The sequence below is a fragment of the Streptomyces sp. NPDC058195 genome (assembly GCF_042883525.1).
Lineage (GTDB): Bacteria > Actinomycetota > Actinomycetes > Streptomycetales > Streptomycetaceae > Streptomyces.
Map to the genome: position 1 here is coordinate 89,011 of NZ_JBHVVM010000013.1, position 57,671 is coordinate 146,681.

Genomic DNA, 57,671 nt, shown 5'->3' on the forward strand with positions numbered 1-57,671 from the left:
GGTGCGGGGGTTGGCCGCCGTCCGGGGTGCGGGTGGGCGGCCTCCCCCGTTCGCATAATTTCAACAAAGTGTTGACGTCGTGTTCCGGAGGGCGTTAGCTATCCGCAGCCCGACCGACGCGAAGCGGCAACGCACCGCGCACAACAGCCACGGAGGCTCCCGTGACTTCGAGCTCCACGCCGGGCCCGGCCCGGTTCAACACCCTGGCGGAAGACGAGGCCACCACCGCGTTGCACGAGGTGTGTGCCAGTGCGGCCTGGGGACGAGCGATCCTCTCCCGACGGCCGTACGCCTCCGCCGAAGCCCTCCTGCTCGCCAGTGACGCCGCCACGGCCGCACTGGACGCGCAGGACCTGGCCGAGGCGATGGCCGCCCATCCGCCGATCGGCCGCCCGAAGCCCCAGGACCCGGCCTCCGCCCGCGAACAGCGGGGCATGGCCGACGCCACCGAGGAGCTCAGGGCCGAGATGCTCGAACTCAACCTGGCCTACCAGGAGCGGTTCGGACACGTCTTCCTGATCTGCGCCACCGGGGCCACCGGTGAGCAGATGCGCGACGCGGTGAAAGTCCGGATCGGGAACTCGCCCGAGCAGGAGCGCGGGATCGTGCGCACCGAGCTGGGCAAGATCAACCGTATCCGGCTGACCCGTCTCGTTACCGAAGGAGAGTGACGGTCCTGAGTACCGACACCACCGCCTCGGTGTCCACCCACATCCTGGACACCAGCATCGGCCGCCCCGCCGCGTCCGTCGCCGTCACGCTCGCGGCCCGCGGCGGCGACGCGCGCTGGGCCGCGCTCGGCGGATCGGCCACCGACGGGGACGGGCGCTGCAAGGACCTGCCGGCCCTGCCGGAGGGCACCACCCACGTACGCCTCGTCTTCGACACCGAGACGTACTTCGCCAGCACGAACCAAGCCGAGGCGCAGCAGGACGCCCCCCGTGTAAGGGACAGCGGTGCGTTCTTCCCGGAGGTGACCCTCACCTTCGCCGTCACTCCGGGCGAGCATTTCCACGTACCGCTGCTGCTCAACCCGTTCGGCTACTCCGTATACCGAGGGAGCTAGCAGACATGCCCACGATTCTCGGCCAGAACCAGTACGGCAAAGCGGAGAACCGCGTCGTCAAGATCACCCGGGACGGCGACACCCACCACATCAAGGACCTGAACGTCTCCGTCGCCCTCTCCGGCGACCTGTCCGACGTCCACTACAACGGCTCGAACGCCCACTGCCTCCCCACGGACACCACGAAGAACACCTGCTTCGCGTTCGCCAAGGAGTACGGCATCGAGTCGGCCGAACAGTACGGCATCCACCTCGCCCGGCACTTCGTGGACAGCCAGCCCTCGATCCACCGCGCGCGCATCCGCATCGAGGAGTACGCCTGGGAGCGCATCGCGGGCTCCGACAGCAGCTCCAGGTTCATCGGCGCCGACGACGTCAGGCACTCCTTCGTCCGCAAGGGCCAGGAGACCCGGCTCGCGCAGATCACCTACGACGGCGAGAAGTTCGAAGTCCTGTCCGGGCTGAAGGACCTGACCGTGATGAACTCCACCCACTCGGAGTTCTGGGGCTACATCAAGGACAAGTACACCACGCTCCAGGAGGACTACGACCGTATCCTCGCCACCTCCCTGTCGACCTGGTGGCGGCACAACTGGACGTCGGACGAGCAGCGCATGCCCCAGTGGGAGAAGTCCTACGAACAGGCGAAGAAGCACATCCTGCACGCCTTCGTGGAGACGTACTCGCTCTCGCTCCAGCAGACGCTGTACCAGATGGGCTCGCGGGTCATCAACAACCGCAGCGAGATCGACGAGATCCGCTTCTCCGCCCCCAACAAGCACCACTTCCGGCAGGACCTCTCCGCCTTCGGCCTGGAGAACGAAGCCAAGGACGGCGCCGTGTACTACGCCGCCGACCGCCCCTACGGCCTGATCGAGGCCACCATCCTGCGTGACGGCTGTGAGCCGCACATCCCGGTCGACATGACCAACCTCTGACGCGGGGCGCGCACCCCCGCCGCCCGCGGTCGGCGGGGGTGCGCCACCGGAGGGAACAGCCATGGCAACGCCTGCACAGAGGCCGACAGAAGGCCCGTGTCCCACCACACCGGACGGACCCGAGGTCCACCCGGTCGACCAGAAGCTCCGCCCCTCGCGGCTCGTCCCCGCCGCGCTCCAGCACATCGCCGCCCTGTACGCGGGAGTGGTCACGCCCCCGCTCATCATCGGCCAGGCCGTCCGCCTCGACACCGCGGGCCAGACCCGGCTCATCGCCGCGAGTCTGCTCATCGCCGGTGTGGCCACCCTCCTGCAGACCCTCGGCGTCAAGGGCCTCGTCGGCAACCGGCTGCCCTTCGTCAACGCCGCCTCCTCGGCCGGAATCGCACCGATGCTCGCGATCGCCGAGACCAACGCCCCGGGCGGCCAACTCCCCGCCATCTACGGGGCGGTCATGGCCGCCGGACTCTTCTGCCTCGCCGTCGGCCCCTTCTTCGGACGGCTGCTGCGCTTCTTCCCGCCGCTGGTCACGGGCGTCGTCATCACCCTCATCGGGGTGACCCTGATGCCGGTCCCGGTCGTCTGGGCCCAGGGCGGCGACAAGAACGCCGCCGACTTCGGAGCCATGCGGAACCTGGCGCTCGCCGCCTTCACCCTGGTCGTCATCCTGCTGGTCCAGCGCTTCGGCCGCGGCTTCGTCAAGCAGCTCGCCCTCCTCCTCGGACTGCTGACCGGCACCCTGGCGGCGATCCCGCTCGGCATGGCCGACTTCGGCGCGCTCGGCAGCGCCCCCGTCGCCGCGCTGCCCACCCCCTTCGCGTTCGGCGCGCCCCAGTTCCAGCCCGCCGCGATCATCTCGCTCTGTCTGGTGATGCTCGTCCTGATGACCGAGTCCAGCGCCGGAATGCTCGCCGTCGGTGAGATCTGCGCGCGCGAGACCGACGGCCGGACCCTCACCCGCGGCCTGCGCACCGACGGACTGGCGACCTTCCTCGGCCCCGTCCTCGGCGGCTTCCCCACCTCGGCCTTCGCCCAGAACGTCGGCGTCGTCTCGCTGACCCGGGTCCGCAGCCGCTACGCCGTCGCCGCGGCCGGAGGCACGCTCCTGGTCCTCGGCCTCTTCCCGGTGCTCGGCGCGGCCGTCTCCACGGTGCCGATGCCGGTCCTCGGCGGCGCGGGCATCGTCCTCTTCGGCTCCCTCGCGGTCAGCGGCATCCGTACGCTCTCCGAGGCCGGACTCGACGACAGCTCCCACACCATCCTGGTCGCCGTCGCTCTCGGCGCGGGCATCGTCCCGCTCGCCGCCCCGGCCTTCTACGCGGGCTTCCCGGCGTGGGCGCAGACCGTGCTCGGCTCCGGCATCAGCGCGGGCACGCTAGCCGCCGTGGTGCTGAACCTGTTCTTCCATCATCTCGGCACCCGTGGCGCCACCTGCGCCGCGGCACTCAAATCCTCCTAGGGTCCTGCCGTGCCCGCACCGCCATCCACACCGGAAGGAAGCCTCATGGCACCTTCGGCAGACCCCGTATCCCGCATCGTCATCGAGAACACGGCCATCGCCACGGTCGACGCCCACGACACCGAGTACGCCGACGGCCACATCGTCGTCGCGGGCAGCACCATCGAGTCCATCGGTGCCGGGCGGGCCCCGGGCAACCTGGAGAACGTCGTACGCCGCGTCGACGGCACCGGGCACCTGGCCACTCCCGGCCTGGTCAACACCCACCACCACTTCTACCAGTGGATCACCCGCGGACTGGCCACCGACCACAACCTGTTCGACTGGCTGGTCGCCCTCTACCCGACCTGGGCACGCATCGACGAGCCGATGGTCCGGGCCGCCGCCCAGGGCTCGCTCGCCATGATGGCCCGCGGCGGCGTCACCACCGCCATGGACCACCACTACGTCTACCCGAGGGGTGCCGGGGACCTGTCCGGCGCCATCATCGGGGCCGCCCGCGACATGGGCGTACGCTTCACCCTCGCCCGCGGTTCCATGGACCGCGGTGTCAAGGACGGCGGGCTGCCGCCGGACTTCGCCGTGGAGTCCCTCGACGGCGCGCTGGCCGGGACCGAGGCGGCCATCGACGCGCACCACGACGCGTCGTTCGGCTCGATGACCCAGGTCGCCGCCGCACCCTGCTCCCCGTTCTCGATCTCCACCGAACTGCTGCGCCAGGGTGCCGAACTGGCCCGGCGCAAGGGCGTGCGCCTGCACACCCACGGCTCGGAGACCGTGGAGGAGGAGAAGTTCTGCCACGAGCTGTTCGGGATGGGCCCGACCGACTACTTCGAATCCACCGGCTGGCTCGGTGACGATGTGTGGATGGCGCACTGCGTCCACATGAACGACTCCGACATCGCCGCCTTCGCCCGCACCGGAACCGGCGTCGCCCACTGCCCCTCCTCCAACGCCCGGCTCGCCGCGGGCATCGCCCGGGTGCCCGACATGCTCGCCGCCGGGGTGCCGGTCGGCCTCGGCGTCGACGGCACCGCCTCCAACGAGTCCGGCGAACTCCACACCGAGCTGCGCAACGCCCTCCTCATCAACCGCCTCGGCGCCCACCGCGAGAGAGCCCTGAACGCCCGTCAGGCCCTGCGTCTGGGCACCCACGGCGGTGCCCGGGTACTGGGCCGCGCCGAGGAGATCGGTTCCCTGGAGCCGGGCAAACTCGCCGACCTGGTCCTCTGGAAGCTCGACACCCTCGCCCACGCCTCCATCGCCGACCCGGTGACCGCGCTCGTCCTCGGCGCCGCGGCCCCCGTCACCCTCTCCCTCGTCAACGGCAGGCCGGTCGTCGAGGACAACCACCTCGTCACCGCCGACGAGGACGCCATCGCCCGCGCGACCCGCGACGAGGCCCGGCGCCTGGCACAGATCGCCGCCGGAGCCTGACCCTCCGCGGCACCCCCGTACCGCCGGTCTGGGGGGACGGCCCTGGACCGGCCGCCGCGGACCCGCACGGGTCCGCGGCAACCGGTGCGGGGGCGCGTACTCACGGGTACGTGTCCCCGCACCGGCGCACCGAGCTGCCCGCACCAGCTGCACGACCTGCCCCGCCAGATCAAGGCCCCTCTCGCACCACCTCCCTGACACCCACGTCACCGCAGACGTGCAACCGACCGGAGGAACCGCCGTGGCAGCCACGCCCAGGTTTCGCAACGAAGCAGACGCAGCGCCCCCCGCATCCCCGTCCGATCCCGCCGCCGTACCGCCGCCCGGCCCCGACGCCCCGGCTGACGGGAAGCACCCGGTCGACGAGACCCTCCCCCCACTGAAGATGTTCACCAGCGGCCTCCAGCACGTGGCCGCGATGTACGCGGGTGTGGTGGCCCCGCCGATGATCGTGGGGCCCGCCGTGGGCCTCACCGCGAAGGAGACCGCGTTCCTCATGGGGGCGAGCCTGTTCACCGCGGGCATCGCCACCCTTCTCCAGACCCTCGGCTTCTGGCGGATCGGTGCCCGGCTGCCCTTCGTCAACGGCGTCTCGTTCGCCGGGGTCACCCCGATGGTCGCGATCGGCAAGGACCGGGGGCACGACGGCATCGCCGTCATCTTCGGAGCCGTCATCGTCGCCAGCCTGCTCGGATTCCTGCTGGCCCCCTACTTCTGCAAACTGGTCCGCTTCTTCCCGCCCGTGGTCACCGGCACCGTGATCACCCTGATCGGCGTCTCGCTGCTGCCGGTCTCCTTCAACTGGGCGCAGGGCGGCAACGCGGGGGCCGCCGACTACGGTTCCACCACCAACATCACCATGGCCGCCGTCACCCTGGTGATCGTCCTCGCCCTGCGGAAACTGCTGCGCGGCTTCCTCCAGCAGATTTCCATCCTTCTCGGCCTCGTCATCGGCACCCTGATCGCGATCCCGGCCGGCATCACGGACTTCGGCGCGATCAAGGACGCCGGTCTGGTCGGCTTCCCCTCGCCGTTCCACTTCGGGGCACCGCAGTTCGAGATCGCCGCGATCGTCTCCATGAGCATCGTCATGCTGGTCTGCATGACCGAGTCCACCGCCGACATGCTCGCGCTCGGCAAGATCGTCGGCCGGCCGGCGGACGAGCGGACCATCGAGGGCGGACTGCGCGCCGACACCCTGGGCAGCGCTCTCAGCCCGCTCTTCAACGGCTTCATGTGCAGTGCCTTCGCCCAGAACATCGGCCTGGTGGCGATGACGAAGGTCCGCAGCCGCTTCGTGGTCGCCGTCAGCGGCGGCATCCTGGTCGTGCTCGGGCTGGTCCCCGTCGCCGCGTCCGTCATCGCGATCGTCCCGCTGCCGGTCCTCGGCGGCGCGGGCATCGTGCTCTTCGGCACGGTCGCCGCCAGCGGTATCCAGACCCTGGCGGCCGCCGCGCTGGAGAAGGGCGAGAACGCGCTGATCGTGGCCGCGGCCGTGGGCGTCGGCCTGATCCCGATCGCCGCGCCGGACTTCTACCACTCCTTCCCGAAGGACCTCCTGGTGGTCCTCGACTCCGGGATCTCCACCGGCTGCGTGGTGGCCATCGTGCTCAACGTGGCCTTCAACCACCTCGGCCGGGAACAGCCGGACGGGCGGACGCCGGAGCGGGAGGAGAGCCCGGCGGCCCCGGCCCCGGTGGCCGCCCACTGACCGGGCCCGCCGCCCGGCGGCCCGGAACGAGCGTGTGGCGCGTACGACGGAACCCCGCGAGGTCCGCCGTACGCGCCACGGTGGCGGCGGTCCGGCCGGTCAGCCGATGTGGTAACTGTCGCCGTACACCTTCCAGTCCAGCGGCGGGGCCAGGTTCAGATTGCCCTTCTTCAGGAAGACCCGCTGGGCGGTGTCCACCCGGCTGGTGTCCTCATGGGCCGCCTCCTGCTTCATCGCCCAGACCCGGGCGTCGAGGAAGGCGTTGAGGTACACGGTCTCGTCGCCGCCCTGGGACGGCGGCTTCGCCTTCGACAGGGCCCGCTTGCGGATGGCGCCGAAGCCGGTGCTGTCGTCGCCGTCACCGTGCATGACGATGGCGTCGTAGTACGCGAACTGGCCGAGCGTGCCGATGCCGTCGGCCTTTCCCTGCTTGACGGCCGGGTTGAAGTACACCCGGTCCCGCTCGTCGTCCTGGGCCTTGCGGAAGACGGTGTCGGACGCGGCCTTGGCCCAGTCCTTGGTGAAGCCCGGGTCCAGCCCGTCGTGCGAGGGGGTGCCGTTGACCTTCCGCAGGGCCGGGAGGTACGCGGCGAGGGCGTTGTCGGGCTTGCGCTCGGTGTACAGCTCGACGAGATCGAGCATGTCGCCGGTGCCGGAGCAGAAACCGATGATGCCCGCGGTGTAGCCGCGGTCGTCGTCGATGTCCTCGATGTACTTGTACTGGGACTTCCAGTCCAGGGAGGAGTTCTCGGCGCTGGAGACCAGTTTCATGGCGATCTCCTTCTTCGCCGGGTCGTCCAGTCCGGTCGCGGCGGCGGCCCGGGGGGCCGTTGCCGCGGTGTGGGGGGCCGCCTGGTGGGTGAGGCCACCGGCGTAGGCGGTGACGGGGATGACCGTGAGGGCCAGCCCGACCGCGATGACCGTGATGCGCACGGGGCGGGTGGTGCGACGTGCGGCGCGCTGATGGGGAGCGTGCACCAGTCCTCCAAAGGGAGTTCTTCGTTCCGACGGTCTGTTAGGAAGCTTTCCTATCAGGATGGTGGGCACGCGTACAGCCCTGCGGCGACGGGAGTGCGGAGTTCGACCGGAACGAGTGAGGCCCCGCACCGCGCGGAGCGCGCGATGCGGGGCCGTGGCGCGGCGCGGAGCCGCGAGCCGGGTGGCGGGGTGCGTCAGCAGTTCAGGTAGGCCACGTGGATCCAGACGCCCGTGGGACCGCCCCACAGGTCACCCATGACCCAGTTGCCCTGCTGGCCCCGGTAGTTGAGGTTCTGGCCACGGTTCACCGTGCCGAGCACCGGGTAGGTCTCTCCCGGGCCGCCGCGGAAGTTCACCCCGTTGTCGTTGAGGGTGCAGACCGCCGCCGCGGCCTGCGCGGACCGTGCGGCCACGGGGGGCTGTACGGCCTGGGCGGCGGGGCTCACGGCCAGCCCGAGGGCGGCGGTCAGCACCGCCGCGGCCAGCGTCAGCGTCTTCTTCGTCATCTGGAGCTCCTCCGTCATACGGCCCGCGTCGGCGCGGGCCGTCCGCAGGCCCAACGCGCTCGCCCGCCGACTGGTCACGGGTCCGTACGCGGCATCCGGAGGCGGTGTCGGCGGCCGAGACGGCCTGCCGACTGTCGCGCGGGGCGCCGGAGCGGCTGGCAGGCGCGATGGCGGCCCCGGCCGACGGACCGGCGCCCGCCTTCGCGGTGTTCTCGCTGCTCGCGACGGCGGGGGCACGGGCCGGGGCGGCCGGACCGGCGCTGGCCCGGCTCGCGGAGGGCGCGGCGCGGAGCGAAGGCGCGGGTGAGGGTGAGGACGCCGGGGAGGGCTGCGCCGGGGGCACGGGCGGAGCCGCGGACAGCGACGGGGCGGACCTCGCCCTGGCGACGCTGGTGGTGGTGGCCCCCGGACGGGCCGCGCCGCTGCTCGCCCGGCACCTGAGCAGGCGTCCGCGGGCGCGCGCGGCCGCCTGCGGATTCCTGAACGGGCCGGTGATCCCGTTCGACCCGGCCCTGCTGGACGCGGTCCGGGCCCGGCTCGCCACCGACGGCCTCGAAGCGGACGAGGTCCTGCAGCTCGTCCTGCTGCTCGGCGCGTGGGGGAGCCGGGCCGCCGCCGCTCTGCCCGAGCTGCGGGGCGCGCTGCCGGTGGCCCCGCGGGCCGCGCCGGAGGCACTGGTCGCGCTCTGCCCGCCGGAGCACCGGGCCGCGACCGCGGAAGTTCTGACCGTCGCGGCGCGCACCGGACCGCAGGAGGGGCGACTCGCCGCGGCGAGAGCCGTGCGGGAACTGACCGGGGAGTCGGCCCCGTTGCTGGCGGCCGTCGCCGCAGGGCTCGTCCCCGGCGGCGGGGGACGCGGCGTCGCTCGCCGCGGAGCTGGGCCGGGACGCGGCCGGACTGCTGCCCGCCCTGCGGTCCGTGCTCAGCGGCACGGAGGGCGGGCGCACCAGCCCGGAGCTGGACGCCGATGTGGAGATCGCCGCCGCCCTGTGGCGGATCACCGGTGAGCCCGGGGAGGCGGTGCCGGTGCTGGCCAGGGTGCTGGCAAAGGCCGGACCGCAGTGGATGCGCCGGACGCTCGGCCGTGCCGCGCGGGCGGCGGCCGGTATCGGCGCCCCGGCCCGGCCACTGGTCCCCGCGCTGGAGGGTCTGCTCGCCGGCCGGGCGCCGGTCCCGGCGGTGCTGCTCGCCCTGCACGCGATCGCGCCCGATTGCCTCGACGCGCCCCGCGCGGCCGGGCTGCTGCTGGACGCGGTCGAGCGGGACGACGACACGGGGACGGCGCTGGAGGCCCTGGCCGCGCTCGGACCGGCCGTCGTCGGCGAGGACGGCCGACGCCGCCTGACCGCGCTGGCCGAGCGGGATCTGCGGGTGTGTACCTCCGGCCTCCAGGGCGGGCTCGTCCCCGGTGACGAACGGCTGCGGGAGCGGATACGGGAGACGGTGCGGCGGCTGTCGACGGACCGGCCCGCGTACGCCTGACCCGGATCGCCGACGCCCGGCCCCCGGTGCGTGCGGGGCTCAGCCCGGCCGCCAGTCCGGGCGGCGTCCGCTCATCGCCACGGCCCGGTCGAGCGGCGCGGCACCTCGCGCACCGCGTGGCCGGGACAGGGGCGGGGCCGTCCAGCCGGTGCGCGCCGACGCCGTCGAGCAGGCAGGCGAGCTGTCGTGCCGCGGGCTCCGGGCCGACTGCGGAGGGGCGGTCGTACGGGTGTCCGTACGCCGTTGACCTCTCGCCGCCCCGAAGTCATCGCTCACCGCACGACGCGTCCGCGGAGCACGATGCGGTCCGGGTGGTTCAGCGTGCCCCGATCCGCCGTCGGATCGGCGGCGTACGCGACGAGGTCGGCGGGCGCCCCGTCCGTGAGGCCGGGCAGCCCGAGCCAGGCCCGTGCTGTCCAGGACGCGGCGCCGAGCGCGGTGTGGGCCGGGAGTCCGGCGCGTATCAGCCATTCCAGCTCGCCCGCGACCGTCCCGCACGGGAAGGAGTCCGTCCCCGCCAGCACCGTCACTCCCGCTTCGTGGGCCGCGCGCACGGTGCCGGGCATGCCGTCCCAGCCAGCGAGCCACAGATCGCGGCGTACGCCCGGCTCCCTGGCCCGCATCGCGGCCGCGCTCGCGCTGAAGGCGGCCAGCGTCGGCACGAACGCCGTGCCCTGCGCGGCCATCCGGTCCAGCAGGCCCGGGTCCAGATGCATGCCGTGCTCCAGGCTGTCGGCGCCCGCCAGTACGGCGTTGCGGGTGCCTTCGGCGGTCTGGCAGTGCACCGCCACCTTGCCGCCCGCGGCGTGCACCGCGTCCACCACCTTCGTCAGCAGCGGCAGCGGAACGGCGGGTGCGTCGGCGGCCCAGTCGCCGACGACCTTGCACCAGCCAGAGGAGGCCGCCGCCTCCTCCAGGGCGGCCCGCACCAGCTCCGCCTCGCTCACGTCGCGGCCGAATCCCGGGAAGAACCGGCCCGGGGTGGCCAGCCACCGCCCCGCCGAGGTCACCCGCGGCAGCTCCGGGTCATCGGCCACCCACGCGGGCATCCGCCGCGCCGTGCCCGGGGTGCGCACCGCGAGCACTCCCGCGTCCCGGTGCTCCGTCAACTGACGGCGCAGCAGCTCCTCGTCGAACGGCGCGCCCGGCTCGATCGCGCCCGGATGGGTGTGCACGTCCACCAGGCCAGGCAGCAGCCAGCCGCCGTCGACGAGCCACTCCGCGTCCCGCCCGGAGCGACCGCCGGGCGGCGGCCCCGCGCGCAGCGTCTCCCCGTCGATCCAGAACGTGCGCTCCTCGCGCTCCGGCAGCACCACACCTCGTACACACAGCATCGGCCGACCCTACGCCGGGACCGGCATCCGGCGGCGAACGGCCGACGCACATCGGCATATTGCGGAAGGTTCCGCTCCACCCTCTTGCCGGAGGTCCCCGCGCCATGCGATACAGGTCTGGACCATTGCTGCCGGATGGAAGGCATGACCGTGCAACGCCCCCACGCAACCGCCGCGTTGGCCTGCTCCGCCGCCCTGCTCCTCGCCGGGCTGACCGCCTGCGACTCCGCTCCCGAGGCCGACACGGCCGAGCCGTCCGTGCCGCGCCGGGTGACGGCGCAGGCGAGCAGCGCCACCTCCGTGCACGTCATGTGGGAGCGCTCCACCGACGACCGGGGCGTCACCGGCTACGAGGTCTACCGCGAGGGGAGGCTGGCCGCCTCGGTCCCGGCGGCCAAGGTGATGACCGATGTCGGCGGGCTGACCGCCTCGACCGCCTACGCCTTCACCGTCCGCGCCCGCGACGCCGCCGGAAACCGCTCCGCGCCGAGCGCCACCGTGCGCGTCACCACACCTGTCCCGACCCCGGCCGACCGCCGGCCGCCGACCCGGCCGACGCGGCTGCGCGGCACCGTGGACGGGAGCCGGTCGGTGACCCTGACCTGGGGCCGTTCGACCGACGACATCGGCGTCACCGCCTACGACGTCTACCAGGAGGACTCCCGCATCCACAGCGTGCCCGGCACCCGGACCCGGGCCCGGCTCACCGGGCTGCGCCCCGGCACCGTCTACACCTTCACCGTCCGGGCGCGCGACGCCGCCGACACCTCCTCGCCGGACAGTGGCGCCGTCGACCTGACCACCCGTTCCGCTCCCGGCGCGCCCGCCAGTACCGCCCCCACCGACCTGCGGATCACCAACCGGGCCGAGGGCGGGGAGTACGCCGTCGAGCTGGACTGGCGCCAGCCGGAGACGGGCGGCGCGATCCCCGCGTACCAGCTCTTCATGGACGGGAGGCTGACCACCACGATCGTCTGGGGCGGCGCCCCGCCCAAGGGCCGGGCGCGCTACCGCCTCACCGTCCCCGATCCGAGCGGCACCCGCTACTCGGTGAAGATCCGCGCCAGGCTGCCCGACGGGAAGTGGGGGGACTTCTCCGCCCAGCGCACGGTGGTGCTCGGGACGTAGCGGACTTTACCTGCAATTGGTCTGTACCTATTGACGAGTTGGTCCAGACCTTTTAGGTTCCCCTGTGCTCCATGGCACCAAGGAAGAACTCCGGCTCCCCCTCAGGACCGCCTCACCGGTCCCTGCCCCAAGGGAGAACACCATGTTCGAGCACCTGACCCTCAGACGGAGAACGGTGACCGCGCTCGTCGCCGTTCTCGGTCTGCTCCTCGCCCTGCTCTCGCTCCAGGCCGCCCCCGCCCACGCCGCGGGCAGGCTGACCGCCACCTTCAGCTCGGCCGACAACGGCTCGTGGTGGAAGGGCACCTACGTCCTGCGCAACGACACCGACACCGCCGTCACCGGCTGGAGCCTGGAGTTCGACCTGCCGGCCGGGGTCACGATCGACACCTCGTACAACGGCGCCGTCACCACCCAGGGCAGCCACATCACCGCCGTCAACGCCCATTACAACGGCACCATCGGCGCGCACAGCACCAGCGAGCCGTACAGCTTCTGGTTCGTGGCCAAGGGGCCGATCGCCGAACCGGCTGGCTGCCGGATCAACGGCGACAAGTGCGACGGCGCCGCGGACGTGCCGCCCGGCGCGCCCGGCGGGCTGAAGCAGACCGACGTCACCGCCCGCACCGCCTCGCTGTCCTGGACCGCCGCGCAGGCGGGCGACTTCCCCGTCGCGTCGTACGACATCCTCGCCGACGGCAAGGAGGTGGGCTCGGCCACCGCGACGACCTCCGCCACCGTCACCGGGCTGACCCCGGCGACCGCGTACTCCTTCACCGTCCGGGCCAAGGACACCCGCGGCAACACCTCCGCCGGGAGCGCGCCGCTGACCGTCACCACCGTCGACCCGGCCACCGACACCTCCCCGCCCACCGCGCCGGGGTCACTGCACGCCACGGCGACCGACTCCTCGTCGGTCACGCTGGCCTGGACCGCGGCCACCGACAACCAGCGCGTCGCCGCCTACGACCTCTACCGGGACGGGACGAAGGCCACCACCGTCCCGGGCGCCACGACCACCGCCACCCTCGGCGGGCTCTCGCCCTCGACGTCGTACACCTTCACCGTCAAGGCCCGCGACGCCGCCGACAACGAGTCCCCGGCGAGCGGCGCGCTCAGGGTGAAGACGGACGACATCGTCGGCGCGGGCAACTACGCCAAGGTCGGCTACTTCGTCCAGTGGGGCATCTACGGCCGCCAGTACTTCGTCAAGAACCTCCACGACTCCGGCGCCGCTGGCAAGCTCGACATCATCAACTACGCCTTCGCCAACATCGACCCCAACAACCTCACCTGCCTGAACGGTGTCACCAAGGGCACCACCGCCGACCCCCAGGACCCCGAGCAGGGCACCGGCGCCGGTGACGCGGACGCCGACTACGCGCGCCCGTTCAGCGCCGCCCAGTCCGTCGACGGCGTCGCGGACGACGGCTGGGGCACCCTGCGCGGAAACTTCAACCAGCTCAAGAAGCTCAAGAAGCTCCACCCCGGCCTGAAGATCGTGGTCTCGCTCGGCGGCTGGACGTACTCGAAGTACTTCTCCGACGTGGCGGCCACCGACGCGGCCCGCAAGAAGTTCGTCTCCTCCTGCATCGACATGTACATCAAGGGCAACCTGCCCTCGTACAACGGCGCGGGCGGCCCCGGCACCGCCGCCGGGATCTTCGACGGCTTCGATATCGACTGGGAGTGGCCGGGCACCGGCACCGGGCACCCCGGCAACCACTACTCGCCCGACGACAAGGACAACCTGACCCTGCTGCTCGCGGAGTTCCGCAAGCAGCTCGACGCCCTCGGCGGCGGCCACCGGCTGCTCACCGCCTTCACCCCCGCCGACCCGCAGAAGATCGACGAGGGCTGGGACCTGGGCAAGGTCTTCGACTCCCTCGACGTGGCGAACGTCCAGGGCTACGACTTCCACGGCTCCGGGAGCGACAACTCCTGGGAGCCCGACCGCACCGGCCACCAGGCCAACCTCTACACCGACGAGCAGGACCCCTACTCCTTCCACTTCAGCGCCGACGTCGCCGTCAAGGCGTACACCGACGCGGGCGTCGAGCCCCGCAAGCTGACCCTCGGCATCCCGTTCTACGGGCGCGGCTGGCAGAACGTCACGGACGGCGGGGCGGCCGGTGAATGGCAGCCGGCGGGCGGCGCCGCCCCCGGCCAGTTCGCGGAGGAGGCCGGCACCCGCGGCTACGCCAACCTCATCGGCGCGTTCCCGGCGATGACGGTCCATCACGACGAACAGTCGGTGTCGGCGTACGGCTACACCGGCAACCAGTGGTGGTCCTTCGACGACACCTGGTCCATCGGCAAGAAGACCGACTACGTGAAGTCCAGGGGTCTGCTGGGCGCGATGGTCTGGGAGATGTCCGGCGACACCCCGCAGGGCACGCTGATGAACGCGCTCGACAACGGCCTGAAGTAACGCGCCGCGAACACCGCTGGTACAGCGCCGCACCGGTACGCGGAGCCCGCCGGGCCCCGCGTACCGGGTCGTGCCGGGGGCCCGTCCGGAGCCGGGTCTCAGCGACCGCCCAGCACGTCCGACGCGGCCAGCAGGCAGCGTTCGGCCAGAGCCGCGGGGCCCTGCGGCCCGGTGGCCGGGGCGTCGTCGGCCGCCCAGGTCTCCACCGCCGCGCGTACCGCGGCCCCGGCCACCCCGGCGATCAGCCGGATCTCCAGGGAGCCCGCCCCGTCCGGCAGTCCGGCGCGTGCCGCGAGAACCACCGCCAAGGTGGCGTCCGCGTCGTGGCAGGCGTCGTTCCACACCGACTGGAGAGCCGGGCTCAGCGCCCCCATCCGCAGCAGCGACCGCACCCACTCCAGGGACTCCGCCGCCGCCGTGTCGCCGGGCGCCGGGGCCAGCGAGCGGGCCGCCGCGTGCCGCAGCGCGTCGGGGACCGGGAGGTCCGCGGGCGCGTCCCGCACCGCCTCCACCCACTGCCGGGCCCCGACCGCGAGGAGCGGGGCGATGGCCTCCTCCTTGGTCGCGAAGTAGCGGTAGAAGGTGCGCGGGGCGACGCCCGCGGCGCGCGCGATGTCCTCCGCGCGCGTGGCCCGCAGCCCCCGCTCCACGAAGAGTGCCGCCGCCGTACGGGCGATATCCAGCCGGGTCGCGGCCTTGCGCCGCTCCGTCAACGAGCCATCGTGCATGCCGATCAGGTTATGCCCTGAGGCCACCTCAGCTGCCAGGCAGATATTGCCTATGTGGCAGAATCCGCCAGGAGTGCAGGGCAGGACGAACAAGAGGTGGCAAGAGCGGTGCGTCGGCGGCAGTTCCTTCTGAAGACGGCCGGCCTGGCCGGTACCACGGCGGCGCTCGGGCTCACCGGCTGCTCGTCGAGCAAGGACGTGAAACTCCATCTGCTCGTGGCCAGTTACGACAAGAGCATCGGCGCCTCGCTCGGCGACCAGTGGAACGACGTCGTCGCCGCCTTCGAGAAGCGGCATACCGGGATCAGGATCGAGCTGGAGCGGGTCGCGTACACCAGGATCGACAAGGTCCTCGCCCAGCGGGTCAAGGAGGGCCGGGCGCCCGACATCGCGCAGTCGAACATCTTCGCGCCGTACGCCGAGGACGGCCGTCTCTACCACATGGGCCAGCTGTTCAACATCTCCACCCAGGCCGACTTCATCCAGTCCTTCACCGAGGCGGGCACGGTCGACAGCGCCACGTACGGCATTCCCTTCCTCGCCAGCACGCCCCGGCTCTTCTACAACAAGGAGCTCTTCCGGCGGGCGCGCGTCAGCGCCGCTCCCACCTCCTGGGAGGAGCTGCGGAAGGCCGCCGAAGCGCTGAAGGCGATCGGGGTGAAGACGCCGTACGGGCTCCAGCTCGGGCCCGAGGCGGCCGAGGACGAGATGCTGTCCTGGCTGCTCGCGGCGGGTGGCGGCTACACCGGGGACTCCGGTGACTACGACTTCGGGAAGCAGGAGAACGCCGAGGCGCTGACCTGGCTGCGGGACGAGCTGGTCGGGCCGGGGCTGGCCGGTCCCGACCCGTCGAAGCTCAACCGGACCGACGCCTACGCCCAGTTCATGCGCGGCCAGATGGGCATGCTGGTCGGCCACCCGATGCTGATGGGCGCCGCCGACCAGGCCAGACTCCCCTACGCGCACGCCGCGTTCCCCAACAAGGACGGCGGGGACTCTCCGCCGGTGGGGATCAGCGACTGGCTGATGGCGTTCCGGCGCAACGACCGCCGCAAGGAGTGCGGCACCTTCCTCTCGTTCCTCTACAGCGGGAAGTCCGCCCTGACCTACGGCGGCAGCCAGTCCGCGCTGCCCGTGACCTACTCCGCCTCCGACGCGGCGACCGGGAAGCCCGCCGAGCAGCCGCTCTCGCCGTTCATCGAGCAGCTCTCGGACGCGCAGTTCTCCCCGGTCAACCTGCGCTCCTGGCCCACCGTCCGGGGCGCCATCCGCACCGAGGCGGGCCGGGCGGTGGCACGCGGCGGCGACCCCGCGGCCGTGCTCGCCGGGCTCGACGCCACAGCCGTCAAGGCGGACATGGCGCAGGCGCCCGCCTGACCTCGTCCCCGGCCCCGCGGGCCCGGGGACACACCTTCGCCCCGGCGCTGTGCGTGCCGGGGCGAAGGTGCGCGGCGGGCCGTTCGCGGGGTCCGGTCAGCCCAGCTGCTCGTACGCCGGGAGGGTCAGGAAGTCCGCGTAGTCCTGGTCCAGCGCGACCTGGAGCAGGAGGTCATGGGCCTGCTGCCAGGTGCCCGCGGCGAAGGCCTCCTCGCCGGTCTCGGCGCGGATCGCGGCCAGTTCCTCGGCCGCGACCGCGCGGGCCAGCTCCGCCGTGGCGTGCTCGCCGTTCTCGAAGACCACGTCCGCGTTGATCCACTGCCAGATCTGCGACCGGGAGATCTCCGCGGTGGCGGCGTCCTCCATCAGGTTGAAGATGGCGACCGCGCCCAGTCCGCGCAGCCAGGCCTCGATGTAACGGATGCCGACCGCGACGGCGTTGCGCAGCCCCTCGAAGGTGGGCCTGGCGTCCAGGGTGTCGATGGCGATCAGGTCGCCCGCGGCCACCGAGACGTCCTCGCGCAGCCGGTCCTTCTGGTGCGGCTTCTCACCGAGGACCGCGTCGAAGGAGGCCATGGCGATCGGGACGAGGTCCGGGTGGGCGACCCAGGAACCGTCGAAGCCGTCGTTCGCCTCGCGGTCCTTGTCGGCCTTGACCTTCTCGAACGCGACCTTGTTGACCTCGGCGTCGCGGCGCGACGGGATGAACGCGGCCATGCCGCCGATGGCGTGCGCGCCGCGCTTGTGGCAGGTGCGCACGAGCAGTTCGGTGTACGCCCGCATGAACGGGGCGGTCATCGTCACCGCGTTGCGGTCCGGCAGGACGAACTTGGGGCCGCCGTCACGGAAGTTCTTGACGATGGAGAAGAGGTAGTCCCAGCGTCCCGCGTTCAGGCCCGAGGCGTGCTCGCGTAGCTCGTAGAGGATCTCCTCCATCTCGTACGCGGCGGTGATCGTCTCGATCAGCACGGTCGCGCGGACCGTGCCCTGGGGGATGCCGACGTAGTCCTGGGCGAAGACGAAGACGTCGTTCCAGAGGCGGGCCTCCAGATGCGACTCCGTCTTCGGGAGGTAGAAGTACGGGCCCTTGCCGAGGTCGATCAGACGCTGGGCGTTGTGGAAGAAGTAGAGCCCGAAGTCGACCAGCGCACCGGGCACCGGGGTGCCGTCGAGCCGGAGGTGGCGCTCGTTCAGGTGCCAGCCGCGGGGGCGGGCCACGACCGTGGCGAGCTCCTCGGCGGGCTTCAGGGCGTACCGCTTTCCGGTCCCGGCGTCGGTGAAGTCGATCTCGCGGCGGTAGGCGTCCATCAGGCTGAGCTGGCCGAGAACGACGTTCTCCCACGTGGGGGCGGACGCGTCCTCGAAGTCGGCGAGCCAGACCCGCGCGCCGGAGTTCAGCGCGTTGATGGTCATCTTGCGGTCGGTCGGACCGGTGATCTCGACCCGGCGGTCGTTCAGCGCGGCCGGGGCCGGGGCGACCTTCCAGGAGTCGTCCGCGCGGACCGCCGCCGTCTCGGGCAGGAAGTCCAGCGTGGAGGTACGGGCGATCTCGGCGCGGCGCTCGGCGCGGCGGGCGAGCAGCTCGTCACGGCGGGGTGTGAACCGCCGGTGCAGCTCGGCCACGAACGTGAGGGCCGCGTCGGTCAGGACCTCGTCCTGCCGGGGCAGGGGCTCGGCATCGACGATGGCCAGCGGGGACGGCGCTGGTGCGGACATGGGAGGTCACTCCTTCAGCGGGCGGTGCGGGCGGTGCGGGCGGCGCCCCGGGCCGCAGGGGCGCCCGGGAACGGCACGGCGTGCCAGGGCGCCGGGATGCGGATACGGGGGCCGTCCGGGGTGCAGAGGGCTTCTGATCAGTGGATATTAGTTTCCTCATGGTGGAAGTTCAATGGTTTGTTGATGTCGGGGCTCTCCGGGTCGGCGGAGTGGCCCCGTTCTGGCGCAGCGTGCCAGCACGGTCACCGGAGGTGTTCCCCGTCGCGGGCGTTCCCTCACCGGAGGCGGTCCAGATCCGCCACCGTGTCGATGTCGTACGCCTCGGCCACATCGGAACACTCGACGAGCGTGAGCGCCTCGCGGTGCTCCCGCAGAAACCCCCGGGCGCCCCGGTCGCCCACCGCGCCCGCCGCGACCCGGTCCCACAGCTCCGCCCCGAACAGCACCGGATGGCCGCGCTCCCCGCCGTACGCCGCCGCCGCGATCCCGCTCCGGGAGCGGTACGCCGTACGCACCCGGGCCACCGCCTCGGCCCCGATCCCCGGCTGGTCGACCAGGAGGACCAGGACCGCGTCCGCCCCGCAGCCGGCCAGTGCCGCCAGCCCGGCACGCAGCGAGGAACCCATCCCCTCGGCCCATCCGGGATTCACCGTCACCCCGCAGCCGCCGAGCTCCGCGCGTTCCAGGACCGTGTCCGCGGCGGCGCCCAGGACCACCTGGACCGGTGCGCAGCCGCCGTCCCGGAGCACCCGCACCGCGTGCTCCACCAGGGGGCGGCCATGGTGTTCGAGCAGGGCCTTGGGGCGTCCGCCCAGGCGCCGCCCGCCGCCCGCGGCGAGCAGCAGCCCGGCGACGCGCGGCGGAGTCGTTGTCGCAGTCATGCGGTCTGGAATACCCCAGCCGTGCCCGGCGGCGCACCCCCGCACCCCTCGCACACCGCGCGCGCACCCTTCGCGTAAGCAAGCGCGGAACCCCTCGGGCCGGGGCGGTGTCCACCGGACGACAGGGAGATCACCCTTACGGGAGACCCTGATTTCCGTCCATGGAGTGGCGCCCGGTACCTGTCATGGCGTTAACTTGCGCGCACGCCCGGATACTTGACCATGTTGTGTGGACCGGTCGGAACACCGGCACAAAGATGTGCAAGGGGGAGTGCTTTGTTGCGAAGCGTGGGACAGAAGCGGGTCACCGGCAGCGGCGAGGACCCGAGGGTGAGCGAGCTGCGCACGGCCGTCTCCCGGCTCCGTCGCGCCCTGGCCGGACACCCCGCCGAATTCCCGGACCGGGGCATCGCCGAGGACGAACTGGCGGCGCTGGACGCGATGGCGACGCAGGGTGTCCCCGAGATCGGACGGATGCGCTGTTCCCTGCTGCTGATCGCGGGATCGATCGGATCGGTGAGCGCCCTGGCCGCCGCGCTGCGGGACGTACGGGTCGCCGTCGACCTCTTCGGCGAGCCGCCGCGCCGCTGACCGGACGCGTGCGGCGGGGTCAGCGGCGGATGAGCCGGCGGGCCGTCGCCGCCGCGACCGCCGAGGTGCGGGAGTCCACGCCCAGCTTGGCGTAGATGTGCACCAGATGGGACTTCACCGTTGCCTGGCTCAGGAAGAGCCGCTTGCTGATCTGCAGGTTCGACAGCCCCTCGCCGACGAGTTGCAGCACCTCCAGCTCACGCTTGGTCAGCGCCTCCGCGGGCGTCCGCATCCGGTCCATCAGACGGTGCGCGACGGCCGGAGCGAGTGCCGAACGGCCCGCCGCCGCGGTACGCACCGCCGCCGCCAGCTCCTCCGGAGGGGCGTCCTTCAGCAGATAGCCGGCGGCACCCGCCTCGACCGCGGCCAGGATGTCGGCGTCCGAGTCATAGGTGGTGAGGATCAGCACCCGGGGTGCGTCCGGACGGGCTGTGATCGCCGCGGTGGCCTGCGAGCCGTGCATGCCCGCGCCGAACTGCAGATCCATCAGGACGACGTCGTAGCCGCCTCCCGCCGCCAGCTCCACGGCCCGCTCGGCGGTGGCCGCCTCGCCGGCCACGAGGAAGTCGGGCTCGGCGTCGAGCACGGCCCGCAGACCCGCCCGTACCACCGGATGGTCGTCGGCGAGCAGCAGCCGGACGGGAGCGGATGCGGAGCTGTTCATGCGGCGTCCTGTCCTGACCGGCCGTCGGGGAGCGGAAGGGTGAGGGCGACGGCGGCGCCCTGACCGGGTGCCGACTCGACACTGAGCGTGCCGCCCAGCGAACGGGCCCGTGCCCGCATCGCGGGCAGGCCGAAGCCCCCGGTGTCCCGGTCCGCCAGGGCCGGGCCGAGCCCCGGGGTGAAGCCGCGGCCGTCGTCGACCACGTCCAGCGAGACCGAGGTGTCCATGAAGCTCAGGGTGATCTCCACCCGCCGGGCCCCGGCGTGCCGCACCGTGTTGGCCAGCGCCGACTGGGCGGTGCGCAGCAGCGCCACCTCGTACGGCGTGGGCAGCTCCACCGGTGTGCCGCTCACCGCGAACTGCACGGTGAGACCGGGGGCCGACGTACGCGAGGACAGGCGCTCCAGGGCGGCGGCCAGGGAACCGTTCGCCAGGTCCGGCGGGGAGAGCGCGCGGACGAAGCGGCGGGCCTCGGCGAGGTTCTCCTGGGCGGCCTCGCGGGCCCGGCGCACATGCGCGGTGGCGGGGGCGTCGTCGGGCAGGGTGCGCTCGGCGGCGCGCAGCAGCAACTGGATGCTGGAGAGGCCCTGCGCCAGCGTGTCGTGGATCTCGCGGGCCAGCCGCTCCCGCTCGGCGAGGGTGCCCGCGGTGCGTTCCGCCTCGGCCAGCTCCGCCCGGGTCGACATCAGCTCCTCGATGAGCCGGCGACGCCGTTCGCTCTCCCGGAACAGCGCCTCGTAGCCGAGGACCGTCGCCACCGCGACCGCCGCGCCGAGCACCGGTCCGATGAAGGTGCCCGGGTTGACGGCCTGGCCGTGCAGGACGAAGCAGGCGATGGCGGCGGCGGCGGTCACCGCGACGGCGGGCAGCGCCCAGCGGGTCGGCAGCACGTGCAGCTGGAGGAAGTAGAGCGGGAAGGCCACCCACAGCGCGTCCGGCGACAGGACGAGCAGCGCCAGCCACACCACACCCAGCAGCGCCAGCCACACCGCCGCAGCCCGGGTGCGCGGCTGCACGGCGGGGACGAGCGCGCCCGCCGCGTACAGCGCGGCCATCAGACAGGCGACCACGACGACGGCACCGGCCCGCGGCGCGCCGTTGCCGACGGCCCGTACCACCACGAGCGCCAGCAGCCCGGCCAGCAGCGCGTGCAGGCACAGCCGCAGCGCGGCGGCGACCGGGGGGTAGGTGCGGGAGTCCATGATGCGTCCAGCGTAGACGCGGGGCGCCGGGGGCCGGTCAATCGAAAGGTTGATGTCGGGCCCCACCCGGGTGCGATGTCTCCGGGGGCCCGGACGGGGACGCTGGAGGCATGTTCGTCGCATGGAGAGATCTCCGCTTCGCCAAGGGCCGGTTCGCGCTCATGGGCACGGTCGTGGTGCTGATCACGCTGCTCGTGGGTCTGCTGTCCGGGCTCACCGCAGGCCTGGCCCGGGAGAACACCTCGGCCATCACCGGGCTGGCCGCCGACCACCTGGCGTTCGCCGCGCCGCCCGACGGCCGCTCGGTGTCCTTCACCGACTCGGCCGTCGAGGAACGCGCCTGGCGGAGCTGGGCGAAGCGCCCGGGGGTGGAGGACGCCCAGCCGCTCGGTATCCGTACGCTCAACGCCGCGGGCCGGGGCGGTCTCACCTCGGCGGTGTCCGCGTTCGGGGTCGAGCCGGACTCGGGCCTGGCGCCGCCCGGCACGCGGGTCGCCAACGGACAGGTGGTGCTCTCCGAGCAGGCGGCCGAGGATCTGGCGGCAGGGCCGGGCGACCGGCTGCGGCTCGGTTCCGCCGGGGTCACCGTCTCCGCTGTCGCGGGCGACGCCTCCTACAGCCACACCTCGGTGGTGTGGACCTCGCTCGACGACTGGCAGCACCTGGGCGGCGACGGCGACGGCCGGGGGCTCCACGCCACGGTGATCGCCCTGACCACCAACGGCGGCGCCGATCTCGCCGCGGGCGACGAGGCGGCGGGCACCAGCACCCTCTCGCGGGGTGACTCCTTGACCGCGATCGGCTCCTACCAGGCCGAGAACGGTTCGCTCCAGCTCATGCGCGGCTTCCTCTTCGCCATCTCCGCCCTGGTCATCGGAGCCTTCTTCACCGTCTGGACGATCCAGCGCAGCGGCGATGTCGCCGTGCTGAAGGCGCTCGGCGCCTCCACTCGTTACCTGCTGCGCGATGCGCTCGGACAGGCCGTCGTGATGCTCGCCCTCGGCACCGGCGCGGGCACCGCGCTCGCCGCCGGGATCGGGGCCGTGATCAGCGGCGGCGCCGTGCCGTTCGTCCTCGACGCGGCGACCGTTCTGGTACCGGCCGCCGTGATGATCGTCCTCGGCGCGCTCGGGGCGGCCCTGTCCATCCGGCGGATCACCGCCGTCGACCCGCTGACCGCACTCGGGAGTGCCCGATGACCCTCACCCTCTCCGACGTCACCCTCACCTACCCCGACGGTGACGGCCGGCTCACCGCCCTCGACCGGGTGTCGCTGGAAGTGCCCGCGGGCACGCTCACCGCGGTGGTCGGGCCGTCCGGCTCCGGCAAGTCCAGCCTGCTCGCGGTGGCGGCGACGCTGGTCACCCCGGACTCCGGCCGGGTGGTGGTCGCGGGCCGGGAGACCTCCGGCCTGGACCGCGCCGGGCAGGCGGAGCTGCGGCGCAAGCACATCGGGATCGTCTTCCAGCAGCCCAATCTGCTGCCCTCGCTGACGGCCGCCGAGCAGCTCCAGGTGATGACCCATCTCTCGGGCGGCGCGGTGCGCCAGTCCCGCGAGCGGGCGCTGGAACTGCTGGACGCGGTCGGCCTCGCGGACCAGGCCGGGCGCAGGCCCCATCAGCTCTCGGGCGGGCAGCGGCAGCGGGTCAACATCGCGCGGGCCCTGATGAACGAACCGGAGGTACTGCTGGTGGACGAGCCGACCAGCGCGCTCGACCACGAGCGGGGCGCCGCGGTGCTCGACCTGCTGGTCGGACTGGTCCGGGAGCGGTCCACGGCGACGGTGCTGGTCACGCATGACCGGACCCACCTCGACCGGGTGGACCGCACGGTCCGGATGGACGACGGGCGCCTGACCGTGCCCGAGCCGGTCTGATCCGGCGGGGAACGCGGGAGGGGGCGGCCGGGGCGGCCGTCCCCTCCCGCTTCGTGCTCAGCCCGTGGTGCCGTTGCTCGCCAGCGCGGCGGAGAGGTCGCGTGCCGCCTGCTGGAGGATCGGCACGATCCGCTCCGTCGCGGCGTCCGTCACCCGGCCCGCCGGACCGGAGATCGAGATCGCGGCCGAGGTGGGGGAGTCCGGCACGGAGACCGCCAGACAGCGGACCCCGATCTCCTGCTCGTTGTCGTCGACCGCGTAGCCGGCCCGGCGGACCTGCTCCAGCGCGTCGAGGAAACCCTCGGGCGTGGTGATCGTCTTCTCGGTGGCGGCGGGCATGCCGGTACGGGCGAGCAGGGCGCGTACCTCCTCCGGGGGCGTGTGCGCCAGCAGCGCCTTGCCGACCCCGGTGGAGTGCGGCAGTACCCGGCGGCCCACCTCGGTGAACATACGCATCGAGTGCTTGGACGGCACCTGGGCCACGTACACGATCTCGTCGCCGTCGAGCAGCGCCATGTTCGCGGTCTCGCCGGTCTCCTCGACCAGGCGCGCGAGGTACGGGCGGGCCCAGGTGCCCAGCAGCCGGGACGCGGACTCGCCGAGCCGGATCAGCCGGGGGCCCAGCGCGTAGCGCCGGTTGGGCTGCTGGCGCACGTACCCGCAGAGCACCAGCGTGCGCATCAGGCGGTGGATGGTCGGGAGCGGGAGCCCGCTGCTCGCGGAGAGCTCGCTCAGCCCGACCTCGCCCCCCGCGTCCGCCATCCGCTCCAGCAGGTCGAAGGCACGCTCAAGGGACTGCACACCACCGCTCGAAGCGGCGGGCTTGGAGTCGGATGTGCTGGCGTGGGACGGCGGCACGTCAACGGTCCTTTCGAGGCGGAAGAGCGGGTGCCCCGCCCGGCGAGGCACCCAGCAGCCTACCGGGCGGTTCCCGGTCGGCGCACTGCTCCGGGCGCGGCGTCCTGGCCGGTCAGAGCCCGTTTGTCCCGGTGTCGGCGGGAGGAGGGGCGCTACCCGGGAGCCGCACTGGTCCCATGCTACGTTCCACACTCCGAAACTCGACTTCTACTTTGTGGAAACCTACGGAGGGGGTCCGCGGCGGCCGTCCGGCGGTCCGGCGGGGAGGCCGGGGCCTTGACGGGTCCGCGCCCCGAGTGAAAACTCCTTCAACAGTTCGTTGAATTCTTCAGTGCCCGAAGGCCCGAAGTGAGGAGCACGGATGTCCGGTGCGGACGTGAACCTGGTACTGCGCTCGACGCGGGTCGTCACCCCGGACGGGACGCGCCCCGCCGCGGTCGCCGTCGCAGACGGGCGGATCGACGCCGTCCTGCCGTACGGCGCCGGGGTACCGGCCGGTGCCCGGCTGGAGGACTTCGGCGACGACGTCCTGCTGCCCGGGTTCGTCGACACCCATGTCCATGTGAACGACCCGGGCCGCACCGAGTGGGAGGGCTTCCACACCGCCACCCGCGCGGCGGCGGCGGGCGGCATCACCACCCTGCTCGACATGCCGCTCAACTCGCTGCCCCCGACCACCACCGTCGGCCACCTGCGCACCAAGCAGCGGGTCGCCGCGCCGAAGGCGCACATCGACACCGGATTCTGGGGCGGCGCGATCCCGTCCAACGTCAAGGACCTGCGACCGCTGTACGAGGCCGGGGTCTTCGGCTTCAAGTGCTTCCTGTCGCCGTCCGGCGTCGAGGAGTTCCCCGAGCTCGACCAGGAACAGCTGGCCCGGTCCATGGCGGAGATCGCCGGATTCGGCGGCCTGCTCATCGTGCACGCCGAGGACCCGCGCCATCTCGCCTCCGCCCCGCAGCGCGGCGGCCCCGCGTACGCCGACTTCCTCGCCTCCCGGCCGCGCGACGCCGAGAACACCGCGATCGAGGGCCTGATCGCGCACGCCAGGCGGCTGAACGCCCGGGTCCACGTCCTGCACCTGTCCTCCAGCGACGCCCTGCCGATGATCGCCGCCGCCAAGCGCGAGGGCGTCCGGATCACGGTGGAGTCCTGCCCGCACTTCCTCACCCTCACCGCCGAGGAGGTCCCGGACGGCGCCACCGAGTTCAAGTGCTGCCCGCCGATCCGGGAGTCCGCCAACCAGGACGCCCTGTGGGAGGGGCTGGCGGACGGCACGATCGACTGCGTCGTCTCCGACCACTCGCCCTGCACCACCGACCTCAAGACCCCCGACTTCGCCTCCGCCTGGGGCGGGATCTCCTCCCTCCAGCTCGGTCTGCCCGCCATCTGGACCGAGGCCCGCAAGCGCGGCCACTCACTCGACGACGTCGCCCGCTGGATGTCGGCCGCCCCCGCCGCACTGGCCGGGCTGGACCGCAAGGGCGCCATCGAGGCGGGCCGCGACGCCGACTTCGCGGTGCTGGCCCCCGACACGGCCTTCACCGTCGACCCGGCCGGGCTCTTCCACCGCAACCAGGTCACCGCCTACGCGGGCAGGACCCTGTACGGCGTCGTGCGCTCGACCTGGCTGCGCGGCGAGCGGATCGCGGCCGACGGCACCGTCGGCGCCCCCACCGGACGGCTCCTCGCACGCGACCGCTGACCGTGCCTCTGCCACCCGCCCTGCCCGTCGCCCGCCCCGCCCGTCGCCCGCCCTGTCCGTCGCCCGCCCCGCCCGTCGCCCGGCCCGGCCGACGGGTGGGGCGGGAGCGGCTGGGCGGCGGGCGGGGGTGGCCGGGCCGAAAGTCTCCACCCGCGCGACTTTGGTCGCCCGACGCGCCCGTGCGGCCCGGCCCGCCGCCCGGCCTGGGTAGCTTGGTGGCATGACCCGTACGGAATACCGCTGGCTGCTCCCGTCGGCCATGGCCGGCCCGGAGCTGCCCGGCGACCGGCGCGGACGCTCCCGGCGCACGGTGCGGGACTGGATCGTCGACACGACCGCCTTCCTCTGCGCCGCCGGGATCGGCCTGATCACCGTGTCGACGATCGAGGCCGACCCGTCCACACCCGGCCTCGTCCTGCTGTTCGACGTTCTGTTCGGGACGCTGGCCTGCTGTGCGCTCTGGCTGCGGCGGCGCTGGCCGGTGGGCGTGGCGCTCGGGCTGGTCCTGCTCTGTCCGGTCGAACCCGTAGCGGCGGGCGCGATGCTCGTCGCGCTCTTCGGGCTGGCGGTGCACCGGCCCTTCAGACCGGTCGCGTTCGTCGGGGGGCTCGCCCTGCTCCTCGCCCCCGTCCAGCCGTATGTGCGTCCCGACCCGGACACCTCCTTCCTCGGGGCCACGTTCATCGGGGCCGTACTGACCCTGCTGGTGATCAGCTGGGGCATGGTCGTACGGTCCAGACGACAGCTCGTCGTCTCCCTGCGTGAGCGGGCGCGCCGGGCCGAGACCGAGGCGGAACTCCGTGCCGAACAGGCCCAGCGGCTGGCCCGCGAGGCCATCGCCCGCGAGATGCACGACGTCCTCGCCCACCGGCTGACCCTGCTCAGCGTGCACGCGGGCGCCCTCGAATTCCGCCCCGACGCCCCCACGGCCGAGGTCGCGCGGGCCGCCGGGGTCATCCGGGACAGCGCGCACGAGGCGCTCCAGGACCTGCGCGAGATCATCGGCGTACTGCGCAGCCCCGGCGAGAACGAGGGCGACCGGCCTCAGCCCACCCTGGCCACCCTCGACGAACTGATCGCCGAGTCCCGGCTGGCCGGTATGAAGGTCACGCTCGACAACCGGATCGCCGACCCCGCCGCGGCCCCCGCCGCCACCGGCCGCACCGTCTACCGCATCGCCCAGGAGGCGCTGACCAACGCCCGCAAGCACGCCCCCGGCACCGAGGTCACCGTCAGCGTCACCGGCGCACCGGGCGACGGCCTGACCGTCGAGGTGCGCAACCCGGCGCCCGCCGAACCCTTCGAGCGGGTTCCCGGCTCCGGGCAGGGACTCATCGGCCTCACCGAACGCGCCACGCTGGCCGGAGGCCGCCTGGACCACGGTCCGCTGCCGGACGGCGGATTCCAGGTCCGCGCCATGCTGCCGTGGCCCGCCTGAACGCCGCGTGCGCGGCCGTGGCCGGTGCTCACCGCGACCGGCGCCCATCGTGCGCGGGCCCCGATACGGTTGTGGTCATGACCACAACCACCCCGGCGGAGCCCGCCCCGCGCCCGGTCCGGCTGCTCGTCGTCGACGACGACCCGCTCGTCCGGGCCGGTCTCGCCCTCATGTTCGGCGGCGCCGAGGACATCGAGATCGTGGGGGAGGGGGCGGACGGCACGGAGGTCGCCGCACTGGCCGAACGGCTGCGCCCCGACGTGGTGCTGATGGACCTCCGGATGCCCGCCATGGACGGGCTCACCGCGACCGAACGGCTGCGGACCCGCCCCGACGCCCCCGAGGTCATCGTCCTGACCACCTTCCACGCCGATGAACAGGTGCTCCGGGCGATCCGTGCCGGGGCAGCCGGATTCGTCCTCAAGGACACCCCGCCGGCGAGGATCGTCGAAGCGGTGCGACGGGTGGCCGCCGGAGATCCCGTGCTCTCGCCCGCGGTGACCCGGCAGTTGATGCACCGCGCCGCCGGGGCCGGGCCCAGCGGCCACGACGGGCGCGCCGGGACGGCCCGGCGGCGGATCGCCGCACTGGCCGGGCGGGAACGCGAGGTCGCGATCGCCGTCGCGCGCGGCCGGTCCAACGCCGAGATCGCCGCCACGCTCTACCTCAGCGTGGCGACCGTGAAGACCCAGGTCTCCCGGATACTCGCCCGGTTCGGCTTCAACAACCGTGTCCAGATCGCCCTGTTGGTGCATGACGCCGGACTGCTCGACGACGACGGCGCTCGTCCACCGGCATAGGGTGAAGCGGTCGGCCCGCGGGGAACGGGCCGCACGGACCGCGCGACCGGGAGGGGGCCGTCCCATGTCCGGTGCCAGGGGCCAGACGGACGCCGGTCCGCGCGAGGGCGCCCGCCGGGCACACCGGCCTCGTCGACGCCCTCGCCTTCCCGCCGCCGGTGACCGCCCTTCGCGAACCGGCCGGACCCGCACACCCGGACCACGACCGGTTTCGAGGGCCGCCGAACGGGCTCGCCGCCCTCCGGGACGGCCCGGAGCTGACCGGCGGAGCCCCCGGGGAGATGCCGCGCCGCGACGGCCCGATCAGCAACGCCACGTTCCGCTTTCCCCGGCGAGGACGCCGGGGCCACGAGCCGGGCGGGCGGTACGGCACGCTGATCCGCGGCGGGCGCAGACCGCCCGCCCGCCGGTGGGGCGGGGAGCACACGATGACGGAAGAAAGCCCGGCACGGCACGCGACGGAGGAACACGGACATGACTGGACTCGATCTGACGGCGGCACAGAAAGTGCTCGACAGCCAGCCGTTCAGCGCACTGGTGGGCGCCCGGCTCACCGCCTTCGGGGGCGGCGCGGCCACCCTCGAAGTGGACATCCGCCCCCAGCTCCAGCAGCAGAACGGCTTTCTGCACGGCGGGGTCCTGGCCTACGCGGCCGACAACGCGATCACCTTCGCCGCCGGGACGACACTGGGCCCGCACGTACTGACCGGCGGCTTCTCCATCCAGTACGTACGGCCCGCCACCGGCGCCACCCTGGTCGCCCGTGCCGAGGTCGCGCACACCGGCCGCCGTCAGGCGGTGGTCCGCTGCGAGCTGTTCGCCGCCGCCGAGGACGGGGAGCGGACGCTCTGCGCCGTCGCCCAGGGCACCGTCCTGCTGGCCTGACCGGTCCGGCGCGGCGGCCGGGTGGCCGCCGCGTCCTCAGGTCCAGCAGTCTCCGGCCTCCTTGGCGATCTCCTCGACCATCACCGGGCGGCGCTCCCGGCGCGACACCTCGCACGCCTCCGCGATCAGCAGTGCCCGCCACGCCTCCCGGCCGTCGCACGGATTGGGCAGCTCGCCCCGCACCACCCGTACGAACGCGTCCAGTTCGGCCTCGTACGCCGGGGCGAACCGTTCCAGGAAGCCCGGCCACGGGCTGGCCGGGGCGGAAGGACCCCCGGGCTCGGCGGAGGTGAGCGGGGTGCGGGCGTTCAGGCCCACGGTGATCTGGTCCCGCTCGCCCGCCAGCTCCATGCGTACGTCGTAGCCCGCCCCGTTGCAGCGGGTGGCCGCCGCCGTGACGAGGGTGCCGTCATCGAGGGTGAGCAGGACCGCCGCCGTGTCCACGTCGTCCGCCGCCCGGAACATCGCGGGCCCGGTGTCCGAGCCGGCGGCGTACACCTCCGCCACCTCGCGGCCCGTGACCCAGCGCACCATGTCGAAGTCGTGGACCAGGCAGTCCCGGTACAGCCCGCCGGAGAGCGGCAGGTAGGCGGCGGGCGGCGGGGCCGGGTCCATCGTGACCGCCCGCACCGTGTGCAGCCGCCCCAGCGCACCCGACCGTACGGCGGCGCGGGCGGCCCGGTATCCGGCGTCGAACCTGCGCATGAAGCCCAGCTGGAGCACGCTTCCGGCCCGGTCCACCTCGCGCAGCGCCTCCAGGGTTCCCCGCGGGTCCAGCGCGATCGGCTTCTCGCAGAACGCGGGGAGCCCGGCCCGCGCCGCCCGGCCGATCAGCTCCGCGTGCGCCGCGGTGGCCGAGGCGATCACCACGGCGTCCACCCCCGCGCCGAACACCCCGGCCGCGTCCGGGACGGCCACCGCACCGGTGCGCCGCGCCAGACCGGCGGCGCGGGCCCGGTCGGCGTCCGCCACGACCAGGGCGTCCACCTCGGGATGACGGGCCAGCACGCCCGCGTGGAAGGAACCGATCCGGCCGGTGCCGATGAGTCCGATGCGCATGGACCCAACGTGCCGTCCACCGACTGCCCTGTCAATCAAATGTCATGACAAACGACGGTTTGTTGCTCCGGTCATGCTGTCCGGACAACCGGACAACCGGACAACACGGCAACACGACAACAGGCCAACCGAACGACCGCACTACCCGGCCCCCGGCACGGGAGATACCCTCCACGCGTGCCCAAACCCACCACCGACCCCGCAGCACTCGAACTCGGCGTGGACCGCACCAGCCCGATCCCCCTCTACTTCCAGCTGGCCCAGCAGCTGGAGGCCGCCGTCGGGCAGGGCAGGCTCGCCCCCGGCAGCCTGCTCGGCAACGAGATCGAACTCGCCGCCCGGCTCGGGCTGTCCCGGCCCACGGTCCGCCAGGCCATCCAGTCACTGGTCGACAAGGGGCTGATGGTCCGCCGCCGGGGCGTGGGCACCCAGGTCGTGCACAGCTCGGTCCGCCGCCCGCTCGAACTCAGCAGCCTCTACGACGACCTGGAGGCGATGGGCGCGAACCCCGCCACCCGGGTCCTGCGCAACACCGTCGAGCCGGCCGACCGCGCCACCGCCGCCGCGCTCGGCATCGCCGAAGGCAGTGACGTACACCGCGTCGAGCGGCTGCGGTACGCGCACGGCGAGCCGCTGGCCCTGCTCCGCAACCACCTGCCGCCCGGCATCACCGACCTGGCCACCGGCCGACTGGAGGCCACCGGTCTGTACCGGCTGCTGCGCGGCTCGGCCATCACCCTGCACAGCGCCCGCCAGGCCGTCGGCGCCCGGCTCGCCACCGCGCAGGAGGCGGCCGTGCTCGGCGAGCCGGAGGGGGCCGCCCTGCTGACCATGGAGCGCACCACCTTCGACGACACCGGGCGGGCGGTCGAGCACGGCTCCCACCTCTACCGGGCCTCGCGCTACACCTTCGACTTCCAGCTGCTCGTCCGCTGACCCGGATCGCCACCGCCCCGTCCCGCCCCGTTGACGTCCGGTACGCGCACCGTTAAGACTCCACCAGCCGCACTCCGGCGGCCGGGCGAGAAAGGCGGACCCCCTCCCCGTACCACGGCGCCGACACACGCGCTCCGCCCCTGCCGGGCGGCGACGCCGACCACTCGGGGATACTTGGCCAGCCGGACCGGGTGTGTGCACACCACTCCCGGCCCGTGAAGCAGCACAACGAGCAGCACAAGAAGGGCACGGCGTCGTGGCAAGGGTTCGGACAGGGGTACGGGCGATGGGCGCCGTGCTCGCGGCGGTGCTCGGGGTTTCCCTCATGGGATGCAGCAGCACCGGCGGCAAGCGGGCGGAGGAGCGCGCGGCCCAGGCCGCCGCCGAGGGCCGGGCCGCGGTGGACACACCCCGCTGGACCATCGCCATGGTCACCCACTCGGGCGACGGCGACACCTTCTGGGACATCGTCCAGCGCGGCGCCGAGCAGGCGGCCGTCAAGGACAACATCAAGTTCCTGTACTCGCACAACGACGAGGCGCAGCAGCAGGCCCAGCTGGTCCAGGCCGCCATCGACCAGAAGGTCGACGGGCTGATCGTCACCCTCGCCAAGCCCGGCGCCATGAAGGACGTCGTGGCCAAGGCCGTCAGGGCCGGAATCCCGGTGATCACGGTGAACTCGGGCTCCGCGGAGTCCAAGCGGTTCGGGGCGCTGACCCACATCGGCCAGGACGAGTCCATCGCGGGCGAGGCGGTCGGCGAGGAGCTGAACGCGCGCGGACGCAAGAAGGCGCTGTGCATCCTGCACGAGCAGGGCAACGTCGGCCACGAGCAGCGCTGCGCCGGAGCCGGGAAGACCTTCGACGGCCAGATGCAGAACCTGTACGTCGAGGGCACCAACATGCCCGACGTCCAGGCGTCCATCGAGGCCAAGCTCCAGGCCGACAAGAACATCGACGCGGTCGTCACCCTCGGCGCCCCCTTCGCGGACGCCGCCGTCAAGGCGAAGAAGACCGCGGGCAGCGCGGCCGAGATCGACACCTTCGACCTGAACGCCAAGGTCGCCACGGCCCTCCAGGACAAGACCCTGGGCTTCGCCGTCGACCAGCAGCCCTACCTCCAGGGCTACGAGGCGGTCGACCTGCTCTGGCTCTACCGCTACAACGGCAACGTGCTCGGCGGTGGCCGCCCGGTCCTCACCGGGCCGCAGATCATCACCGGGAAGGACGCCGCCCAGCTGGCCCCGTACACGAAGCGGGGTACCCGATGAGCACGGCCGCCGGACCATCGGCCCCGGCCGACGAGCGGCTGATGCGCACCTCGGCGCTGCGCAGGCTGCTCGGCCGTCCCGAACTCGGATCGGTGGTCGGCGCCGCCGCCGTCTTCCTCTTCTTCTCGGTCGTCGCCGACAGCTTCCTGCGCGCCTCCAGCCTCGGCACGGTGCTCTACGCGGCCTCGACGATCGGGATCATGGCCGCACCGGTGGCGCTGCTGATGATCGGCGGCGAGTTCGACCTCTCCGCCGGTGTGCTGGTCACCAGCTCGGCGCTGGTCTCGTCGATGTTCAGCTACCAGATGACCGCCAACGTCTGGGTCGGCGTCTTCGTGTCGCTGCTGGTCACGCTGGTCATCGGCGCCTTCAACGGCTTCATGCTGACCGTGACGAAACTGCCCAGTTTCATCATCACCCTGGGCACGTTCCTGATGCTGACCGGCCTCAATCTGGGCTTCACCAAACTGATCAGCGGGACCGTGTCCACCAAGGCCATCGGCGACATGGAGGGCTTCGACTCGGCCCGCAAGGTCTTCGCCTCGCAGTGGACGATCGGCGGCGTCGAGTTCAAGGTCACCATCCTGTGGTGGGCCGTGCTCGTCGCGATCGCCACCTGGATCCTGCTCCGTACCCGCTTCGGCAACTGGATCTTCGCGGTCGGCGGCGAGGCCGACGCCGCCCGCGCGGTCGGCGTCCCGGTGATCCGTACCAAGATCGGGCTCTACCTGGGGGTCGCCTTCGCCGCCTGGGTCTCCGGCCAGCACCTGCTGTTCTCGTTCGACGTGGTGCAGTCCGGCGAGGGCGTCGGAAACGAGCTGATCTACATCATCGCGGCCGTCATCGGCGGCTGCCTGATCACCGGCGGCTACGGCTCCGCGATCGGCTCCGCGGTCGGTGCGGTCATCTTCGGCATGACCAGCAAGGGCATCGTGTACGCGGAGTGGAACCCGGACTGGTTCAAGTTCTTCCTCGGAGCCATGCTGCTCCTGGCCACCCTGCTCAACGCATGGGTACGCAAGCGCGCGGAGGCGACGGCATGACGGCCCCCAAGGAACCGGCCGACGAGGCGCAGACGCCCGGCCAGGCGCTGGTCGAACTGGACCACGTCAGCAAGTTCTACGGCAACATCAAGGCCCTGACGGATGTCTCGCTGGAGGTCCACGCGGGCGAGATCTCCTGTGTGCTCGGCGACAACGGCGCGGGCAAGTCCACCCTCATCAAGATCATCGCGGGGCTGCACCGGCACGACGCCGGGAGCTTCCTCATCGACGGTGAGGAGACCACCCTGGTCAACCCGCGCGACGCCCTGGACCGTGGCATCGCCACCGTCTACCAGGACCTGGCCGTGGTCCCGCTGATGCCGGTCTGGCGCAACTTCTTCCTGGGCTCCGAGCCGACCCTCGGCGCCGGTCCGTTCAAGCGCCTGGACGTGCGCCGGATGCGCGAGACGACCCGCTCCGCGCTGCGGCGCATGGGCATCGACCTGCGCGACGTCGACCAGCCGATCGGCACCCTCTCCGGCGGCGAGCGCCAGTGCGTCGCCATCGCGCGGGCCATCCACTTCGGCGCCAAGGTCCTCGTCCTGGACGAGCCGACCGCCGCGCTCGGCGTCAAGCAGTCCGGGGTGGTGCTCAAGTACGTCGCGGCGGCCCGGGACGCCGGTCTCGGAGTGGTTCTCATCACGCACAACCCCCACCACGCGTACCTCGTCGGTGACCGGTTCGTGCTGCTGAAGCGGGGCGCGATGTCCGGCAGCCACACCAAGGACTCCATCACTCTGGACGAGCTGACCCGCCAGATGGCGGGGGGCAGCGAGCTGGAGGAGCTCAGCCACGAGCTGGAGCGGGCCACCGGTCCCGGCCCCGACGACCTGGCGTAGTGCCCGCCCGCGGGCGGCCCCGTACGCACGGGCCCGCCCGCCCCGGTGCCGCGGCAGTGGCAGAATCGAGCCCGACGGGCGCCGTCCGCCGCCGGGAGCACGCCCCCGGCTCCCCAACACCCCGCAGGGACGATGAGCACGTACCGCGACTTCACCCACCGCGGCTCCGCCCGCGCCACCGTCCTGCGGACCGTGGGCACCCGGGAGCGGCGCTCGCACCTCACGGCACCGCGGGTTCCCACCGTCGGCATCGACATCGGCGGTACGAAGGTGATGGCGGGTGTCGTCGACGCCGACGGCACCATCCTGGAGCAGCTGCGCACCGAGACGCCGGACAAGTCCAAGAGCCCCAAGGTCGTCGAGGACACCATCGTCGAGCTGGTCCTGGACCTCTCCGACCGGCACGACGTGCACGCCGTCGGCATCGGTGCGGCCGGCTGGGTCGACGCCGACCGCTCCAAGGTGCTCTTCGCCCCGCACCTCGCCTGGCGCGACGAACCGCTGCGTGACGCCCTCGCCTCCCGCCTCGCCGTTCCCGTCATGGTCGACAACGACGCCAACACCGCCGCCTGGGCGGAGTGGCGCTTCGGCGCGGGCCGCGGCGAGGACCACCTCGTCATGATCACGCTCGGCACCGGCATCGGCGGCGCGATCCTGGAGGACGGCCAGGTCAAGCGCGGCAAGTACGGGGTCGCCGGTGAGTTCGGCCACATGCAGGTGGTGCCCGGCGGGCACCGCTGCCCCTGCGGAAACCGCGGCTGCTGGGAGCAGTACAGCTCGGGTAACGCGCTGGTCCGGGAGGCCAGGGAGCTGGCCGCCGCGGACTCTCCGGTGGCGCACGGCATCATCGAACGGGTCAAGGGCAACATCCCCGACATCACCGGGCCGCTGATCACGGAACTGGCCCGCGAGGGCGACGCGATGTGCGTCGAGCTGCTCCAGGACATCGGCCAGTGGCTCGGCGTGGGCATCGCCAACCTGGCCGCCGCGCTCGACCCCTCCTGCTTCGTTATCGGGGGCGGTGTCAGCGCTGCCGACGACCTGCTCATCGGCCCCGCCCGGGACGCCTTCAAACGGCACCTCACCGGTCGCGGCTACCGGCCGGAGGCCCGGATCGCCCGTGCCCAGCTCGGCCCCGAGGCGGGTATGGTCGGCGCCGCGGACCTGGCCCGGCTGGTGGCCCGAAGATTCCGCCGCGCCAACCGGCGCCGGGTGGAGCGCTACGAGCGCTACGCCCAGATCTACGACCAGGCCGCGAGCACCATCCGCTCCACCCGCTCCACCCGCACCCCCTAGGGACTCCGAGAGACATGACCGCAGCCGAGCATCCCGTCCTGCCGCGCCAGTCCCCGCCGCCCGACGACGGACGGCCGCCGCAGGACCGGCGCCGGATGATCCGCCGACGGCTGATCACCGCGACGATCATCGTGCTGCTCATCGGCATCCCGGCCGGCTATCTGCTGATCTCCGCCGGGCAGAGCCGCCGCTCCGGCCAGAACAAGGAGGCCGAGGCCGCCGCGCAGGGGCTTCAGGAGGGCTGGCCCTCACGGATGCAGCGCCGGATCTACGAGCTGCCCATGCCCGGCAACTCGCTGGACGTGCGGTACTACGAGACGAACAACTGGAAGACCAGCCGGCTGTACGTGGAGTTCCGCACCACGTCCGCCGGGCTGGACCGCTTCCTCGGCCGGATGGGCAGCGGGCGCTCCGACCTGGAGCCGGGCAAGGTGGCCGTCGGCGACCGTGATCTGAAGGTCACGGGCTGGTCCTTCCCCGCCGAGGCCGAGTGGGCGGGTACCCGGCACGTGAACAAGGACCCACGGCCCACCCAGGACATCATGGTGAATATGACCGACCCGATGAACCCGGTCGTCTACGTGGTCTCCGCGGCCACGCCCTGAGCCGGCACCCGGCCGGGGCGTGGCCGCGAAGGCGCTTCAGGGGCGGGCGGTCAGGTAGCCGCCCATGGTGGTGAAGTACTCCGTGGCCGCGAGCTCACGGCCGTCCTCGGTCCGTACCCGGGTGATGGCCAGGCCGTGGTTGCGGCCGGTGCGGGCGTCGGCCCCGGCGACGATGACCACGCCCTCCCCCTCGCGGTAGAAGATCCGGCCGGGCGTGCCGCCGTACCGGTTCTGCGAGACGGCCGCGGCGAGGATCTCCAGCCGCCTGCCCCGGTGGTGGGTGAAGGCGCTGGGGTACGGCTCGGACTGGGCGCGGACGAGGCGTTCGAGATCCTCGGCGGGCCAGTTCCAGTCGATCCGGATGTCCTCGGTGGACCGCTTGTGGAAGAAGCTGGCCTGGGAGCGGTCCTGCCGGGTGAACTCCGTCCGCCCGGCGGCGATGAGGCCGAGCGCGCCGATGGTGACGGGCGCGATCAGGCCGACGGTCTTGTGGAAGAGGTCGGTGGCGGTGTCCGCCGGGCCGACCGCGACGGCCTCCTGCCGGACGATGTCACCGGCGTCCAGTTCCTCGTCCATCAGATGCGCGGTCACGCCCACTTCGGTCTCGCCGTTGATCAGCGCCCAGATCAGGGGGGAGAACCCGGCGTACTTCGGCAGCAGTGAATCGTGGACGTTCAGCGTGCCGTGGCGCGGCAGGCCGTAGATCCGCGGCGGGATCCAGGTCCGCCAGTTGTTGGCCACGATGATGTCCGGATCGGCCGCCTTGAGACGCTCGAACAGCTCGTCGTCGTCCGGACGGCTGCGGATCAGCACCGGGACGCCGTGCTCCTCGGCCAGGTCGGCGACCGAGTCGCTCCAGATCTTCTCGTACGCGTGCTCGCTCTTGGGGTGCGTCACCACCAGGACCACCTGGTGCTCGGAGTCCAGCAGGGCTTGCAGGGTGCGGTGCCCCCAGGTCTGGTAACCGAACATGACGACCCGCATGGGTTCCTCCTCAGGGCAGGGGGTGGACCGGCCGCAACCGAGTGCCGCATCCAAAGCGCCGTAAGTAAAGCAAGGCTTACCTTAGTTTGCAACAGGGGTATTTCGGGCCCGAGTTGGCACGATGTCCGCGCCTGGAATGCGCCCGCCCTATCGACAGGGTCATGTGATTAGCTTAGGCTCACCTAAGTTCTTGGTGGGCGGGTTCGTCGTTATGCCCGCCCTTCGTACCTTTTCCCGCGCCTGACAGGCGGCTTTCCCGCACGATGGGAGTGACATGTCACCGGTTCTTCCTGGCGACACACCAGTGGTCCACGATCTGATGGGCATCGGCTTCGGCCCGTCCAACGTGGCCATGGCGATTGCGCTGAGCGAGCACAACGCACGCGCAGGCGGCCAGGAGCCCGTCACTGCCCACTTCTTCGAACAACAGCCGAGCTTCGGCTGGCACCGCGGCATGCTCATCGACGACGCCACCATGCAAGTGTCCTTCCTCAAGGACCTGGTGACGCTCCGCAACCCCGCCAGTGAGTTCAGCTTCCTCTGCTATCTCCAGAGCAGGGGACGGCTGATCGACTTCATCAACCACAAGAACCTCTTCCCGCTGCGGGTGGAGTTCCACGACTACTTCGAGTGGGCCGCGGCCAAGGTCGGCGACATGGTCTCCTACGGCCACGAGGTCGTCGCCGTCACGCCCTTCGTCCACGAAGGCACCGTGGAGTACCTGGATGTGACGGTCCGTTCGGCCGAGGGGCTGTCGGTCCACCGGGCCCGCAACCTCGTCGTCGGCACCGGACTGCGCCCCGTCATGCCGCCCGGCGTCGAGCGCGGCGAGCGCGTCTGGCACAACTCCGATCTGCTGCGCAAGGTCGACGCCCTTCAGACCGCCTCGCCCTCGCCCGCGCGCTTCGTCGTCGTGGGTGCGGGGCAGAGCGCCGCCGAGAACGTCGCCTATCTGCACCGGCGGTTCCCCCGCGCCGAGGTGTGCGCGGTCTTCTCCCGCTACGGCTACAGCCCCGCCGACGACAGCAGTTTCGCCAACCGGATCTTCGACCCCGGTGCGGTCGACGACTACTTCACCGCGCCCGACAGCGTGAAGGACCGGCTCATGGCCTACCACGGCAACACCAACTACTCCGTGGTGGACATCGACCTGATCGACGACCTGTACCGGCAGATGTACCAGGAGAAGGTCCTCGGCACCGAGCGGCTGCGCTTCCTCAACGTGTCCCGGGTCACCGGCGTGGAGGAGACGCCCGGCGGTGTCCGGGCCGCCGTGACCTCGCTCGTCACCGGCGAGGAGACCCAGCTGGACGCCGACGTCGTGGTGTTCGCCACCGGCTACCGCCCCGCCGACCCGCTCGGCCTGCTCGGCGAGGTCGCTGACCTGTGCCTGCGCGACGACGAGGGCCGGGTCCGCGTCGAGCGCGACTACCGTGTCTCGACCGACCCGGCGCTGCGCTGCGGGATCTACCTCCAGGGCGGTACGGAGCACACCCACGGCATCACCACCTCCCTGCTGTCCAACACCGCGATCCGGGTCGGCGAGATCCTGGAGTCGCTGCTCGAACGGGGCGTCAAGTCCGCCTCCGGTGCGGCCCGTTCGTCCACCGACGGCACCGGAACCAAGGGATAACGAACACCGCGATGCGCACCACTGCAACCGGGCGCCCGGGGAAAGCGGGCACCGCGGCCCCCCGCCACCTGCGAGGGGCCGGGCTCGCCGCGCTGCTGGCGGTCCTGGCCGTCGCGGCGGCGGTGTCGCTGGCCGTCGGTGCTCGGGCGCTGAGCCCCGCCGAGGTCTGGCACGGGCTGTTCGCCGCTCCCGAGTCCGACCAACGGCTCACCGGGATCCGGCTCATCGTGCAGACCGTGCGGGTGCCCCGGACGGTGCTCGCGGTCGTGGCGGGTGCCGCGCTGGGGGTGGGCGGCGCGCTGATCCAGGGCTTCACCCGGAATCCGATCGCCGACACCGGCCTGGTGGGGGTGAACGCCGGGGCGTCGTTCGCGGTGGTGTCGGTGATCGCCGTGTTCGGCTTCGCCGACCCGTTCCAGTACGTCTGGTTCGCCTTCGCCGGGGCGGCGCTCTGCGGCGTCCTCGTCTTCGGTCTCGCCAGCATCGGCCGGGGCGCGGGCAATCCGCTGACCCTGGCCCTGGCCGGGCAGGGGGTCACGGTCTTCCTCGCGGCGATGACCACGGCCGTGGCGCTCTCCAGCCAGAAGTCGATGAACGCGCTGCGGTTCTGGAACGCGGGCTCGGTGTCCGGGGTCGGGTTCGACGTCATCGGGCCGGTCGCCGCCTTCGTCGCGGCGGGGCTGGCGCTGGCGCTGGTCGTCCTGCCCTCGCTCAACCTGCTCAACCTGGGTGACGACGTGGCGCGCGGACTGGGTGTGAACATCGCGCGGAGCCGGACCCTGGGCATCGCCGCCGTCACCCTGCTCGCGGGCGCGGCCACCGCGGCCTGTGGCCCGATCGCCTTCCTCGGGCTGATGGTGGCTCATGTGGCCCGGTACCTGACCGGGCCGGACTACCGCTGGCTGGTGCCGTACGCCGGTCTGCTCGGCTCGGCCGTCCTGCTGGTCTGCGACATTGTGGGGCGCGTCGTCGTGCGGCCCGGCGAACTGGACGCGGGCATCGTGGTCGCCCTGCTCGGTGCCCCGTTCTTCGCGGTCCTGGTGTGGCGCGGAAAGTTCAGGAACGCGTGAACATGACGGAGACGAACCCCCCGATGGCGCCGGGCCTGCGGCTGGGCCGGGTGTCGTTCGTATGGCGGCCGTGGGTCGCCCTGGTCACCCTGGTGCTGGCGGCGGGCGCCTTCCTGCTCTTCTGCCTCTCCATCGGCGTAGGGGACTTCCCCATCGGGCTGCCCCGGGTGATCGCCACCGTGTTCGGCCAGGGCGAACCGGTCGACGAGTTCGTGGTCATGGACCTGCGGATGCCGCGGGCCCTGGCCGGTCTGGTGGTGGGGGCCGCGCTCGGCATCTCCGGGGCGATCACCCAGTCCGTCGCGCGCAACCCGCTCGCCAGTCCGGACGTCCTCGGCATCACCGGGGGCGCTGGAGCGGTCGCGGTGTTCCTGGTGACGGCGTCGGGCGGGGCGGCGACGGCGGCGCTCGGTACGGCGGGGCTGCCGCTGGCCGCGCTCGCGGGCGGGCTGGGCACCGGGCTGCTGGTGTACTTCCTGGCCTGGCGCCGGGGGATCGACGGCTTCCGGCTCGTCCTCATCGGCATCTCGGTGAGCGCCGTGATGGAGGCGATCACGACCTGGCTGCTGGTCTCGGCCGACATCCGGGACGTGGCCAGGGCCCAGGTGTGGCTGGTCGGTTCGCTGGACGACCGGTCGTGGGAAGCGGTCCGGGTGGCGGCCTGGTGCGTGCTGGCGCTGGTCGTGGTGGTGGCCGTCGCCGCGTTCCCGTTCAAGCCGATGCACCTGGGCGACGACATCGCCGCCGGGCTGGGCGTCCGGTACACCAGGGTGCGGGCCGTCCTGCTGCTGTGCGCGGTGCTGCTGGCCGCGGTGGCGGTGAGCGCGGCGGGCCCGGTGCCCTTCGTGGCGCTGGTGGCACCGCAGGTGGCGATGCGTCTGGCCCGGTTCCCGACCCCGCCATTGGCGGCCTCCGCCCTGGTGGGGGCGGTGCTGCTGACCGGATCGGACCTGCTCGCGCGAACGGCGCTGCCGGTCTCCCTGCCGGTCGGGGTGGTGACCGCGGCGATCGGCGGACCGTTCCTGGTGTGGCTGCTGGTGCGGGCCAACCTCAGACAGACCACACGTACGTAGGACGAACCCAGACGAGGGGGGCCTGTGGGCACTCAGTTCACCACCGGGGCCGCGACGGCGGCCGGCACCGACGGCGCACCGCGGCTGGCGGCCCGGGGCGTCACGGTCGGATACGGCGGACGCACCGTCATCGAGAAGCTGGACGTGGCCATCCCCCCAGGGGTGATCACCACCATCATCGGCCCCAACGGCTGTGGCAAGTCCACCCTGTTGCGCACCCTGACGCGGCTGCTCAGACCGGACGGCGGGACGGTCGTGCTGGACGGGGAGGACATCGGCAGGCTCCGGACCAGGGACGTGGCCAGGAAGCTGGGCCTGCTGCCCCAGTCGCCGCTCGCGCCGGAGGGGCTGACGGTGGCCGACCTGGTCGCCCGGGGGCGCCATCCGCACCAGAGCTGGCTGCGGCAGTGGTCCTCGGACGACGCCGACGTGGTGGCGCGTGCGCTGGCCATGACCGGGGTCGCGGATCTCGCCGGCCGTCCGGTCGACTCGCTCTCCGGCGGGCAGCGCCAACGCGTCTGGATCTCCATGACCCTGGCGCAGGGCACCGATCTCCTGCTTCTGGACGAGCCGACCACCTATCTGGACCTGGCCCACGCCATCGACGTACTCGACCTGGTGGACGACCTGCACGAGTCGGGCCGCACCGTGGTCATGGTGCTGCACGACCTCAACCTGGCCGCCCGCTACAGCGATCACCTCGTCGTGATGCGGGCGGGCTCCGTGCTGGCGCAGGGGCACCCGCGCGAGGTGATCACCGCCCCACTGCTGCGCGAGGTCTTCGGGCTCAACGCGCTGGTGATCGACGACCCGGTGGGCGACCGGCCGCTCATCGTGCCGATCGGGCGCACCCATGCCGGGGTCCGGGCGCCCTGAGGCGTCGCGCGGGCCGAGGGGCGGTGTTCAACTCGGGCCCGCCGGAAGAGAATTCAGAACTTAGGCTAGGCTACCCTCAGTCAAGAGGGATAAGGTTTGGCTGCCCTTAGTGTGAGGCGCGGCTGACTGCATGAAAGCAAGGGAATCCGGATGCTTCTCCATCGAACGACGCGTGTGCGGCCCTGGCGGCGGACGGCGGCGGTACTGTCCGCCGCGGCGCTCGGCGTCGGCCTCCTGGCAGGGTGCGGTTCCGGCACCGCGGAGCCGGAGGGCGCGGACGCCCCGGCCGCCTCCTCCAGTGCCTTCCCGGCCACCGTGGAGCACGCGTTCGGGTCCACGGAGATCACCAAGGCGCCCAAGCGCGTCGTCTCGGTCGGCTACACGGACGACCAGGCCATCCTGGCGCTCGGCATCAAGCCGGTCGGCATGGTCGACCAGTACCCGAACCCGGCGGGCAAGTCCCCCGACATCAACACCCAGTGGCCCTGGGTGAAGGACAAGTGGGGCGACACCCGCCCCGAGGTCATCATGAGCAACGGTGACGCGGGCCCCAACTACGAGAAGATCGCCTCGCTGCGGCCGGACCTGATCATCGCCGTCTACTCCGAGATCGACCGGGCCGCCTACGAGAAGCTCTCCAGGATCGCTCCGACGGTCGGCCGCACCAAGGCGGAGAAGGAGCCCTTCAGCGCTCCCTGGCAGGACAACGCGGTGCACATCGCCAAGGCCCTCGGCAAGGAGGCCGAGGGCGAGAAGCTGGTCCAGGGCATCCAGGGAAGGCTCGACGCGGCGAAGAAGGCGCACCCGGAGTTCGCGCAGCAGACCGCCGTCGTGCTGTCCTGGTACAAGGACTCCGTCGCGCCGTTCACCTCCACCGACGTCCGCGGCCGTCTGGTGACGGGTGCCGGTTTCGCCTACCAGACCAAGATCGATGAGGTCGCGGGCGGCAAGTTCTACACCACGCTGTCCCCCGAGCGCGTCGACCTGGTCGACGTCGACCGGATCTTCGTCGTCAACGACCGTGCGGAAACCGAGGCGTTGAAGAAGTTCGAGCTGTTCGCCAACCTGCCCGCGGTCAAGAACGGCAAGGTCTCCTACCTGCTGGACAGCGAGGGCCCGGCGGTCGGTGCGGCGATGTCCCAGGGCACCCTGCTGTCCCTGCCGTACGCGATCGACGAGCTCGTGAAGTCGGCCTCGTAGCCGTGTCGTCGACCCTGCGTACGGCGACGGGGCGGGAGGCCGCCGGGTGGGTCGCGGCGCACTGCCGCCGCGCCCCGTGGCTCACGGCGGCCACCCTGCTCACCACGGTCGCCGGGGCCGCGCTCCAGATCCTCCCCGTGCTCCTGCTCAGCCAGGTGGTGGACGGGGTGGCCGGGGGTGAGCCGCGCTCGGTGCTGGTCAGGGTCGGTGTGCTGATGGTGGCCGCCGCGCTGCTCGGCGCGGTGGCCACCGCCGCGTCCACGTACCTGATCGGGCGGCTGGGCGCCGATCTCCTCGCCCGGCTTCGGGAGGGGGCCGTGCGCGCGGTGCTGGGCATGCCGAGCGCACGCGTCGAGCAGGTCGGCCGGGGCGATGTGCTCTCCCGGGTCGGCGACGACGTCGCGGTGATCTCCAAGGGCATCCGGGCCGCCATCCCCACGGTGTTCTCGGCGGGGGTGCTGGTGGTCATCGCCACGGCCGGCATGTTCGGCCTGGACTGGCGCCTGGGTCTGGCCGGTGCCGGGGCGCTGCCCGCGTACGGACTGGCCCTGCACTGGTACCTGCCCCGCTCGGCACCGCTCTACCGCCGCCAGCGGGTGGCCCAGGCGGACCGGGCACAGGCGCTGATCAGCGGACTGAACGGGATCGGCACCGTCCGGGCGTACCGCCTGGAGGAGGGCTTCCGCGAGCAGGTCACCCGCGAGTCGTGGCGGGTGCGTGAGCTGGGTGTCGAGGTGTTCCGCTTCTTCGGCCGGTTCGTCGGCCGGGAGAACCGCGCGGAGTTCATCGGCCTGACCCTGATCGTCGTGGTGGGCTACGTCCTGCTGGAGACCGGGTCCGCCAGTCTGGGCGAGGTGTCGGCCGCCCCGCTGATGTTCCACCGGCTGTTCACCCCGCTCGGCGCCATCATGTTCACCTTCGACGAGGCGCAGAAGTCGGGCGCCAGCCTGACCCGCCTGGTCGGGGTGGTGGGGGAGCCGGCGGAGGACCGGCTGGTGGGCGACGCGTCCGCCGCCCGGACCGGCGACGGCCCCTGCCCGGTGGAGGTGCGGGGGCTGACGTTCCGGTACCCCGGCACCGGGGAACCCGTCCTGCGGGACGTCGACCTGTCCATCCCGGCCGGCGGCTCGCTCGCCCTGGTCGGGGCGACCGGTGCCGGGAAATCGACCCTGGCCGCGCTGATCGCCGGGATCGGCACCCCGCAGTCCGGCTCGGTCCGCATCGGCCCGCACGATCTCGCCGCGCTGGACGAGGCCGGGGCCCGGTCGCTGGTGACCATCCTGACGCAGGAGACCCATGTGTTCTCCGGGCCGCTCGCCGAGGACCTGCGGCTGGCCGCGCCCGGGGCGAGCGACGCCGAACTGCTGGCCGCGCTGCGCACGGTGGGCGCCGAGGGCTGGGTGGAGACGCTGCCGGACGGACCGCACACCGTGGTCGGTGAGGGCGGCGAGCGGCTGGACGGCACCAAGGTCGCCCAGATCGCCCTGGCCCGGCTGGTGCTGGGCCGCTCGCCCGTGGTGGTGCTCGACGAGTCGACCGCGGAGGCGGGCAGCGAGGGCGCGGCCGAGCTGGAGCGGGCGGTACTGGCCGCGTGCGAGGGCCGGACCACGCTCTTCGTGGCGCACCGGCTGACCCAGGCGATGGCGGCGGACCGGATCGCCGTACTGGACGGGGGGCGGGTCGTGGAGGAGGGGACGCACGCGGAACTGGTGGCTCTCGAAGGCCGGTACGCGCGCCTGTGGCGCGCCTGGCGCGAGGGTAGTTAGGTGAACCTAAGTTAGGTTAGGCTAACTTGCATACCTCGGAAGGATGCTGAGTTTTCGATGACGGAACCGAGCGCCCCGCGCGTACTGCTCTCTCCCGCCCGCCTGGCCGGTCTGCGCCGCCGCACCGGCGACTACGGCGACCGGACCGTCGCCGCGGCCTGCGCCGTGGGGCTGTCGTACTGGGCGACCGGCCTCGGTCCCGACGGCATGGACCTCACGCCGGACACCCCCTTCCCCGACCTCCTCCGGCAGGCCGACAAGGACGGTACGGGCAACGGGCCCGCGGACGGGGGCGAGGGGGCGGGCGGCCTCGCCGTCGTCGCCCCCGCGGGCGTCCCGCTCGCCGACGCGCAGCTCGCCCTGGACGACCTGGCCGACTTCCCCGACCGCCCCCTCGGCACGATCGCACCGTCCGACGCGGCGTCCCGGCTCCGGGCCCTGGCCCGGTGGAACGACAACCGGGCCGACCGGCCCCGCCCGACGCTCATGGAGATGTTCCGCGAGCAGGCCCGCGTCCGGCCCGACGCCGTCGCGGTCGTCGACGAGCACCACACCCTGACGTATCGTCAAGTCGCCGCGTACTCCGCCCAGCTGGCCCACCATCTGACCGGACGGGGGCTCGCCGCCGAACAGGTCGTCGGCATCTCCCTCGGCCGCTCCGCCGAGATGGTCATCGGGCTCCTCGCCGTGCTCCAGGCCGGATGCGCCTTCGTGCCGCTCGATCCGCAGTGGCCCGCCGCCCGCCGCGCCGTCGTCGTCGAGGACGCCCGGGTCGTGCTCCAGCTCAACGAAACCGGCGAGCACGCGGACGGCGAGCCGGACGCGGTCGCCGTCGCCCTCGCCGACTGGGGCTTCGCGGACCGTCCGGCCGAGGCGCCGGACGTGACCGTCCCCGGCGCCGCCCTGGCGTACGTCATCTTCACCTCCGGCTCGACCGGCCGTCCCAAGGGCGCCATGATCCGTCACGAGGCGATCAGCGAACGCCTGGTGTGGCAGGCCGGGGAGATCCTGCGCTTCGGCCACGACGACGCCTCGCTGTTCAAGGCCCCGCTCTCCTTCGACATCTCCATCAACGAGATCTTCCTGCCGCTGGTCCGCGGAGGCAGGCTGGTGATCCTGCGCCCCGGCGGCGAACGCGATCCGCACCACCTGCTGAGTGTGATCGCCCAGCAGCGCGTCACCTTCACCTACCTGGTCTCCTCCATGCTGGACGTACTGCTGGAGATCGCCGGCGAATCGGACCGTCTGGACAGCCTGCGGCATGTGTGGTGCGGCGGCGAGGTGCTCACCCCCGAGCTGTACGAACGCTTCCGCGCCCGGCTCGGCATCCCGCTCTACCACGGCTACGGGCCCGCCGAGACGACCATCGGCGTCTCCCACGTCATCTACCGGGGCGAGGCCGAACGCCTGTCGACCTCCATCGGCCGGGCCAACCCCAACACCCAGCTGTACGTCCTGGACGAGGAACTGCGACCGGTTCCGGCCGGCGTCGGCGGCGAACTGTACGCGGGCGGAATCCTCCTGGGCCGCGGCTACGTCAACGCCCCCGGCCTGACCGCCTCCCGGTTCGTCGCCAATCCCTTCGCCGACGACGGGTCACGCCTCTACCGCACCGGCGACCTGGCACGCTTCGCCCCGGACGGCACGCTGGACTTCCTCGGCCGCGCCGACAACCAGATCAAGATCCGCGGCATGCGCCTGGAGACCGAGGACGTCGAGGTCTCGCTCGCCGAACACCCCGGCGTACGGCACAGCTGCGTCGTCGCGAAGAAGAACACCGCGGGCGGCACCTATCTGACCGGGTACGTGATCCCGGCCACCGGCCACGAAGGGCTGCGGGCCGAGACCGTCAAGGAGTGGGCCGCCCGCCACATGGTCGAGTACATGGTGCCCGCGCACCTCGTGGTCCTGACGGAGTTCCCGCTCACCGCCAACGGCAAGATCGACCGCGCCGCCCTGCCCGAGCCCGTGATCGCCACGGACGGCGCGGCAGAGCCCGTCACCGAGGAGGAGCGGCTGGTGTGCGCGGCCGCCGCGAAGGTGCTGCGGCTGGAGCGGACCGGCACCGACCAGGACTTCTTCCAGCTCGGCGGCGACAGCATCCTGGCCATCTCCCTGCTGAGCGCCCTGCGGGAGGACGGACTCCACGTCACCGCCCGGCAGATCTTCACGCACAGCCGTCTCGGGGCGCTCGCCGCGGTGGCGAGCCGCGAGGAGACCACCGCCGCCGACCACGACGACATCGCCACCGGCCCCGTCGTCGGCCTGCCCGTGGTGCAGTGGCTCGGCGAGACCACCGACGCGATCGACGGATTCGTCCAGTCGGTCGTCCTCCGCACCCCGGCGGAACTGACCGGGCGGGCACTCGACGCGATCCTCACCGCCCTACTGGACCGGCACGCCATGCTGCGCGCCCGGCTGGTCCGCGGGGAACGCTGGAGCTTCGACATCCCCGGCCCCGGCCGGACCGCCCCGGCCTGGCAGGAGAGCGCGCTCCCGCCCGCTGGCTGCGTGGCACTGGCCACCGAGGGCCTCGACCCGGACGGCGGGGCCATGCTGCGCGCCGTGTGGCGCCGCGCCGAACGCCAACTGGTCCTGGCCGTCCACCATGTGGTGATCGACGGGGTGTCCTGGCGCGTCCTGATGGACGACCTGGCCACCGCGTGGCGGCAGCACGCCGCAGGCGCCGTCATCGAACTGCCGCCCGTGGGAACGTCGTTCCGCCGCTGGACACAGCTGCTGGAGCAGGCCGGCTTCGAGGCGGACCGCGGCTTCTACGACACCCCGCTGCCCGCCCCCGACGCCCCCCTCGGCAGGCGCGCCCCGAGCGCCGCGGACACCGTGGCCCGTGAACGCGTCCGCACCCTCACGCTCGGCCCCGACGAGACCGCCGCGCTCCTCGGGCCCGTCCCCGCGGCGTTCCACGCGGGCGTCAACGACGTCCTGCTGACCGCGCTCGCCGTCGCCCTCGCCCGCTGGCGCCGCGACCACGGCCAGGACCAGACCTTCGCCCACATCGAGCTGGAGGGACACGGCCGCGAGGCCCGCCACGTGGCCGGACCCGCCGGAGCCGAACCCGAACTCTCCCGTACGGTCGGCTGGTTCACCACGCTCTTCCCGGTCACCGTGGACCCCGGCACCGCACCCGACCTCACCGCGCCCGGCTATCTGGCCACCGCGCTCAAGGCGGTCAAGGACGCCCTCGCCGCGGTGCCCCGCAACGGCCTCTCCTACGGCGTCCTGCGCCACCTGACCGCCGTGCCGCCCACCAGCCCGGCCCCGCAGGTGCTCTTCAACTACCTGGGCCGCTTCGACGCGGGCGCCCCCGGGGACTGGCAGCTCGCCGGAAGTACCGGACAGCTGGGGGAGAAGCGTGATCCGAGGATGCGGCTGCCGCGCGCCCTGGAGTTCAACGCGATCGCCGAACCCGACGACAGCGGCGCGTTCCGGCTGGTCACCACCGTGTCCTGGGCCGAGGGAAGGTTCACCGAGCAGGACATCACCACCCTCGGCGGCTACTTCCGGGCCGCTCTCACCGGGCTCGCCGCACTGGAGGAGGGCGGTCACTCGCCCAGCGACTTCCCCCTGGTCCGGCTCACCCAGGCCGACGTCGACGAACTCGACGGACCGGCCCTGCGCGACGTCCTTCCGCTGACCCCGCTCCAGGAGGGCCTGTACTTCCACTCCGTCTACGACGACGAGGCGAGCGGCAGCTACGTCGAGCAGCAACTCCTCACCCTCGACGGCGAGGTGGACCCCGGCCGGCTCGCGGCGGCGGCCACCCGGCTGCTCAGCCTGTACCCCAACCTGGCCGCCCGGTTCACCGCCCTCGCGGACGGCCGCGTCGTCTGCGTACTCGACGACGGGGCCACGGCCCCCTTCACCGTCCTGGACCGCCCCGGCTTCAGCGACGACGAGATCCGCGCCCACGCCGAACGCGACCGCCGCCGCGGCTTCGACCTGGCCACCGGCCCGCTCATGCGCTACACCCTGATCCGCGCGGGCGCCGGGCGCGACGTCCTGGTCCAGACCGTGCACCACATCGTCGCCGACGGCTGGTCCGTCCCGCCGATGCTCCGCGCCCTGCTCGCCGAATACCACGCCCCGGGCACCGTCCACCCACTCGGCGGCCACCGCGACTACGTACGCTGGCTCGCCGCCCGCGACCACGACGCGAGCGAGGCGGTGTGGCACGGCGAGCTCGCCGGGCTGCCCGGCCCCTCCCTGGTCGCCCAGGGGCACACCCCCTCCGAACGGTTCGCCGACACCACCGCCGTGGCCGAGGACGACATCGCCGCGGCCTCCCGCACGGCCGGTGTCCCCCTGAGCGTCGCCGTGCACAGCGCCTGGGCCCTGACCCTGGGCGGCCTCCTGCACACCACGGACGTCGTGTTCGGCTCCACGGTCTCCGGGCGCGACGCCGGACTGCCCGGCATCGAGGACATGGTGGGCCTGTTCATCAACACCGTCCCGGTACGCGCCCGCTGGACCGCGCACACCACGGCGGCCCAGCTCCTCACCACCGTGAAGGACCACCAGAGCACCGTCCTCGCCCACCAGCACGTCTCCCTGGCCAGGATCGCCCGCAGCGCCGGAACCGGCCCGCTCTTCGACACCCTCGTCGTCTTCGACCTCGCCACCGACCCGGGCACCCTGAGCGGCCCCGGCCACCACCTCGCCATCACCCGCATCGCCAACGAGGGCGCCCCGCACTACCCGCTGACCCTCGTGGTGGAACGCACTCCCGAAGGCCACCCCCTCTTCCGGCTGATCCACGACGCGGCCCTGCTGCGCCCCGCCGGAGCCGAGGAGATCCTGCGCACCTTCACCCGCACCCTCACCGCCCTGCTCGCCCACCCGGACGCTCCCGTCCGCGAAGCGGCCGCCCCCGCCCCGCTCCCGGCGTACCCCGCCCCGGGAACGCTGGACGGACTCCTCGACGCCGCGGCGCGCCGCGACCCCGCGGCCGTCGCCGTCACCCAGTGCGCCCTCGACGGCACCACCAGGTCCCTGACCTACGGTGAACTGGCCGCCGCCAAGGACGAGCTGGCCGATGTGCTGCGGGCGGCCGGGGTCGGACCCGGATCCCGGGTCGCCGTCGCCGTACCGCGCTCCGTGGAACAGGTCGTCGCCCTGGCCGCGATCGTCACCGCGGGCGGCGCCTACGTACCGCTGGACCCGGCGTACCCGGACGAGCGGCTGGCGTACGTGCTCGGCGACTGCGCCCCGCAGGCCGTGCTCGTGGACCGCGCACAGCAGGGCCGCTTCGGCCGGCTCCTGGACCGTACGGGCGTACCGGCCCGGGTCCTCGTCCAGGGCGAGGAGGCCGCTCCCGCCGCCCCCGTGCCCGGGGCGCGGCCCCGCCCGCAGGACCCCGCGTACGTCATCTACACCTCCGGCTCGACGGGCCGCCCCAAGGGCGTCGCCGTCGCGCACGCGAGCGTGACCGCCCTGCTCGCCCGCACCCGGCCCGCGATGGACTTCGGCCCGGACGACGTCTGGGTCCAGTTCCACTCCTTCTCCTTCGACTTCGCGGTCTGGGAGCTGTGGGGGGCGCTGGTCCACGGAGGGGAGCTGCTGGTCCCCGACTACGCGCTGACCCGCTCCCCGGCTGATTTCCGCCGGCTGGTCCGCGAACGCGCGGTGACCGTGCTCAACCAGACCCCCTCCGCGTTCTACCAGTTCATCGAGGCCGACCGGCTCGCGGCCGAACCGCTCACCGCGCTGCGCCGGATCGTCTTCGGCGGCGAGGCGCTGGACCCGGCACGGCTGCGCGGCTGGGTCGAGCGGTACGGCACCGGCGCCCCCGAGCTGGTCAACATGTACGGGATCACCGAGACCACCGTCCATGTCACCCACCGGGTGCTGACCGGGGCGGACTTCGCGCCCGGCACCGGTGTCAGCCCGATCGGCGGCCCGGTTCCCGGGCTCACCGTCCACCTGCTCGACGACCGGCTGCGCCCCGTCCCGCCCGGCCGGACGGGCGCCATCTACGTCTCCGGCGACCAGGTGTCGCTCGGCTATCTGGGGCGGCCGGGGCTCACCGCGGGCCGGTTCGTGGCGGACCCGTTCGCTGCCGACGGCTCCCGGATGTACCACACCGGCGACCTGGCCCGCCGCACCCTCGACGGCGAGCTGGTGTTCGCCGGCCGGGCCGACGACCAGATGCAGCTCAAGGGGTTCCGGATCGAGCCCGGCGAGGTGGAGTCGGCGCTCCGGGAGCTCGACGGGGTCGTGGACGCGGCCGTCACGGTGGCGGGGAGCGGGGACCATCTCGTCGCCCATGTGGTGGGACGGGTGCCCGGTGACCTCACCGCCCTGCTGTCCGCCACGCTGCCCGCGTACATGGTGCCCGGCCACGTGCGGGGCGTCGCCGCCCTGCCGCTGACCGTCAACGGCAAGCTGGACCGTACGGCCCTGACCACGAGCGCCGAACAGCACGACGACACCGCGGCCATCGCGGCCATCGCGGCAACCGAGGCCATCCTGGCCGCCGCGGACGAGGACGCGCTCGCCGCGCTGACCGCGGTCTTCGCCCAGGCGCTGCCGGGCGCCGCCGTGGACGCCGACACCGACTTCTTCGCCGCCGGGGGCGACAGCATCGTCGCCATCACCGTGATCAACCGGGCCAGGGCGCTCGGCCTGCCGATCGCCCCCCGGGACGTCTTCCTGCTGAAGACGCCGCGCGCCCTCGCCGCGCATCTGAGCACCCGTACCCCGGGCCCCGGAGCTCCCGTCGCGGCCCGCCGCGAGGACGGTCCGCTGCCCGTCACCCCGATCATCCTGCGCCAGCGTGAACTCGGCGGCTCGCTCGACCGGTTCGCCCAGGCCAGGACCCTCGCGGTCGGCGAGGGCACCACCCTCGCCGACCTCCGCCGGGCCGCGAACGCCGTCATCGCCGCGCACCCGGCACTGCGGCTGCGGCTCGGCACCGAGCACGGGGTGTGGACCCTGCGCACCGGACCCGCCCGCGAGGCCGACCTCGTGACCACCGCCGCCCCCGACGCGACGGCGGCGGCGAACGAGGCCGCCGGACGGCTCGACCCCGGGGCCGGGCACCTGGTCGCGTTCTCCTGGCTGGCCCGGAGCCGCACCCTGGTGATCACCGCCCACCACCTCGCCGTCGACGCGGTGTCCTGGCTGATCGTCCTCGACGATCTGGCCGCCCATCTCGGCGGCGCCACCCCCGCCCCGCCCACCACCTCCTACGCCGAGTACGCCGAAGCCCTGACGGCGCACACCGCGGGGGAGACGGGCAGCCTCGGCCACTGGATCCAGACCCTGGCCGCCCCGCCCCTGCTGCCCGAGGTCCGCCGCCCGCGCACGGTCACCGTCGTCCTGCCCCCGGAGACCGGCGAGCGGCTGACCCGCATCGCCCCCACCGCCCTCGGGGTGGGCCTCACCGAACTGCTGTGCGGCGCCCTGCGCACCGCCCTGACCGGCATCCAGACCGCCCCCACCGACCTCGCCGTCGAGCTGGAACGGCACGGCCGGGTTCCGGTCCTGGAGCACCACGACTACGCCCGCACCGTCGGCTGGTTCACCTCCATCGCCCCCGTCCGGCTCGCCCCGCACACCGACCCGGTCGCCGCGGCCCGCGAGGTCGCCGAACGCCAGCCGGACGAACGCGGGCACCTCGCCTACGGGCGGCTGCGTCATCTCGACCCGCAGACGGCCCCGCTGCTGACCGCCCGTCCCCAGGTGCTCCTCAACTACCTCGGCCGGGGCGACGAGTCCCACGCCCCGCGCGTCACCGGCGGCCAGCAGCCGACCCCGTACGCCGTCGAGGTCAACGCCTGGACCGACGGCGTCACCGGGGGTCTGCACGCCGAGTTCACCCTCGCCGAGGGCGTCCCCGACGCGATCACCGGGCACTGGCGCGAGGCACTGGAGCGGATCGCCGACGCCGCCGTCACAGCCGGGCGGACCGCCCCGGTCACCCCCCTCCAGCGCGGCCTGTTCTTCCAGGCCCAGATGGCGGGGGCGTCCGGACACTACGTCGCGCAGAGCTGGTTCACCTTCGACCGCCGCCTGGACCCCGACGCGCTGGCCGAGGCGATGGCGTACGTGATCGGACGGCACCCGGTCGTCGGCGCCGGGTTCACCACCGACGACGACGGCAACCCCGTCCAGGCCCTCGGCGCCGGGCGGCGGGTCACCGTCCGCACGGCCGAGGTGACGGGCGAGACCCAGGCCGGGGAGCTGCGCGCCCGGGACCGCGAGACCGGCTTCGACCCCGGTGAGCCGCCCCTGATCCGGCTGACCGTGGTGCGCCTGCCCGGCGGCGTGGACGCCCTGCTGCTCAGCTACCACCTGCTGCTCTGGGACGGCTGGTCCCGCGAGATCGTGCTGCGCGACCTGTTCGCCGCGTACGAGGCCGTCCTGGCGGGCGAACCGCTCGGGGCCGCCCCGGCCGTGCCGGGGTTCGAGGAGTACGCCCGCACGCTCGCCGCCAGGGACCAGGCCGCCGCGCACCGCTTCTGGGCCGGACACCTGGCCGGACTTCCCGGGCCGACCCTGCTCGCCGGAGCGTCCCCGGACCTCCCGGACACCCTGCCGCGCGCCCTGGTGCACACGATGTCCGCCGAACTGTCCCAGGTGCTGCGGGACGCCGCCGCCGCGCACGGCGTCACCCTGAACACGGTGCTGACCGGCGGCCTCGGTCTCCTCCTGGGCGCCCGCACCGGCCGCGAGGACGCGGTGTTCGGCGTGACCGTCTCGGGCCGCGAGGGCGAGGGGCACTCCGGCATCGTCGGCGTCCTGCTCAACACCGTGCCGATGTGGACCCGGGCCCGGCCCCGCGACACGGTCGGCGCCTACCTCTCGGCCGTCCAGACGGCCCGCGTCGAGGCGATGGACCACGAGTACCTGGGGCTCGGCGAGATCCAGCGGGCGGCCGGGCACGACACCCTGTTCGACAACCTGTTCGTGCTCCAGAACTTCCTGGACCAGGACGCGTTCGCCGCGATGAACGCCCGACACGGCATCACCGCGGTACGGGCCGACGACTCCACGCACTACCCGTTCACCTGGGTCGTCACGCCCGGCGACCGGCTCACCGTCAAGCTGGAGCACCGCGACGACGACCCGGCCGGTGCCCGCCGCCTCCTCGACGGCTACCTGCGCGTCCTGGAGGACCTCGCCCGCGCCACCGGTCCGGTGGGCGCGCTCCCCGGGGCCGCCCCGGCCCCCGAACCCGCCGGACGCACCGCCATCGGCACGGACACCGTCGTCGACCGCTTCGACCAGGCGGCCGGCCGCGCCCCCGGGCGGACCGCGCTCGTCGCCGACGGAGCGCGCCTGACCTTCGCCGAACTGCGCGACCGCAGCCGTGCGCTGGCCGGTGTCCTCGCCGCGCGGGGCATCGGTCCGGAGCGGACGGTGGGCCTCGCGATCCCGCGCTCCCTCGACTCGATCGTGGCCCTGTTCGCGGTGCTGCGCGTCGGCGCCGCCTACGTGCCGCTGGAACTGGACCACCCGGACGCGCGGATCGCCGCCATCGTCGCGGACGCCCGGCCCGACGTGATCCTCACCGTCGGCGCGGTGGCCCACCGGCTCGGCGGCGAGCTGATCGTCCTGGACCGCCCGCTGCCCGGGGCCGCGCCGTACACCACCTTCGCGCCCGAGGACCCGGACCGGCTGCGCCATCCCGCGTACACCATCTACACCTCCGGGTCGACGGGAAGGCCCAAGGGGGTGGTCACCGAGTACGCCGGGCTCACCAACATGCTGGTCAACCATCAGCGGCGGATCTTCGAACCCGTCCTGGCCGAGCACGGCCACCGGGTCTTCAAGGTCGCGCACACCGTGTCCTTCGCCTTCGACATGTCGTGGGAGGAACTGCTCTGGCTCGCCGACGGCCACGAGGTCCACATCTGCGACGAGGAGCTGCGCCGCGACGCCCCCCGGCTCGTCGCCTACTGCCGGGCACACGGCATCGACGTGGTCAACGTGACCCCGACGTACGCACAGCACCTGGTGGCCGAGGGACTGCTCGACGACCCGGCCCGGCGGCCCGCCCTGGTGCTGCTCGGCGGCGAGGCCGTCACCCCGAAGCTCTGGCGGCGCCTCGTCGACACCGAGGGGACCGTCGGCTACAACCTGTACGGGCCCACCGAGTACACCATCAACACCCTCGGCGTGGGCACCTTCGAATGCGACGATCCGGTGGTCGGCGTGGCCATCGACAACACCGAGGTGTACGTGCTCGACCCGTGGCTGCGCCCCCTGCCGGACGGCGTGCCCGGCGAGCTGTACGTCTCCGGCACCGGCATCGCCCGCGGCTACCTGGGGCAGAGCGCCCTGACCGCGCACCACTTCGTGGCCTGTCCGTTCGGCCGCCCCGGCGAGCGGATGTACCGCACCGGCGACCTGGTGGTCCGCCGCCCCGACGGCAACCTCGCCTACCTGGGCCGCACCGACCAGCAGGTCAAGATCCGCGGCCACCGGGTCGAGCCCGCCGAGGCCGAGGCCGCGTTCGCGGCGCACCCGGCGGTGCGGTTCGCCGCCGTGGTCGCCCAGCCCGACCCGCAGGCCGACGGCGCGTACCGGCTGGCCGCCTACCTCGTGCTCGACGGAGCCGGCCTGGCACGGGTCGCCGCCGAAGCGGGCGCCGGACTGCCGGACTTCCTGCGCCCGACCCACTACGCGCAGGTCGACGCCATCCCGCTGACCGTGAACGGGAAGGCCGACACCAAGGCGCTGCCGGAGGCCCGGCCGCTCGGCACGCTGACCACCGCCTCCGAACGGGGCCCGCGCACGGGGACGGAGACCTCGGTCTGCGAACTCTTCGCCGAGGCGCTGGACCTGGACGACGACGAGGTGAGCGCGGTGAGCGACTTCGTGGCCCTGGGCGGCCACTCCATGCTGGCGGTACGGCTGACCGGGCTGCTCCGCCGCGAGTACGGCCCCGTCATCACCATCCGTGACCTGTTGACCCTGCGAACCCCGGAAGCGATCGCCCGTCACCTCGATGAGAACTCCTGAGATGCCACCCCGGACCCCCGCACCCGAGACGCGGCCCCCCAGCGGCGCGGACATCCTGCGCACCGCGCTGCGCCGCAACACCGGCGCCATGACCCGCGGTACCGTCCTCATGGGCCTGTACCAGGCAGGGGAGACCGCCTTCCCCATCGCGCTCGGCCTGATCGTCGAGCACACCATGCAGGACCGGAGCCCGGCCGCGCTCGCGCTGTCGATCGGCGCGCTGGCCGTGATCATCACGACGGTGTCGCTGTCGTGGCGGTTCGGGATGCGGGTCCTGCAGAAGGCCAACACCACCGAGGCACACCACTGGCGGGTCGAGGTCGCCGCCTGCGCGCTCCAGCCGGTGGCCCGGGACACCGGCCTGAAGTCCGGCGAGGTGCTGACCATCGCGACCGAGGACGCCGACCAGACCGCCGACATCGTCGAAGTGGTGCCGCTGCTGGTCAGCTCGCTGGTCGCGGTGGTGGTCGCGGCGGTCGCGCTGGGGCTGGCCGACCTCCGGCTGGGACTGCTGGTGATCGTGGGAACGGTCGCGATCCTGTCGGTCCTGGCGGTGCTGTCCAAGCGGATCGGGGCCCGGACGCGGGAGCAGCAGGCCCGGGTGGCGCGGGCCGGTGCGAAGGTCGCCGACCTGATCACCGGTCTGCGTCCGCTGCACGGCTTCGGCGGCAACCACGCGGCGTTCGGCTCCTACCGGCGGGTCAGCGCGGACGCGCGGCACCAGGCGGTCGCCGTCGCGCGGGCGAACGGCGCCTACGCGGGTGCCGCCCTGGCCCTGAACGCGGTGCTGGCCGCCGCCGTCTCGCTGACGGCCGGGTGGCTGGCGTTCGAGGGCCGGATCACCCTCGGGGAACTGGTCATGGCGGTGGGCCTGGCCCAGTTCATCATCGAACCGCTCAAGATGTTCTCGGAGATGCCCAAGTACGTGATGATGGCGCGGGCTTCGGCCGAGCGCATGGCACTGGTGCTGGCCGCGCCGCCGGTCGCGGTTCCGGGGGAGGCGGGGCCTGAACGCACCGCCGGGCAGGCCCTCGCGCTCGACGGTGTCCACCACGGGGCGCTGCGCGGGATCGGCTTCGAGGTGGCCGCGGGGGAGTTCGTCGCGATCGCCGCCTACCGGCCGCGCCAGGCGGCCGACCTGGCCGCGGTCCTCGCGCTGAACGCCCCGCCCGGAACGTACCCGGGAACGGTGCGGGTCGGCGGCCGGCCGCTGGAGGAGCTGTCGGCCGAGGCGGTCCGGGCGTACATGCTGGTGAATCCGTACGACGGGGAGATCTTCGCGGGCACCCTGCGCTCGAACATCGACCCGTCGGGCACCAGCCGGACGATCGCCGAGGCGGTCGAGGCGTCCTTGCTGACCGACGTCGTCGCCCTGCACCGCGAAGGACTCGACCATCCGGTCCGGGACCGGGGCGCCAACCTTTCCGGCGGACAGCGCCAGCGGCTCTCGCTGGCCCGCGCCCTGGCCGCCGACAGCGAGGTGCTGGTGCTGCACAATCCGACGACGGCCGTCGACGCGGTCACCGAACAGCTCGTCGCGCGCCGGGTCGCACAGCTGCGCCGGGGCCGGACCACGGTGGTGATCACCAGCAGCCCGGCCCTCCTGGACGCCGCCGACCGGGTGCTGGTCCTGGACGACGGCGTGATCACCGCGCAGGACACCCACCGCAACCTGCTGGCCGGGGACGAGGGGTACTGCCTGGCCGTGGCGCGCTGAGCTGTCATGTGGTCATGCGGTTACGCGGCCATGCGGTTACGCGGTTACGTAGCCATGTGGTCACGCGGTCACATGGTCACGTGGTCAACGGCCGATGGCCGGGACGCGCTCCTGACCGAGGGCCCAG

44 protein-coding genes (1 of these 44 running past the window's edge) are annotated in these 57,671 nt (G+C 72.9%); 32 read left to right on the top strand and 12 right to left on the bottom strand.

Going from position 1 to position 57,671, the window contains the following annotated elements; genetic code table 11:
* The first annotated feature begins 161 nt into the window (after positions 1 to 161).
* From uraD to ACFVWY_RS18185, 6 genes are all read left to right on the top strand, one after another.
* Positions 162 to 671, top strand: coding sequence for a 2-oxo-4-hydroxy-4-carboxy-5-ureidoimidazoline decarboxylase (uraD, locus tag ACFVWY_RS18160; RefSeq protein WP_389873110.1), 510 nt, complete (start codon positions 162 to 164; stop codon positions 669 to 671).
* A gap of 5 nt (positions 672 to 676) precedes the next feature.
* Positions 677 to 1,066 (top strand): hydroxyisourate hydrolase, encoded by a 390-nt coding sequence (gene uraH, locus ACFVWY_RS18165; protein ID WP_389873378.1) that lies wholly within the window; start codon positions 677 to 679, stop codon positions 1,064 to 1,066.
* 5 nt (positions 1,067 to 1,071) lie between these two features.
* Positions 1,072 to 2,004 (top strand): factor-independent urate hydroxylase, encoded by a 933-nt coding sequence (pucL, locus tag ACFVWY_RS18170; protein WP_389873112.1) that lies wholly within the window; start codon positions 1,072 to 1,074, stop codon positions 2,002 to 2,004.
* Positions 2,005 to 2,065: 61 nt separating this feature from the next.
* Positions 2,066 to 3,463 carry a nucleobase:cation symporter-2 family protein gene (locus ACFVWY_RS18175; RefSeq protein WP_389873115.1) on the top strand — a complete coding sequence of 466 codons (1,398 nt, stop codon included), beginning with the start codon at positions 2,066 to 2,068 and terminating at the stop codon, positions 3,461 to 3,463.
* Positions 3,464 to 3,508: 45 nt separating this feature from the next.
* Positions 3,509 to 4,900, top strand: coding sequence for an 8-oxoguanine deaminase (locus ACFVWY_RS18180; protein ID WP_389873116.1), 1,392 nt, complete (start codon positions 3,509 to 3,511; stop codon positions 4,898 to 4,900).
* Positions 4,901 to 5,141: 241 nt separating this feature from the next.
* Complete coding sequence (locus tag ACFVWY_RS18185) at positions 5,142 to 6,611, top strand: nucleobase:cation symporter-2 family protein (RefSeq protein ID WP_389873119.1); 1,470 nt, start codon at positions 5,142 to 5,144, stop codon at positions 6,609 to 6,611.
* A 99-nt stretch (positions 6,612 to 6,710) separates the two neighbouring features.
* Here ACFVWY_RS18185 and ACFVWY_RS18190 read toward each other — a convergent pair whose 3' ends face one another.
* On the bottom strand, positions 6,711 to 7,589 hold the full coding sequence (locus ACFVWY_RS18190; protein WP_389873122.1) for a chitosanase: 879 nt from the start codon (positions 7,587 to 7,589) through the stop codon (positions 6,711 to 6,713).
* Positions 7,590 to 7,783: 194 nt separating this feature from the next.
* Positions 7,784 to 8,095, bottom strand: a complete 312-nt coding sequence (locus ACFVWY_RS18195) for an SH3 domain-containing protein (RefSeq protein ID WP_389873125.1) — start codon at positions 8,093 to 8,095, stop codon at positions 7,784 to 7,786.
* A 104-nt stretch (positions 8,096 to 8,199) separates the two neighbouring features.
* On the opposite strand from ACFVWY_RS18195, the gene ACFVWY_RS18200 reads away from it, so the two are divergent.
* Both ACFVWY_RS18200 and ACFVWY_RS18205 read left to right on the top strand, forming a co-directional pair.
* Positions 8,200 to 9,102, top strand: coding sequence for a hypothetical protein (locus tag ACFVWY_RS18200; RefSeq protein WP_389873128.1), 903 nt, complete (start codon positions 8,200 to 8,202; stop codon positions 9,100 to 9,102).
* Entirely contained in the window at positions 9,014 to 9,577 is a 564-nt protein-coding gene (locus ACFVWY_RS18205) for a hypothetical protein (RefSeq protein ID WP_389873131.1), read from the top strand. Before ACFVWY_RS18200 ends, ACFVWY_RS18205 begins: the two co-directional genes overlap by 89 nt.
* A gap of 272 nt (positions 9,578 to 9,849) precedes the next feature.
* Here the strand turns inward: ACFVWY_RS18205 and ACFVWY_RS18210 are convergent, their stop codons facing one another.
* On the bottom strand, positions 9,850 to 10,911 hold the full coding sequence (locus tag ACFVWY_RS18210; RefSeq protein WP_389873132.1) for an amidohydrolase family protein: 1,062 nt from the start codon (positions 10,909 to 10,911) through the stop codon (positions 9,850 to 9,852).
* A gap of 135 nt (positions 10,912 to 11,046) precedes the next feature.
* On the opposite strand from ACFVWY_RS18210, the gene ACFVWY_RS18215 reads away from it, so the two are divergent.
* Positions 11,047 to 12,039, top strand: a complete 993-nt coding sequence (locus ACFVWY_RS18215; protein WP_389873135.1) for a fibronectin type III domain-containing protein — start codon at positions 11,047 to 11,049, stop codon at positions 12,037 to 12,039.
* Between the two features lie 142 nt (positions 12,040 to 12,181).
* Positions 12,182 to 14,470 (top strand): glycosyl hydrolase family 18 protein, encoded by a 2,289-nt coding sequence (locus ACFVWY_RS18220; RefSeq protein WP_389873137.1) that lies wholly within the window; start codon positions 12,182 to 12,184, stop codon positions 14,468 to 14,470.
* Between the two features lie 98 nt (positions 14,471 to 14,568).
* Here ACFVWY_RS18220 and ACFVWY_RS18225 read toward each other — a convergent pair whose 3' ends face one another.
* Entirely contained in the window at positions 14,569 to 15,198 is a 630-nt protein-coding gene (locus ACFVWY_RS18225) for a TetR/AcrR family transcriptional regulator (protein WP_389873139.1), read from the bottom strand.
* A gap of 96 nt (positions 15,199 to 15,294) precedes the next feature.
* Between ACFVWY_RS18225 and ACFVWY_RS18230 the strand changes: the two genes are divergently transcribed.
* On the top strand, positions 15,295 to 16,575 hold the full coding sequence (locus ACFVWY_RS18230) for an ABC transporter substrate-binding protein (protein WP_389873141.1): 1,281 nt from the start codon (positions 15,295 to 15,297) through the stop codon (positions 16,573 to 16,575).
* Between the two features lie 96 nt (positions 16,576 to 16,671).
* Here ACFVWY_RS18230 and aceB read toward each other — a convergent pair whose 3' ends face one another.
* Positions 16,672 to 18,291: a malate synthase A gene (gene aceB / locus ACFVWY_RS18235; RefSeq protein ID WP_389873144.1), complete on the bottom strand. Its 1,620-nt coding sequence runs from the start codon at positions 18,289 to 18,291 to the stop codon at positions 16,672 to 16,674.
* A 275-nt stretch (positions 18,292 to 18,566) separates the two neighbouring features.
* Complete coding sequence (locus ACFVWY_RS18240; protein ID WP_389873146.1) at positions 18,567 to 19,172, bottom strand: NTP transferase domain-containing protein; 606 nt, start codon at positions 19,170 to 19,172, stop codon at positions 18,567 to 18,569.
* A 288-nt stretch (positions 19,173 to 19,460) separates the two neighbouring features.
* Here ACFVWY_RS18240 and ACFVWY_RS18245 point away from each other — a divergent pair, with 288 nt between their 5' ends.
* Positions 19,461 to 19,763: a DUF5955 family protein gene (locus ACFVWY_RS18245; protein WP_389873149.1), complete on the top strand. Its 303-nt coding sequence runs from the start codon at positions 19,461 to 19,463 to the stop codon at positions 19,761 to 19,763.
* 19 nt (positions 19,764 to 19,782) lie between these two features.
* On the opposite strand, the gene ACFVWY_RS18250 is transcribed toward ACFVWY_RS18245, so the two are convergent.
* Both ACFVWY_RS18250 and ACFVWY_RS18255 read right to left on the bottom strand, forming a co-directional pair.
* Positions 19,783 to 20,427: a response regulator gene (locus ACFVWY_RS18250; protein WP_389873152.1), complete on the bottom strand. Its 645-nt coding sequence runs from the start codon at positions 20,425 to 20,427 to the stop codon at positions 19,783 to 19,785.
* The gene (locus ACFVWY_RS18255) at positions 20,424 to 21,629 is read right to left on the bottom strand and encodes a sensor histidine kinase (protein ID WP_389873155.1); all 1,206 of its coding nucleotides are present in this window, start codon (positions 21,627 to 21,629) and stop codon (positions 20,424 to 20,426) included. The genes ACFVWY_RS18250 and ACFVWY_RS18255 overlap by 4 nt, the downstream gene beginning before the upstream one ends.
* Positions 21,630 to 21,739: 110 nt before the next feature.
* Between ACFVWY_RS18255 and ACFVWY_RS18260 the strand changes: the two genes are divergently transcribed.
* Positions 21,740 to 22,828 (top strand): ABC transporter permease, encoded by a 1,089-nt coding sequence (locus tag ACFVWY_RS18260; protein WP_389873158.1) that lies wholly within the window; start codon positions 21,740 to 21,742, stop codon positions 22,826 to 22,828.
* A complete protein-coding gene (locus ACFVWY_RS18265; RefSeq protein ID WP_389873161.1) occupies positions 22,825 to 23,505 on the top strand; it encodes an ABC transporter ATP-binding protein in 681 nt (226 codons plus the stop codon). Before ACFVWY_RS18260 ends, ACFVWY_RS18265 begins: the two co-directional genes overlap by 4 nt.
* A 57-nt stretch (positions 23,506 to 23,562) precedes the next feature.
* Here ACFVWY_RS18265 and ACFVWY_RS18270 read toward each other — a convergent pair whose 3' ends face one another.
* The gene (locus tag ACFVWY_RS18270; protein ID WP_389873163.1) at positions 23,563 to 24,363 is read right to left on the bottom strand and encodes an IclR family transcriptional regulator; all 801 of its coding nucleotides are present in this window, start codon (positions 24,361 to 24,363) and stop codon (positions 23,563 to 23,565) included.
* A 361-nt stretch (positions 24,364 to 24,724) separates the two neighbouring features.
* Between ACFVWY_RS18270 and allB the strand changes: the two genes are divergently transcribed.
* The 4 genes from allB (at position 24,725) to ACFVWY_RS18290 (ending at position 29,191) form a co-directional block, all read left to right on the top strand.
* The gene (allB, locus tag ACFVWY_RS18275; RefSeq protein ID WP_389873166.1) at positions 24,725 to 26,068 is read left to right on the top strand and encodes an allantoinase AllB; all 1,344 of its coding nucleotides are present in this window, start codon (positions 24,725 to 24,727) and stop codon (positions 26,066 to 26,068) included.
* Between the two features lie 220 nt (positions 26,069 to 26,288).
* Positions 26,289 to 27,506 carry a sensor histidine kinase gene (locus ACFVWY_RS18280; protein WP_389873170.1) on the top strand — a complete coding sequence of 406 codons (1,218 nt, stop codon included), beginning with the start codon at positions 26,289 to 26,291 and terminating at the stop codon, positions 27,504 to 27,506.
* Between the two features lie 77 nt (positions 27,507 to 27,583).
* On the top strand, positions 27,584 to 28,306 hold the full coding sequence (locus ACFVWY_RS18285; RefSeq protein ID WP_389873173.1) for a response regulator: 723 nt from the start codon (positions 27,584 to 27,586) through the stop codon (positions 28,304 to 28,306).
* Between the two features lie 474 nt (positions 28,307 to 28,780).
* The gene (locus ACFVWY_RS18290) at positions 28,781 to 29,191 is read left to right on the top strand and encodes a PaaI family thioesterase (RefSeq protein WP_389873176.1); all 411 of its coding nucleotides are present in this window, start codon (positions 28,781 to 28,783) and stop codon (positions 29,189 to 29,191) included.
* Between the two features lie 36 nt (positions 29,192 to 29,227).
* Here ACFVWY_RS18290 and ACFVWY_RS18295 read toward each other — a convergent pair whose 3' ends face one another.
* The gene (locus ACFVWY_RS18295) at positions 29,228 to 30,250 is read right to left on the bottom strand and encodes a Gfo/Idh/MocA family oxidoreductase (RefSeq protein ID WP_389873179.1); all 1,023 of its coding nucleotides are present in this window, start codon (positions 30,248 to 30,250) and stop codon (positions 29,228 to 29,230) included.
* Positions 30,251 to 30,427: 177 nt separating this feature from the next.
* On the opposite strand from ACFVWY_RS18295, the gene ACFVWY_RS18300 reads away from it, so the two are divergent.
* The 6 genes from ACFVWY_RS18300 to ACFVWY_RS18325 all read left to right on the top strand — a co-directional run bounded on the left by ACFVWY_RS18300 (position 30,428) and on the right by ACFVWY_RS18325 (position 36,239).
* Positions 30,428 to 31,186 (top strand): GntR family transcriptional regulator, encoded by a 759-nt coding sequence (locus tag ACFVWY_RS18300; RefSeq protein ID WP_389873181.1) that lies wholly within the window; start codon positions 30,428 to 30,430, stop codon positions 31,184 to 31,186.
* A gap of 286 nt (positions 31,187 to 31,472) precedes the next feature.
* The gene (locus ACFVWY_RS18305) at positions 31,473 to 32,456 is read left to right on the top strand and encodes a sugar ABC transporter substrate-binding protein (protein WP_389873381.1); all 984 of its coding nucleotides are present in this window, start codon (positions 31,473 to 31,475) and stop codon (positions 32,454 to 32,456) included.
* On the top strand, positions 32,453 to 33,499 hold the full coding sequence (locus tag ACFVWY_RS18310) for an ABC transporter permease (RefSeq protein WP_389873184.1): 1,047 nt from the start codon (positions 32,453 to 32,455) through the stop codon (positions 33,497 to 33,499). The genes ACFVWY_RS18305 and ACFVWY_RS18310 overlap by 4 nt, the downstream gene beginning before the upstream one ends.
* A complete protein-coding gene (locus ACFVWY_RS18315) occupies positions 33,496 to 34,338 on the top strand; it encodes an ATP-binding cassette domain-containing protein (RefSeq protein ID WP_389873187.1) in 843 nt (280 codons plus the stop codon). The genes ACFVWY_RS18310 and ACFVWY_RS18315 overlap by 4 nt, the downstream gene beginning before the upstream one ends.
* Positions 34,339 to 34,470: 132 nt before the next feature.
* Positions 34,471 to 35,634: an ROK family glucokinase gene (locus ACFVWY_RS18320; protein WP_389873190.1), complete on the top strand. Its 1,164-nt coding sequence runs from the start codon at positions 34,471 to 34,473 to the stop codon at positions 35,632 to 35,634.
* Positions 35,635 to 35,648: 14 nt separating this feature from the next.
* Positions 35,649 to 36,239 (top strand): hypothetical protein, encoded by a 591-nt coding sequence (locus tag ACFVWY_RS18325; RefSeq protein WP_389873192.1) that lies wholly within the window; start codon positions 35,649 to 35,651, stop codon positions 36,237 to 36,239.
* A gap of 36 nt (positions 36,240 to 36,275) precedes the next feature.
* On the opposite strand, the gene ACFVWY_RS18330 is transcribed toward ACFVWY_RS18325, so the two are convergent.
* Positions 36,276 to 37,223 (bottom strand): methionyl-tRNA formyltransferase, encoded by a 948-nt coding sequence (locus tag ACFVWY_RS18330; protein ID WP_389873195.1) that lies wholly within the window; start codon positions 37,221 to 37,223, stop codon positions 36,276 to 36,278.
* A gap of 274 nt (positions 37,224 to 37,497) precedes the next feature.
* On the opposite strand from ACFVWY_RS18330, the gene ACFVWY_RS18335 reads away from it, so the two are divergent.
* From ACFVWY_RS18335 to ACFVWY_RS18370, 8 genes are all read left to right on the top strand, one after another.
* The gene (locus ACFVWY_RS18335) at positions 37,498 to 38,856 is read left to right on the top strand and encodes a lysine N(6)-hydroxylase/L-ornithine N(5)-oxygenase family protein (protein ID WP_389873197.1); all 1,359 of its coding nucleotides are present in this window, start codon (positions 37,498 to 37,500) and stop codon (positions 38,854 to 38,856) included.
* 11 nt (positions 38,857 to 38,867) lie between these two features.
* Positions 38,868 to 39,926 carry a FecCD family ABC transporter permease gene (locus ACFVWY_RS18340; RefSeq protein ID WP_389873200.1) on the top strand — a complete coding sequence of 353 codons (1,059 nt, stop codon included), beginning with the start codon at positions 38,868 to 38,870 and terminating at the stop codon, positions 39,924 to 39,926.
* A 2-nt stretch (positions 39,927 to 39,928) separates the two neighbouring features.
* Positions 39,929 to 40,999 carry a FecCD family ABC transporter permease gene (locus ACFVWY_RS18345; protein ID WP_389873203.1) on the top strand — a complete coding sequence of 357 codons (1,071 nt, stop codon included), beginning with the start codon at positions 39,929 to 39,931 and terminating at the stop codon, positions 40,997 to 40,999.
* A gap of 24 nt (positions 41,000 to 41,023) precedes the next feature.
* Complete coding sequence (locus ACFVWY_RS18350; RefSeq protein ID WP_389873205.1) at positions 41,024 to 41,875, top strand: ABC transporter ATP-binding protein; 852 nt, start codon at positions 41,024 to 41,026, stop codon at positions 41,873 to 41,875.
* A 150-nt stretch (positions 41,876 to 42,025) separates the two neighbouring features.
* The gene (locus ACFVWY_RS18355) at positions 42,026 to 43,075 is read left to right on the top strand and encodes an iron-siderophore ABC transporter substrate-binding protein (RefSeq protein ID WP_389873208.1); all 1,050 of its coding nucleotides are present in this window, start codon (positions 42,026 to 42,028) and stop codon (positions 43,073 to 43,075) included.
* Positions 43,076 to 43,077: 2 nt separating this feature from the next.
* On the top strand, positions 43,078 to 44,841 hold the full coding sequence (locus ACFVWY_RS18360; RefSeq protein ID WP_389873211.1) for an ABC transporter ATP-binding protein: 1,764 nt from the start codon (positions 43,078 to 43,080) through the stop codon (positions 44,839 to 44,841).
* 57 nt (positions 44,842 to 44,898) lie between these two features.
* Positions 44,899 to 55,827 (top strand): amino acid adenylation domain-containing protein, encoded by a 10,929-nt coding sequence (locus ACFVWY_RS18365; protein ID WP_389873214.1) that lies wholly within the window; start codon positions 44,899 to 44,901, stop codon positions 55,825 to 55,827.
* On the top strand, positions 55,814 to 57,544 hold the full coding sequence (locus tag ACFVWY_RS18370; protein WP_389873217.1) for an ABC transporter ATP-binding protein: 1,731 nt from the start codon (positions 55,814 to 55,816) through the stop codon (positions 57,542 to 57,544). The genes ACFVWY_RS18365 and ACFVWY_RS18370 overlap by 14 nt, the downstream gene beginning before the upstream one ends.
* Before the next feature lie 84 nt (positions 57,545 to 57,628).
* Here ACFVWY_RS18370 and ACFVWY_RS18375 read toward each other — a convergent pair whose 3' ends face one another.
* On the bottom strand, positions 57,629 to 57,671 hold the final stretch of the coding sequence (locus ACFVWY_RS18375; protein ID WP_389873220.1) for an alpha/beta hydrolase-fold protein. 1,124 nt of this gene lie beyond the right edge of the window; 43 of the gene's 1,167 nt are visible here — the last part of the coding sequence; the start codon falls outside the window, past its right edge; its stop codon occupies positions 57,629 to 57,631.

What these genes read in the sequence shown, in the direction of transcription:
- pucL (WP_389873112.1), top strand. Translation starts at nt 1,072, where the DNA reads ATGCCCACGATTCTCGGCCAGAACCAGTACGGCAAAGCGGAGAACCGC.
- ACFVWY_RS18175 (WP_389873115.1), top strand. Translation starts at nt 2,066, where the DNA reads ATGGCAACGCCTGCACAGAGGCCGACAGAAGGCCCGTGTCCCACCACA.
- ACFVWY_RS18180 (WP_389873116.1), top strand. Translation starts at nt 3,509, where the DNA reads ATGGCACCTTCGGCAGACCCCGTATCCCGCATCGTCATCGAGAACACG.
- ACFVWY_RS18195 (WP_389873125.1), bottom strand. Translation starts at nt 8,095, where the DNA reads ATGACGAAGAAGACGCTGACGCTGGCCGCGGCGGTGCTGACCGCCGCC.
- ACFVWY_RS18210 (WP_389873132.1), bottom strand. Translation starts at nt 10,911, where the DNA reads ATGCTGTGTGTACGAGGTGTGGTGCTGCCGGAGCGCGAGGAGCGCACG.
- ACFVWY_RS18215 (WP_389873135.1), top strand. Translation starts at nt 11,047, where the DNA reads ATGGAAGGCATGACCGTGCAACGCCCCCACGCAACCGCCGCGTTGGCC.
- ACFVWY_RS18220 (WP_389873137.1), top strand. Translation starts at nt 12,182, where the DNA reads ATGTTCGAGCACCTGACCCTCAGACGGAGAACGGTGACCGCGCTCGTC.
- ACFVWY_RS18225 (WP_389873139.1), bottom strand. Translation starts at nt 15,198, where the DNA reads ATGCACGATGGCTCGTTGACGGAGCGGCGCAAGGCCGCGACCCGGCTG.
- aceB (WP_389873144.1), bottom strand. Translation starts at nt 18,291, where the DNA reads ATGTCCGCACCAGCGCCGTCCCCGCTGGCCATCGTCGATGCCGAGCCC.
- ACFVWY_RS18240 (WP_389873146.1), bottom strand. Translation starts at nt 19,172, where the DNA reads ATGACTGCGACAACGACTCCGCCGCGCGTCGCCGGGCTGCTGCTCGCC.
- ACFVWY_RS18250 (WP_389873152.1), bottom strand. Translation starts at nt 20,427, where the DNA reads ATGAACAGCTCCGCATCCGCTCCCGTCCGGCTGCTGCTCGCCGACGAC.
- ACFVWY_RS18255 (WP_389873155.1), bottom strand. Translation starts at nt 21,629, where the DNA reads ATGGACTCCCGCACCTACCCCCCGGTCGCCGCCGCGCTGCGGCTGTGC.
- ACFVWY_RS18260 (WP_389873158.1), top strand. Translation starts at nt 21,740, where the DNA reads ATGTTCGTCGCATGGAGAGATCTCCGCTTCGCCAAGGGCCGGTTCGCG.
- ACFVWY_RS18265 (WP_389873161.1), top strand. Translation starts at nt 22,825, where the DNA reads ATGACCCTCACCCTCTCCGACGTCACCCTCACCTACCCCGACGGTGAC.
- allB (WP_389873166.1), top strand. Translation starts at nt 24,725, where the DNA reads ATGTCCGGTGCGGACGTGAACCTGGTACTGCGCTCGACGCGGGTCGTC.
- ACFVWY_RS18280 (WP_389873170.1), top strand. Translation starts at nt 26,289, where the DNA reads ATGACCCGTACGGAATACCGCTGGCTGCTCCCGTCGGCCATGGCCGGC.
- ACFVWY_RS18285 (WP_389873173.1), top strand. Translation starts at nt 27,584, where the DNA reads ATGACCACAACCACCCCGGCGGAGCCCGCCCCGCGCCCGGTCCGGCTG.
- ACFVWY_RS18290 (WP_389873176.1), top strand. Translation starts at nt 28,781, where the DNA reads ATGACTGGACTCGATCTGACGGCGGCACAGAAAGTGCTCGACAGCCAG.
- ACFVWY_RS18295 (WP_389873179.1), bottom strand. Translation starts at nt 30,250, where the DNA reads ATGCGCATCGGACTCATCGGCACCGGCCGGATCGGTTCCTTCCACGCG.
- ACFVWY_RS18305 (WP_389873381.1), top strand. Translation starts at nt 31,473, where the DNA reads ATGGGCGCCGTGCTCGCGGCGGTGCTCGGGGTTTCCCTCATGGGATGC.
- ACFVWY_RS18310 (WP_389873184.1), top strand. Translation starts at nt 32,453, where the DNA reads ATGAGCACGGCCGCCGGACCATCGGCCCCGGCCGACGAGCGGCTGATG.
- ACFVWY_RS18315 (WP_389873187.1), top strand. Translation starts at nt 33,496, where the DNA reads ATGACGGCCCCCAAGGAACCGGCCGACGAGGCGCAGACGCCCGGCCAG.
- ACFVWY_RS18320 (WP_389873190.1), top strand. Translation starts at nt 34,471, where the DNA reads ATGAGCACGTACCGCGACTTCACCCACCGCGGCTCCGCCCGCGCCACC.
- ACFVWY_RS18325 (WP_389873192.1), top strand. Translation starts at nt 35,649, where the DNA reads ATGACCGCAGCCGAGCATCCCGTCCTGCCGCGCCAGTCCCCGCCGCCC.
- ACFVWY_RS18330 (WP_389873195.1), bottom strand. Translation starts at nt 37,223, where the DNA reads ATGCGGGTCGTCATGTTCGGTTACCAGACCTGGGGGCACCGCACCCTG.
- ACFVWY_RS18335 (WP_389873197.1), top strand. Translation starts at nt 37,498, where the DNA reads ATGTCACCGGTTCTTCCTGGCGACACACCAGTGGTCCACGATCTGATG.
- ACFVWY_RS18340 (WP_389873200.1), top strand. Translation starts at nt 38,868, where the DNA reads ATGCGCACCACTGCAACCGGGCGCCCGGGGAAAGCGGGCACCGCGGCC.
- ACFVWY_RS18345 (WP_389873203.1), top strand. Translation starts at nt 39,929, where the DNA reads ATGACGGAGACGAACCCCCCGATGGCGCCGGGCCTGCGGCTGGGCCGG.
- ACFVWY_RS18355 (WP_389873208.1), top strand. Translation starts at nt 42,026, where the DNA reads ATGCTTCTCCATCGAACGACGCGTGTGCGGCCCTGGCGGCGGACGGCG.
- ACFVWY_RS18365 (WP_389873214.1), top strand. Translation starts at nt 44,899, where the DNA reads ATGACGGAACCGAGCGCCCCGCGCGTACTGCTCTCTCCCGCCCGCCTG.
- ACFVWY_RS18370 (WP_389873217.1), top strand. Translation starts at nt 55,814, where the DNA reads ATGAGAACTCCTGAGATGCCACCCCGGACCCCCGCACCCGAGACGCGG.